This is a genomic window from Pedobacter jeongneungensis, from assembly GCF_039538295.1.
Taxonomy (GTDB): Bacteria; Bacteroidota; Bacteroidia; order Sphingobacteriales; family Sphingobacteriaceae; genus Pedobacter; species Pedobacter jeongneungensis.
This window is the reverse complement of record NZ_BAABBY010000002.1, coordinates 519,043-576,713: the sequence shown is the minus strand read 5'-3', so window position 1 is coordinate 576,713 and position 57,671 is coordinate 519,043. Positions and strand designations below refer to the sequence as shown.

Below are 57,671 nucleotides of genomic sequence, written 5' to 3'. Positions count from 1 at the left end.
TTGATTCGATTGTAAATGCTTTTGAAGCTGTTTGGCTACAACCACTTTCTGTTACTGTAATCACAAAATTAAATGTACCAGATGCTGTTGGTGTTCCGGTGATGTTACCGGCGCTGCTTAATGTTAAGCCTGCAGGTAAATTGCCGGTGGTTACAGCATAAGTATAGGTTCCATTTCCACCAGTGGCATTAATTGCCTGAGTATAAGATACCGCAACGTGAGATGAAGGAAGACTCGCAGTAGTAATACCCAATGCTGCCGGTTGCGTAATGGTAAAGCTTTGTGTGGTTTGGCAAAGGTTAGCATCTGTAACTGTTACAGTATAGGTACCTGCAGCCAGGCCTGTAGCCGTTGCAGCAGTCCCCCCGCCTGGAGCCCACGAATAGGTATATGCTCCGGTACCGCCGGTTACATTAACTGTAGCAGTGCCGGTTGAACCTCCATTACAAAGCACATTTGATTGTGCGCCAGCTGATGCAACAAGTGCTGCCGGCTGCGTAATGGTAAAGCTTTGTGTAGTTTGGCAAAGGTTGGCATCTGTAACTGTTACGGTATAGGTTCCTGCGGCCAGGCCTGTAGCCGTTGCAGCAGTACCCCCGCTTGGAGCCCACGAATAGGTATAAGTTCCGGTACCGCCTGTTACATTAACTGTAGCCGAACCATTGCCTGCACCATTACAACTCACATTGGTTTTCGCTCCAGCTGAAACAACAAGTGCTGCTGGTTGTGTGATGGTAAAGCTTTGTGTTGTTTGACAAAGGTTGGCATCTTTGATGGTTACGGTATAGGTACCAGCAGCTAAACCTGTAGCTGTTGCCCCTGTACCACCGCTAGGTGCCCATAAATAAGTGTAAGCTCCTGTTCCGCCGGTTACATTAACTGTAGCCGAACCATTGTTGGCACCGTTACAAATGATATTGGTTTGTGAAGGGGTAACAACAATTGCTGTTGGCTGGGTAATTGTAAATGTACGGGTAGCTGTACATAGATTTGCATCTGTAATGGTTACTGTGTAAGTACCGGCTGTAAGGCCTGTTGCCGTAGCGGCAGTACCGCCACTTGGCGACCATGAATAGGTATAACCACCAGCTCCGCCGCTTGCAGTTACCGATGCACTACCATTAGCTCCGCCGTTGCATGAAAGATTGGTTTGTGCACCAGTTGTGGTGATTGCCGTTGGCTGGGTAATGGTAAAGGTACGGGTTGCTGTACATAAATTTGCATCTTTAATGGTTACCGTATAAGTACCAGCAGAAAGGCCTGTTGCCGTTGCAGCAGTACCGCCACTTGGCGACCATGAATAGGTATAACCACCAGCTCCCCCACTTGCAGTTACCGATGCCGTACCGTTAGATCCGCCATTACATGAAAGATTGGTTTGTGCACCAGTTGTGGTGATTGCAGTTGGCTGGGTAATCGTAAATGTACGGGTAGCTGTGCATAGATTTGCATCGGTTATAGTTACGACATAAGTACCAGCAGAAAGGCCTGTTGCCGTTGCAGCAGTACCGCCACTTGGCGACCATGAATAAGTATAACCACCAGCTCCGCCGCTTGCAGTTACCGATGCACTACCATTAGCTCCGCCGTTGCATGAAAGATTGGTTTGTGCGGCGGTTGTAGTAATTGCTGTTGGCTGGGTAATCGTGAACGTACGGGTTGCCGTACATAGATTTGCATCTGTAATGGTTACCGTATAAGTACCTGCAGCCAGGCCTGTCGCCGTTGCAGCAGTACCTCCACTTGGCGACCATGAATAAGTATAACCACCAGCTCCGCCGCTTGCAGTTACCGATGCCGTACCGTTAGATCCGCCGTTGCATGAAATATTGGTTTGTGCACCAGTTGTGGTGATTGCAGTTGGCTGGGTAATCGTAAATGTACGGGTAGCTGTACATAGATTTGCATCTGTAATGGTTACCGTGTAAGTACCAGCAGCGAGGCCTGTTGCCGTTGCAGCAGTACCGCCACTTGGCGACCATGAATAAGTATAACCACCAGCTCCGCCGCTTGCGGTTACCGATGCCGTACCATTAGTTCCGCCATTGCATGAAATATTGGTTTGTGCGCCGGTTGTAGTAATTGCTGTTGGCTGGGTAATCGTGAACGTACGGGTAGCTGTACATAGATTTGCATCTCTAATGGTTACCGTATAAGTACCTGCAGCAAGGCCTGTCGCCGTAGCGGCAGTACCGCCACTTGGCGACCATGAATAAGTATAACCACCAGCTCCCCCACTTGCAGTTACCGATGCCGTACCGTTAGCTCCGCCATTACATGAAAGATTGGTTTGTGCGCCGGTTGTGGTAATTGCCGTTGGCTGGGTAATCGTAAACGTACGGGTTGCCGTGCATAGATTTGCATCGGTTATAGTTACGACATAAGTACCAGCAGAAAGGCCTGTTGCCGTTGCAGCAGTACCGCCACTTGGCGACCATGAGTAAGTATAACCACCAGCTCCGCCGCTTGCAGTTACCGATGCACTACCATTAGCCCCTCCATTGCATGAAAGATTGGTTTGTGCGGCGGTTGTGGTAATTGCTGTTGGCTGGGTAATCGTAAACGTACGGGTAGCTGTACATAGATTTGCATCTGTAATGGTTACCGTGTAAGTACCAGCAGCGAGGCCTGTTGCCGTTGCAGCAGTACCGCCACTTGGCGACCATGAGTAAGTATAACCACCAACTCCGCCGCTTGCAGTTACCGATGCACTACCATTAGTTCCGCCATTGCATGAAATATTGGTTTGTGCGCCGGTTGTAGTAATTGCTGTTGGCTGAGTAATCGTGAACGTACGGGTAGCTGTACATAGATTTGCATCTTTAATGGTTACCGTATAAGTACCTGCAGCCAGGCCTGTCGCCGTAGCGGCAGTACCGCCACTTGGCGACCATGAATAAGTATAACCACCAGCTCCCCCACTTGCAACTACCGATGCCGTACCGTTAGATCCGCCATTACATGAAAGATTGGTTTGTGCGCCGGTTGTGGTGATTGCAGTTGGCTGGGTAATCGTAAACGTACGGGTAGCCGTGCATAGATTTGCATCGGTTATAGTTACAACATAAGTACCGGCAGAAAGGCCTGTTGCCATTGCAGCTGTACCGCCACTTGGCGACCATGAATAAGTATAACCACCAGCTCCGCCACTTGCAGTTACCGATGCACTACCATTAGCTCCGCCGTTACACGAAAGATTGGTTTGTGCGGCGGTTGTGGTAATGGCTGTTGGCTGGGTAATTGTAAACGTACGGGTAGCTGTACATAGATTTGCATCTGTAATGGTTACCGTGTAAGTACCAGCAGCAAGGCCTGTTGCCGTAGCGGCAGTACCGCCACTCGGCGACCATGAATAAGTATAACCACCAGCTCCGCCACTTGCAGTTACCGATGCACTACCATTAGTTCCGCCGTTGCACGAAATATTGGTTTGTGCGCCAGTTGTAGTAATTGCTGTTGGCTGGGTAATGGTAAAACTTTGTGTTTTGGTACAGCCATTTGCATCAGTTGCAGTTACTGTCCAAACACCTGCGGTAAGACCGGTTACACTACGGGTTCCATCGCCGGTTGGCGTACCAGGACTCCAATCATATGTAATCGTTCCTGTTCCTCCTGTTGCAGCTGTAACACTCGCAGCACCGTTACTTCCACCAAAACATGAAACATTTGTTTGGCTTTGTAAATTAAGGCCACTAATTGCGGTTGGCTGGGTAATGGTAAAGGTACGTGTAGCCGTACAAAGATTTGCATCTGTTATAGTTACAACATAGGTACCAGCAGCGAGGCCTGTTGCCGTAGCAGCAGTACCGCCACTTGGCGACCATGAATAAGTATAACCACCAGCTCCGCCACTTGCAGTTACCGATGCCGCACCATTAGTTCCGCCGTTGCATGAAATATTGGTTTGTGCGCCGGTTGTAGTAATTGCTGTTGGCTGGGTAATCGTAAATGTACGGGTAGCTGTACAACTGTTTGCATCGGTTATAGTTACTACATAGGTACCGGCAGTAAGGCCAGTTGCCGTTGCAGCAGTACCGCCGCTTGGCGACCATGAATAAGTATAACCACCAGCTCCGCCGCTTGCAGTTACCGATGCACTACCATTAGCTCCGCCGTTGCACGAAAGATTGGTTTGTGCACCAGTTGTAGTAATTGCTGTTGGCTGGGTAATGGTAAAACTTTGTGTTTTGGTACAATTATTTGCATCCGTAACGGTTACAGTATAGGTACCTGCTGCTAAGCCAGTTGCCGTAGCAGCTGTACCACCACTTGGTGACCATAAATAAGTATATGAACCTGTTCCTCCTGTTGCAGATACAGTAGCAGAACCATTAGTTCCGCCGAAACATGAAACGTTAGTTTGGTTTAAAGCTGTTGTGCTAATCGCAGTTGGCTGGGTTACCGTAACATTTACAGTACCTGTACAGCCGTTTGCATCGGTAATGACAACCGAATAACTACCAGCTGCTAAACCTGTTCTGTCTTCGGTAGTAACTCCACCACCCCAGTTAAAGGTATATGGTGCAGTACCGCCTGCTGGCGTAAGGTTGATAGCCCCGTTTGTGCCACCATTACAAGCAATATTGGTTACTACTGTTGTTCCTGATACCGCTGAAGCAGGTTGAGTTACCGTAACATTTACAGTACCGGTACAGCTATTGGCATCGGTAATGATTACCGAATAACTACCAGCCGCTAAACCTGTTCTATCTTCGGTAGTAATGCCTCCACCCCAGTTAAATGTATATGGAGCCGTACCACCTGTTGGCGTAAGGTTAATTGATCCGGTTGTACCGCCAAAACAAGCAATATTAGTTACAACTGTAGATCCAGATATAGCTGTGGGCTGAGTTACGGTAGCAGTAACTGTACCTGTACAACCATTGGCATCGGTAATAATAACCGAATAATTACCAGCAGCTAAACCTGTTCTGTCTTCGGTAGTAATACCACCGCCCCAGTTAAAGGTATATGGTGCAGTACCACCAGTTGGCGTAAGATTAATTGAGCCATTTGTGCCACCATTACAGGCAACATTAGTAATTACCCTGGTTCCCGACACTGCTGAAGCAGGCTGACTTACCGTAACATTTACAGTACCTGTACAGCCGTTTGCATCGGTAATAATAACCGAATAATTACCAGCAGCTAAACCTGTTCTGTCTTCAGTAGTAACTCCACCACCCCAGTTAAAGGTATATGGTGCTGTACCGCCTACTGGCGTAAGGTTGATAGCCCCGTTTGTGCCACCATTACAAGCAATATTAGTTACTACGGTAAATCCTGATACTGCTGAAGCGGGTTGATTAATGGTAATACTTCTTGTAATTTGTGTAGATTCATTATCTGTTATTGTACAGGTATAAGTTCCAGGACTTAAACCGGTAGCTGTAGCCCCGGTTCCTCCCGATGGCGACCATGAATACGTGTAAGGCGTAGCGCCACCTGTTATGCTTACTGTTGCCGTACCATTGGAACCACCAAAACAAGATACATCAGTTTTACTTATTGTTGCTGATAAAGCGGCATTGGTGGTAAAAGTTAAATCTGATCCATAACTTGTCCCTGCTGTATTGGTAGCATAAGCCCTGAAATGAATAAGCGTTCCGGCCGGTAAACCAGAAACAACACCACTAAAAGTACCCGTTCCGGTTCCATTGGCAACTTTATTATTAGAAATTGTTGGGTTAGCCGTTGTTGCCCATACAATACCTCTTTCTGTTACAGGCGTTCCGCCATCGGCAGTTACATTTCCACCCAGTGTAGCTTTTAAAGATCCTACGCCTGTTGCTGCACCTGTTGTAATGGTTGGTGTTACGGGTGTTGGCGTTTCAAATAAACGAAAATTATCAACAGCAAGCTCCTGCGACCCTACAGCATTTGCATGGCAATTCATCCTGATATTTAAAAGCGATCCGGTTCCCGGAATGTTTACGCCAAATTCTGCAAAAGCATAAGATAAACTTGCGCCATCTCCTTGTAAATCACCAGTAGTTTCTAATTGAAGTGTACTGGCAGATCCTGCATCATTTGGTGCCAGGTTGGCATAAAATGCTATTGCCCTCACCCATGGACCGCCATCAATCTGATATTCGAAAGCCAGAAAATCCTGTGCAGGTAACGCTGGAGGTACCACATTATTAAAGTTAGATCCTTGCCATGCACCAAGTGGGTTAGCAGCAAAAAGCCCCTTAAATGATAAACCTGTTTTTCCACTAATGTTGATATTATTCCAGGTTACCTGTTGGTTTGCAGGGATAGAATTATTAATATTAGTTGGACCTTTATCAATATCCTCGCCTGCAAAAAATTTAATACCCTGATAACCATTATAAACACCGTTTTGCAGATTCAGCTGTGATGGGATTGCTCGTGTAAAGTAGGATGTCCATGTTGGACTTCCATTGTTAAATTCAACAGAAGGAACCCTTGTCCCGGAACTTGGCGCTCCGGTATCCTCGAAGGTATCGCTCCAAAATTGGATCTGTGCGCTGGCTCCCATGTAGAAGAAACAGAGGAGCAGTGTAAAAATTAAAGTAAAGTTTTTTTTCATAATTCCAGAGTTTAAAAATTGAATTATTGTTTTGTAAAAAATCAATTGAAAATCCCTGCCTTTTCAGGGTGTAATGTGATATATTGTGAAGCCGTCATGATTCCATAATCAGTGCTGAGAATACTTACAGCAATCTGTTGATTATCAACACAGGCTATTTGTACACTATCAATTGCCGATACTATTGTGCCCGCCATTTGATCATGGGGTTCATCCAATAGCTCGGCTGCAATTATTTTAACCTGTTCGCCCTGTAGTGTGGCATCGGCACCCGCATTCCATGGGTTGCATGCATTTATTAATGCAATAATTTCTTCTGCGTTCATTCGGTTCCAGTTAATGTAGGTATCCGATAACCGGGGTTTTTCAAAATAGCAAGACAAGCGCTCATCTTGTGGTTGATTTGGAATGCTGCTGGCAAACTGTAACATGTTAGCCATGTTAAGTGCCACATGAGCCATCCGGTTACTTAATTTTACGGTAAGTTTCCCATAAGTATCTTCAGCTTCAACCGGTACCGGATCGTTAAAAATAATGTTGCCCTTATCAAATTCCGAATTCATAAAATGGGTACAGATAGCAGTCTCAGTTTCCTGGTTTTTCAACACTTCAAAAATTGGCATTGCCCCTCTGTACTGCGGTAATGGCCCTGGATGAAAATTGATAAACTTTTGCTCACCGTATGATAAAACTGTTTCAGGAATTAAATAAGGAAAGGATATACAAAATATATAATCGGGTTTTAAACCGTCAATCCATTGCCTCAATTCGGAAATGCTATTTTTATCAGGAAAAGATTTAAACCCTAAATTGTTATCTTCCGATTCTCTTTCCAATGCATCTACAATGGTTTCACTTGCTCCGCCTATGCCGATTCCGCACATAAAATTTTCAAATGCAAGTAATTGCAATGCTGGAAAAGCAAATTTTCCTCCACACAATACCAATATCTTTTTTTGTGTTTCCATTGTTAAATGCATGTATAGCTATTATACCAGGCCGACATCGCATTATCGAGTTCGTAACCAGCTATTTTTTTAAATTGATCGGGTACATCATTGGCCATACTTTCTATCTGCACAACACATTTCCCTTCATTATCAGGTACTATAGTTGCGTTGTAAAGGGGCGCTATAGAGGTGTTGGTTTTGGCATCGAAATAAATCGTTCCTCTCGGGCTTTCAAATTCAAATGATTGTAACCCTGCCACAATCTGTTGAATGTTATTTTTATTCGCTTCCATTAATTCCAGAACTTTTAAAGCGATTGCCGCACTTTCCCAACTGAGTAATGAAAAAAGGTTGGGTATTCTACCTGCGTTTGATATGGCCAGAATAAAGGCCTCATTTTCTTTTGAACTTAGATTTTTTGACCATGCCGCAATTCCCTTCACATGTTGTCCTGGATATATTGCATCCGCCAGCATCATTTCTTCAAAGCCAAACGGCGGCATATAAACAGGCAGATTTTGTCCTTCAAAAGACTCTTTAATGGCTTTAAAATACCACTGAACAAAATCGCCGCTAAAAACACTTAATAAGGCACTGTCAGGAAATTGCTCCAAATGCTGTTTTAAGGGAAGCATGGTAAACTCATCCTGACGATAACCTGTAGCATGATTAAAAGCAATGCTTCCTCCGGTTTCTTCAAATGCCTTCGAAATACTGTAGGTATGTAAATATCCGCCATCATAATAGCCCGTTACCATACCTGCTGATTTAAGGCCATCATCTGCTGCCTGTTTCGCCGCAAGTGAGGCACCTAAAGCATTATGAAGGGAATGATAAAAAATATTAGGACAGGCTGGCCACTCTCCTGGTAAATTAGCGCCTGCATCTAATACAATCAGCATTTTGTTGGCAGCAAGAAAAAGCGGCCGAAGCAATTGTGCCATGCGGTGCCCGATGTAGGCAATCACCAATGAAACATTTTCTTCAAGTAAAAGCTTTTCGGCACTGCGGTAACACTGTTGTTTTTCTGCACCAAAACCAATGTTTTCGGTAACTATTTTAACATCACTTCTCCCCAAATGCTTTAATCCAAATCGTAATCCTTCATAAAGATCAAATCCAATGGTTTGATAATATGTTGATCTGGGTAATAAAATCCCTATTGTTTGCATGTTTACGGAGTATATAAAGGGGAGATTTAACCCTCCCCTTTAATAATTTTTATTAGTTTCTGCTTGGAAATATTCCCTGAACGGCGATAGAATAGTTAATTACCAGATAAGGATTCATCACTGTAATCGGCAAGCCAGAACCAGAAATATCAGTAGTACCTGAAACTTCAACACCACCAGTATAAGTTCCCGGAGTTGCACCATTGCCCGAGTACATAGAACTTGTTGCTACAGCCGGGAAAGTACCATCCGGAGATGATTCGTCAGCATTTGCAGATGAAGCTTGTTGCTTTATTTTAAGCGCGTTTAGTGTATGCACGTGCGGTGGCATATTCGATGTTAATATCGATACAGTGGGTGTACCAGATGCTTCACCTATTGTATAATAAGGCAAACCTGCTCCTTGTCCCTGACCAATTGGCATGCGACCTTGTAAGTTTGGTAATCCAAATGTTTGCTGTCCATTTCCACCGTACACAGTTCCTAACAGGGAAAATAAGGCTGTATTTGATGCAATTGATAAAAGTTGACCTGCACAGGTCATGTACCCTCTAGGAGCAAAGCTGAATCCTAGAATTTTAATCTCTCCAATAAATGGTTCTGTAGACATGATTTTTAATTATATGGTTAAAAAATAAATTGATTAAAATGGTGGTAGATCAGTAGGTAAAATGATTGTAGAAGTAGAATGGCTAATAACCTTATCTGTAAGAGATCCTGAACCTGCGATTCAACGCATGGCTCATCCCCCTCATTCCTGCAGTACTGTTGAAGTCTTTTTTATCAGAATTTAAAAATGCACGAGCATCAAACAATAAAGGGGAAATAAGTTCGTTATAAGTTTTCTTCTGCAGAGATTTTGACGCGGTATCCTCACCGGCGTTAAAATGCAGGTTGCGTGAAAAATTATAGCTAACTAAAAGATTGGTTTGGCTGAAAGTATTTTCGGTAATACCCGTTTGTACAGGTGTATTAAAAGAATGAGCCAGAATTTGGCCATTACCGGATAAAACTTTTTTCTTTAAGAAAGAGCGCTTCTTAAGATTCATGGGATTTTGTTTGGGATGATTTGGATATGTAAATATCTGACAAAATAATGATACGAAACAATCCCTATTAATAAGTATTTTACCTCTGAAAATTAATTTTTGGCTAAATACTGGCTTAATTATATCAGGGAAAAGGTTTTAGCCCATTATTTTTTAATTGACAATTGTCAACATTTAATTTCAAACATCACGGAATGTTAAAAACTAATTGATTCTACACCAAAAAACAATTAATACTACAAGTCAACTATCTTTTTAGTACCCGAATTGTAACTTTTTATTTACTTAATTTAAGGGTATTTAATGGGAAATCAGATCAGGAAAAGCAGTAGTAATCTTAATTTAGCGGTAATCTTTTACCTAAAGAGCCGTTATAAAATTTTGGTAGGCTAAATTAGCATGATGATAATCAGGAAGATCAACTTTAATATCGTTATGATAAGGCTGACCGGGATATTTACTATGAAAACCTAAGCGTTTTTTCATTTCGCTTTCATTCGTCGTTTTTGCTGTTATGGAGGCAAAAAAATGCTTAAGCAAATTATCCATGCCCCAGCTATAATCATAAAAATGATCGAGTGGATGATTTGCTATTACCAAATCATAAAGCACTTTATAATAACCCTCAAGTACCTGAGCGGTAAAGAAATTAAAATCGCTATAATGCCGTTCCTCTAACTCTATTTTAAGCAAACTGGCTTCAATAATTCCGGGAACACTATGTAAACCCCTTCTTTTATGATGAGAAATAATAACAGCGCCGGGTTCTCTGCTTAAAAAGTAAAAAGGCGTTTCAGGAAACCATTTTCTTAGTAAAGGGTAAAAATGAATGTGCCAGCTATCAAGCTTTATAAACAATTGCTGGTATTGGCTTTTACGCTTTTGCCCCATTATTTTTACCGCGGCTTTAAACCACTTTTCAACTTCTTCTTCCTTTAAATTTTTGTCTTGCACAAACGCCCTTAAAATTTCATCAATTAAGGGTGCTTCTGCATAAACGATATTGGCCGGATCGATTGACAATGCCTGGGTTAACAAGGTAGAACCACAACGCGATACATGAAATATGAATGCTGTTGGCGGTATTGCATTTATTCCTCGAGACGACCCGGCCAAAAAACCTGTATCGCTCAGCGGATTATACACAGATCTTTCGCGCATTTTCGATAAACAAATGGCAATAGTTTCATCAAAAAAAGGTTCGGCAATGTGCCTCTCGGCAAGATCCATCCAACGCAATTGCCAGGTTCCATCGGGTTTTTCGAATTTATAGGGAATCCAATTCAGCAAACCATCCATCAGATCTTTTTTTTCAGGTCTTCAATCAGTTGTTTCGAAGCCGGAGTATTCAGCCTCTCCAGTTCTGCTATTACCTTCAGCGTACTTTCTCTATCCATCTGCTGTTCCTTTTGCTCTGCTGCCATATCATATCCATGAGCAGTAAAAAGCGCATCGGTCCAGCTGTTGCGCAGCGCATCTATCACCAGGTGCACCCTTACCGATTGGCCGTTATTTATAATAGCATGGGTTTCATCGAAATTGATATACCAGCTGGTACCTTCATTAAGCACTAAATATTCATCTCCTACTTTAAACTGAACGCCATCATTCGTTTGGATAGGAATATGGATCCTGCACACACCATTAACGTAATTACACCCCCGGTCACGGTGAGGCTTAATTTCAGCACCCGGATGTAAAGCCAAAAGCCTGATGGATTCTTTCGGACAATGCCACGAATTGAGTATTGATTTGATATAAGGCAGCTTTTTTAACAAGGCTGTTTCTTTGTAGCCATCTACATCGTAATTAGCAAAAATATCGTCTTCTTTTCCACTTGCTGATTGTAGCGAAATACTCTGCCAGATTCCATTGTAATCTTTTTTATTAAAATGTTCTTTCCAGTTCAGTGCCATTGCTATAGCAAGTTCATTTTTGAGTAACTGAACGTCATATTGTTGGTTAAACTGAATGTATCTGGACAATTTGGGATGATTTTTTGTAATATTAGGAATAGTTTATTAAACTGCAAATTTTTAACCCTGATTTATAACTTTACTTTTTTATAACCTAAATTTGCGACTAATATCTAAATTAACATGGAACATCATACCAGCCTCATACTCTCTTTTTTACGCGATATCGGCATCGGTTATAGCCTTGAAGAAATAGAAGGCGAAACCTTTTTACCAGGATTAAAACTACGGGCGGGAACGCTGATTATCGATAGAGGGAAATTACTTTACCCGGGAGATATTTTACATGAGGCCGGGCACCTGGCTTGTATGCCACCTGATATCCGAAAAAATATGAGCGACAATTTACCCGGCGGAGATTTGCATGATGGCGGCGAATTAATGGCCATTGCCTGGTCTTACGCCGCCTGTATTTATTTAAACATCGATGCAAAAGTGGTATTTCACGAACATGGCTATAAAAATGGTTCTGACGCTATTATTGAGAACTTTAAAGCGTCGAGATTTATTGCAGTGCCGCTTTTGCAATGGCTCGGCATGACTTATGATGAAAAACAAGCACAAATTCATGAACTGCCCCCTTATCCTGCCATGCAGAAATGGTTGTGTACGGAAAGACCCGGATAATTAAGCAAAAAAAAATGACGCGTTCAGAAAAACTGGCCAGCTGGGTGGCAGATAAACATAAAAATCAGCTGATTAAATGTACCGTTCTCCCCTATTTCGACCATTTAAACAAAGTAGCATTATTGGCAAAAGGCGCTACAGAATGGGGTTACGAAACAGGCCTTTGTCATGATTTATTAGAAGATACCAATACCACAAGTGCTGATTTAAATGCCGCTTTATTGAATTTTGGCTACCCTGAAGCCATAGCAGAACTGATTACATTTAATGTAATTGAACTCACTGATGTTTTTACGAAAACGGCTTACCCTAACTTAAGCAAAAAGGAAAGAAAAAAAATGGAAAGCAAGCGATTGCAAACCCTAAGTCCCGCAGCACAAACGGTAAAATATGCCGATTTAATCGATAATATTGCCTGGATGATGAAGTACGACTTAAAGCATGCCGCTAAATACCTGAAAAAGAAAGCCACACTTTTGCTGAGTTTAAACCGCGGGAATGAAGAGCTAAGGCAACAAGCTATGGATATTATCCGGCAAGAATTGTTAAAAGTCTAACGGCATGCTCCTGCCAGACATTAAGTGTAAAAAAAAGCGCTCCCGGTTAAGAGAACGCTTATATCCAGAGACTACCGGATTAGGTTAAACGGTTTTAACCGTGGGTAATTTCATATACTTTACTGCCCCTACACTACAGGCAGATAACAGGCAAAGTACTGCAATAACGATAAAAATGCTGTTGGTATTTCCGGTTGTATCGATGGCAAAACCCAGTAAAGGCTCACCGAAAGCGGCAAAAAGATAAGCGATCATATTCATAAAACCGATGCCTGTACCGGTAAGGCTACTCCCCAAAAAATCGGGACTGAGCGGAAAAAAGCAAGCCTGAGGACCATATACAAAAAAGCCGGCCAGCAGCATCAATACGCCTCCCAAAAGCAGGTTATGAACCGGTGCAATATAAATCAGAATGGCAATAACCGCACTTACCGACATGCCGAAGATAATGGCTTTAATCCGGTCTTTTTTAAATAAACTGTCAGACAGGATTCCGAAAGTAAGCGCTCCGGCTGCCATGCCTACGGGTAATAAAAAGGTGACCCATAAATTGCCTGGATTATCTTTCCAGTTGCCTCCCAAATAATGAACCGGAACCCAAAAAATAAGGCCATAACGGGCCATACTTTCAAAGCCAAAACCGAGTGAGGCCACCATGAACCTTTTATTGCTCAATACCAAACGATAACGGTTTACCCAGCTTACTTCGGGCTGTTTTTCAATTTGAGTACCTGTTGCTGCAGTAGGTTTATCGCGGGCAATAATCATAAAGGCGGTAGCCGAAATCAATAACAGAAGAACCGGTAACCTGAAAAGCATCCGCCACTCATAACCCTGTTGTAATAAAATTATAGAGAGCAGGTAAGTTACCACTGAGGAAAGTCCCGCAGCCATGGTATAAAAACCAAAAGCTTTGCCCCGCTCCTCTTCACTCCACCAGTTATTAATCAGTTTCGCACCCGGTGCAAAAGCCATCGATTGAAAATAACCGTTTAAGGCCCATAATACCATAATCAGCGTTCCGCTGTTGGCAAAACTAATGGCCACATTGGTGATGATAGAAAGGTATGCGCCAACCGTAACCATTAAACGTGCGCTAAAACGATCGGCCAGGTTTCCGTTGATTAACTGCCCGATGGAATAGCCCATCAGCATCGAAAAACTGATCCAGCCAATACCCGTGTATGGAATACGCAATTCGGCCGCCATCCCTTTAGCAGCCCAGCCAAAATTATGCCTCCCTGTATAAAAAAACAGGTAACAGAACATGGTTATCAACAGCATTTTCCATTGCTGTACCCTAAATTTCTTATCCATTTTGCAAGGCTTCCTGTTGATCCAGATTAATACCCACCCTGAGCGGTTTATTCGCTACGGCAAAGGCAAAGGCCTCATTCGTGTTTAAAAGAACAAATTCTTTCGATACCACTTTTTCGAAAGGAAAAACCTGGTGATTTTTACTGATGAAATTTACAGCATAAACAAAATCTTCGAAATTATAATTGTGCAAACCTTTTATGGTAATTAACCGCCGCACCACCGATTCAGCATCAACCTGTACTTTGCGGGTATTAAATACTGCACCTATCCATATTGCCGTTCCACCGGTGGCCAGTTTTTCGAGACTATTTTCCATTGCATCAGCCGAACCGCTCATATCAAATGCAAGCTCAATTCCTTCCGGTAAACCCGCCGAAGCACCTGTTAACAGATGAGTTTCGTTTGCGCCAAATGCTAAAGCCTGTTCAAGCCGTTGAGGATTAATATCGGCCATATGAATATGGCCGGCTCCTGCATCTTTACACATTGCGGCACATACCATACCAAGTAAACCGCTTCCGGTAATGAGCACTTTTTTCTTTTTGATATCTCCTGCCAGCCTTAATGCCCCTGCAACCGTAGCTACCGCACAATTGATGATGGCAGCTACCGGCAATGGTACTTCTTTTGAGATTTTGAGTACTGCTGTGCCTGGTTTAAGGATACAATGCGTAGATAAACCTCCATGTAACGCATCATTGGCCGTAATTTGCGCATGACCATATTTAAAAAGATTTTCACCTTTTTGCGGCATGCCGGCTTTTGACATGGCAGACTCTGGATCAGAAGAAAAAATACTCCAGGTTACCCTGTCGCCGGTATTTAGTTTATTTCCCAGGTAATCTTTCTCCTCATGCCCATCAGCAAAACCCACAATTTCACCTACAATCTCGTGCCCCAGTACGGTAGGAACTTTCTCTTTTCTTAAGCCACAATACGTATGCAGATCGCTGCCACAAAGTGTGGTGTAAAGGTTTTTAATCAGGATTTCTCCTCTCCGGAGGTCAGGAATATCTTTTACCTGCACTTCCATAGGTTGCCCGTGCCCGTTAAAAACTACTATTCTGGCTTTATCCATTTTGATAAATGCTAATATTTGGTGTAGAAGAAATGTATAAAATCTTTAATCAATGAGCGGTAAAAGGTCAATCAGGTTGTCGATAATCAGATCCGGCTGGGCTTCCATTAACTGTGCCGCAGTATGTGCTCCCGTGGTAATACCGATGCTCAGGCCGCACCCTGCATTTTGTCCTTCCTCAATATCGATGGCCGAATCTCCAATTTTCACCACGCTGGTACTGTCGGTAATATTAAAGTTTTTCATCGCAAATTCAATCATGTCAGGATCAGGACGGTTGCGCGATACATCAGAAGCTGTTACAAGTGCATCAAACTCTCTTCCCACATTCCATCCCAGTTTTTTGATAATGGAATTGGCCGTAGCGCTATCATATCCTGTGTTTAGTACTGCTAAAATATTTCTGCTTTTTAACTCAGTAAACAATTCTACTGCATTTGGCTGGGGAAGAATATCTTCAGTAGCGTAGGCATTGGTTAAAGCAACGATAAATTCGTCGTATATTTTATCCGTAAGCGTTTCGTCGGTAACATTTGCATAGGTTGATAGTACCGAACGGATGGCCTGTTTTTTTTCTTTACCCGCGCCCTGGGCAAGCACCTGGTCCAAAGTAAATCCGAAACCAGCATTATTAATTGCCTTTTGAAGTGTTTTATACACCAGGTTATCTTCATTTACTGTGGTTCCGGCCATATCAAAAACCACCATTGCTATTTTATTTTTCTTCATTTCAAATCTAATTTATGTATTTATTTCCCTTTGTGTACAAAAGAGAATAAAGTGTTTAGCAAAACTAAACAATGTTTACACAAAACAAATTTTATCCATATTAATTTTTTGTTAAATTTAGAGTACCTTAACTTCTGGCAAAATCTACAGGCTTTTACTGCATGAATGGAACCGGTACTTTGCTGCACAAAATTGCTCCGTTGATCTAAATCCGGGTTAAAGACACTTTAACCATATTAAACAGCCAAAATTTTTCGCATTTGAATATTAAATATCATTATCTTGGGGGCTATATTATGAAAGGAATTATGAAAGAGTCTGCAGAAATCCTTGGTCTCATTAAAGAGTACGAAACACGCGAATCGGACCTGAGGCTGAACATTGCCCAACTCAAAAGCTTAAATGAGGCATTGCGCATTGCAGATGAAAGAAGTGCAATACTTCACTCGATTATTGAAAGTTCTGATGATGCAATTGTAAGTAAAGACCTCAATAGTATAGTAACCAGCTGGAATGATGCTGCTGAAAGGATTTTCGGCTACAGTGCATCTGAAATGATCGGCAGATCAATCATGAAAATCATTCCGCCTGAACGTGCTGAGGAAGAACCACATATACTTGGTCAGTTAAGGCAGGGAATCAGGGTTGATCATTTTGAAACAGAGCGGCTTAGAAAAGACGGCACATTAATTAATGTTTCGCTAACCATTTCGCCGATTAAAGACCGCAACGGAAATGTAGTTGGCTTATCTAAAATTGCCAGGGATATTACCGACAAAAAAAATATCGAAATCAAGAAAAATGAATTCATCGGTTTTGTAAGCCACGAACTTAAAACGCCATTAACTTCTCTTCGCTCCTACATCCAGGTTGCTTTGCATAAGGCCAAAAAGGATGAACTTGAATTTATTTCCCAGGCACTTTCGAGGGCAGAACTGCAGACCAAAAAAATGGAGAATATGATTTCCGACTTCCTCAGCATTTCGAAATTTGAGGACGGGCACATGAAAATTAATTCTACCCGGTTTGATATGGCAAAGGCCATCCAGGAAAACCTGGAAGATGCCCGCATTGCTTCGGCAAAACATATACTGGTTTATGTGGGTGCAGATGAAGCCTATGTGTACGGGGACAGGGAAAAACTCTCGCTTGTGCTCACCAACCTGATCAGCAACGCCCAGAAATATTCGCCCAGCGGAGGTACAATTACGATAAACTGCCAACCTAAAGACCAGCACTTTTTCATCAGTGTAAGCGATCAGGGCATCGGTATTTCCACCGCCGACCAAAAGCTGATGTTTGGAAAGTTTTTCAGGGTTAACAGCGAACAGACTAAATTTATAAGCGGCTTCGGAATCGGCCTTTACCTGGCCTCCACCATCATCAACCTTCATAAATCTTCCATCACTGTAGAAAGTGCACCCGATAAAGGTTCAACATTTTCTTTTCATGTAGCAGCTGCTACGGAGGCGGTTTAAACCAGAATATTTTGCGGCATTAATACTTAACCTGAGGCAATTCCCAAACAACACTTATATTTTTTTGTTGAATTAAATTAAAAAAGATAAGTGCATATGAATAACGAGCTACCCTACGTAATCTGTTTGATGATGACCTCGGTTGATGGAAAAATTCTGGGCGAGAAATGGGGCGATAGTCCAAAAATGAAGGTATTAAAGGGAACGTTTGAGAAAATCCATGAGGAAATTGGCGTTGGCGCATGGATTGTTGGCCGTACCACCATGGAAAAAGATTTTACCGGTTTTGCAAAACCGGTGTTAAAAAAAGGACAGCAGAAAACAGACCGCAATGACTTTGTTTCAGCCCATCAATCAAACACATTTGCCATTGCCATAGATGGTAAAGCCAAACTTGGCTGGGAAAAATCAACAATGCAGGGCGACCACGTGATCACCATTCTTACCGAAGGTGTAAAAGATGCTTATCTTGCCCATTTACAAGACATTGGCGTTTCGTACATTTTTGCGGGTAAAGATGAAATCAATTTAAAAACAGCTTTAAAAAAACTACGTAAGCTTTTTGGCATTGAAAAACTGATGCTCGAAGGTGGTGCCCGTATCAATGGAAGTTTTCTTAACGAAGGCCTTATTGATGAACTTCACCAATTGCTGCTACCTGTAGCTGATGGAACCATTAAAACTTCAACCCTTTTCGAAATCGACGAAAAAACAAAAAAAGATGGCGCTACGCTATTAAAACTCGAAAAAGTGAAACAAATAGAGAATGATGTACTTTGGATTACCTACAAAACAGGAAAGCATTAATTAACGCAAACAACACAATAACAAAAAAATTAGCACATAAGAGCTATAAACTTATGGAGTGATCATGCACATCCAGCGGGCAATTATGGCCTCTTACCGACTTTCCGTTTTTATCCCGATATGGCTGCTTTACCTTTGTAAAATAGTCATTTCAACACCATGGGGTTTTATCTAAAAAGGTTTTTTGTGCTTTTAATCTTGCTTCTGCCAGTTTGTTATGCCTTTAATGCTTTTGCCACCGCCGCTATTGCTGCAGTACCGCTATCCACATCAAGCAGAAGCATAAAAGGTTGTTCGTTTGATGGAGGCTTTGTTTTCTTTGCCGTGGCATTAACAATAATTGCTGTAATCAGGATTAGGAAAAACCTGTGAAATAATTCTAACAAAATCAGCACATTTTTGCCAAATTTCCCAGTTGCTTTAATTTAAAATCGATTTCATCTGTCCAGGGCATGCCCATACAGATGCGTAAGCAATTCTGATATTGTTCCTGTAAGGTAAACATCCGGCCCGGAGAAATGCTGATTTTCTGTTTTATGGCCAGCTCGTAAAGTTTTATCGTATCTGCACCTTTCGCCAGTTCAACCCAAATGGCAAGACCTCCCTGTGGCCGGCTGATTTTCGTTCCCTCCGGAAAATAAGTGGCAATGGCATGGCTAAAACGCTGGTAATTGCCCATGAGCGTGCGCCTGATCTGGTGGATATGAACATCATAGCGACCGCTTTTAAAAAAATTGCCCACCACTTCGTGCACCAGTGATGGTGTGGCAATGGCATGTACCAGTTTTAACTTCATTATTTTATCCTTATACTTTCCCGGGGCCACCCACCCTACCCGGTATCCGGGAGCAAGCGTTTTAGAAATGGCACTACACCACAGCACATTCCCTTCGGTATCAAAGGCTTTACAGCATTTTGGCCTTTGTGTACCGAAATACAGATCGCCATATACATCATCTTCAATCAGCGGAATGTTGTGTTTGGCCAACAATTTAACCACTTCTTTTTTATGTTCATCGGGCATACAGCTGCCCAAAGGAGTATTAAAATTTGGAATAAGCACACAGATATCGATTTTCGAAACCAGTTTTTTCAACGCTTCAATTTCGATACCGGTAACCGGATGGGTAGGCAGCTCGAGCACTTTGAGGCCCAGACTAATGGCCAGCTGAAAAATACCCGGATAACAAGGGCTTTCGATGGCCACGGTATCGCCCGGTTTAGCCAAAGCCATCAGAGAAAAAGAGAGCGCGTTCATTCCGCCGCTGGTGGTAATAAGATCGTCTTCGCTCAAATTTCCTCCCCAGCCCAAAGAGCGTACGGCAACCATTCTGCGGAGCTGAATATTGCCTTGAAGTGGCTCGTAAGCTGTACCGCCCTGCAATAACCTGCTCGCCTGGAGAATTTCTTTTTGGAGTTTTGCCAAAGGCAACAGGTTACCGGAAGGGATACCAATAGAAAAAAGTGTAATGTCGTTATTCCCCATGCTCGAATACACTTTGGTAATCAGTTCATCAGGTTCTTTGTTGCCGGGCATTAAGGTGGGTGTACTTACTGCAGGAAGTGGCAGACGCTGAACGGACCGGTTACTGACAAAAAAGCCAGACTGAGGTTTTGCATCGATCAGTGATTGCGCTTCGAGTTCTAAAAAAACCCTTTTGGCCGTGTTCATCCCAATGGCATATTCTTTACAGAGCATCCTTACCGAAGGGAGTTTTTCACCAACCTTCAAAATACCGTTCCTGATCTGAGCCGCTATTCCATCCGCAATTTCATTGTACCTGTAAACCTTTTTCATAAACAAACTGTATCCATACAAATATACAAAACTGATACTGTATTTACTTATTTCTCTTTATCACTTTTGGTGAAGTAAATTTTAGATATGATAAGCACAACAACGGGTAGCCTGGCTACCAGAAAAATTTCGGGCGGCTGGCTTAACGGTTTTATTGGTGTATTAATTTTTAGCGGCTCTATGCCGGCCACTAAAATAGCGGTAATGGATATGAGCCCTGTTTTTGTAACTATTGCGAGGGCAACCATTGCAGGTGTACTTGCACTTGCTGTATTGATTTTGCTTAAAGAGAAGCGCCCTGCGAAAAGCAGTTTAGGATCGCTCATTATTGTGGCTGTTGGCGCAGTAATCGGGTTCCCCCTGTTAAGTGCCCTGGCTTTGGCGTACATCACATCTGCACATTCGCTGGTGTTTTTGGGCTTATTGCCTTTGGTAACCGCAATATTTGCTGTTTTACGCGGAGGAGAACGGCCGAAACCCATTTTCTGGTTCTTTTCTGCATTGGGCAGTATATTGGTAATCGGTTATGCCATTTATCAGGGCATTAATGCTTCACCACTTGGTGACCTGCTGATGCTGGCAGCCATTGTACTTTGTGGATTGGGCTATGCAGAAGGTGCGCGTTTGACCAAAACCATTGGTGGCTGGCAGGTCATATCCTGGGCATTGGTCATTTCCCTTCCACTCATGCTCCCGTTAATTTTTGTTTTTAAACCCGTTTCGTTATCGGCTGTAAGTCCTGGTGCCTGGTTAGGCTTAGCCTACATTTCATTATTTAGCATGTTTATTGGTTTCATTTTTTGGTATAAAGGACTTGCGCAGGGCGGTATCGCATCTGTAGGGCAACTTCAGTTGTTACAGCCCTTTTTCGGTCTGGCGCTCGCCGCAACCTTGCTGCATGAGGAAGTAAGCCTAAATATGCTGGCAGTAACCATAGGCATTATCCTCTGTGTTGCCGGTTCTAAAAAATTTGCCCGCTAATAATTCAACATAAAAATTAAATCATATGAAAATCAGCAATAGTACTGCGGAAGATATCTCAGAAATTTTTCGCCTTTACGAAAGCGCTACAGCTTTCCAGAAAACAAAATACAACCTTCACTGGCCAAAATTCGAAACCTCACTCGTCGAAACTGAGGTAAACGAGCATAGACAATGGAAAATAACCATTGATGGAAAAACCGCGTGTGTATGGGCAACAACATTTGATGACCCACAGATATGGGAAGCTAAAAATGCTGATCCATCTGTTTATATTCACCGCATAGCAACCAACCCCGAATTTAAAGGGCAAAATATGGTTGCCATTATTGTAGATTGGGCAAAAGAATATGCCAGGACAAATGATAAAACCTACGTACGCCTGGATACTGTTGGCCAAAACGAAGGCCTGATTAACCATTATACAAAAATGGGATTTGATTTTCTGGGCTTGTTTGATTTAGCAAATACAGATCAGTTGCCGGCACATTATCATGGAAACCCCGTGAGTTTGTTTGAGATGCAGGTTGTATAATTGAGCGGAAAGTTTGTGTGTGGTTGAAAGAAAAATTCACCGATATTTAATATTGCTATACTTTTTCTATCAGCATAATTAATTAGTTTTGATAATCAAGAAACCTGCCTCCGGAACATCCTAAATTTAAACGTTAAACAAAGCATTTAGATTTGCCGGGGTATTATTAAACTGATCAGGAAAAGCTTTCAGGATTGTGATGCCGCTTTTTTCAGGATGATGCGCTTTAATCAACTTTATTCACCATAACATTAAACAACACAGCATGAGTACAATTAAAGTAAAAGACGGAACTGAAATCTACTACAAAGATTGGGGAACAGGCCAACCTATTGTTTTCCATCATGGATGGCCTTTATCGGGCGATGACTGGGACGGACAGATGATGTTTTTCCTTGAAAAGGGTTACAGGGTTATTGCTCATGACCGCCGCGGACACGGACGCTCGGGCCAGACAGCACTTGGGCACGATATGGACACTTATGCGGCAGATGTGGCAGAACTGACCACTGCGCTTGATTTAAAGGATGCGATCCACATTGGCCATTCTACAGGTGGCGGAGAGGTAATCAGATACGTGGCTCAACACGGAAAAGGCCGCGTAGCCAAAGCCGTGCTGATTAGTGCCGTTACGCCTCTTATGGCCAAAACAGCAAACAATCCAGACGGTATTCCGATGGAGATATTTGATGAAATCCGCCAGGGAACTGCTTATAACAGGCCACAGTATTTTCAGGATTTTACACTGCCGTTTTATGGCTTTAACCGCGAAGGAGCTAAAGTATCGCAAGGAGTGAGAGATAACTGGTGGCGCCAGGGCATGATGGGTGGAATTAAAGCACATTATGATTGTATCAAAGCATTTTCTGAAACCGATTTTACAGCAGATCTTGAAAGCGTTGATGTGCCTGTGTTAATATTGCATGGCGAAGATGATCAGATTGTTCCGTATCAACTTACGGGTGTAAAGGCAGCAAAATTAGTTAAAAACGGTAAATTGATTACCTACCCGGGTTTTCCACACGGAATGCCTACAACAGAGGCCGAAACAATCAATAAAGATCTGCTTGATTTTATAAAAGCATAATGATAAAGGTTACTAACCAGTGGTAATATCGCTGGTTAGTAATTACATTCACCCTGTTTAAACTAATTATATTTTTTAACCCAACGCTGTATTTCATCCAGCACTATTTTTTCGCTATCAGGTTGGTTCATGCCACAATCATGCCCCTTACCCAACATAGGGATAAACCTGGCAATCAGTTTTTTATCCGTTAATAGCCTGAATAAAAATTTAGATTGATTATCCGGCACCAGCTCATCCTTATCGCCGTGAAAGAGCAAAGTTGGTATTGTTTTAACATATTTGTAAGGACTTACCTCAGTAAATTTTACACTGATTTTTTGATCCGGGATATATTTTGCTCCGGCTAAAAGTTCAACATTTTTAACAAGATTGTTTTTCTGAAGGGCTTTCATGGTTTCGGGATCATCAAGGCGCACAGGAGGGCAAAGTGCAGTAATGGATCTGATATCTTTATTACTGGTATAACCATATAACAACGCCAGATGAGCGCCTGCACTGATTCCGGCCAGGTGATAACCTTTTGATCTATAGTGGTATTCCACTGATTTTCGCTGTATAAATGTTAAGGCCTGGTCAATATCAGAAAGAAGATCTTTGCCATTTACATTTTCACTTACATAACGGTAATCAACATTGGCTACAATAAAACCCCGGTTGCGTAAATCCTTCGCTGTTTTATCAGTGTACTCATTCCCGCCCATCATCCAGGCACCACCATGGAGTAATATAACCACAGCAGTATTTTTATTGTAAGTTGCCGGGAGAAAAAGATCGAGCTGATTTTGTGCTGCTGAACCGTATTTCAAATGCAATAAATCTTTGGCGTCAGGCTGTTTAAAGGCTTGCGAAACCTGTAAACACGATAGGTTGAGCAGCAACATCAGTATTATTTTCATCATTTTCTCTTTAATAAACAAAAATAGCCATTTCAGGCGCCTGTTCTTCCAAAAAACCATTTAAAACGAAAAAAGCAGCTCTTTTCAAACTGCTTTTACAATAAGGTTAGAAAACTGTTTAGTTTTGTTCAATTTCCTTTAAACTATTCATTTTTTTATAGGTCAGGAAGCCTTTTATATCTTCAAAGTGCTCACGAACACGTTTATTGCCAAATTCGAATACTTTTGTTGCCAGTCCATCCAGGAAATCCCGGTCATGCGATACCAAAATCAAAGTGCCATCGAAATCTTTCAGCGCATCTTTAATAATGTCTTTGGTTTTCATGTCCAAATGGTTGGTCGGCTCATCCAGAATTAATACGTTTACGGGCTCTAACAGCAATTTAATCATGGCCAAACGCGTTTTTTCGCCACCAGAAAGTACCTTAACCTTTTTCGTAGTATCATCGCCGCTAAACATAAAGGCACCTAAAAGATCTTTGATTTTAATGGTACCATCACTTAATGGAATCTGGTCGATGGTTTCGAATACGGTCAAACTTTCATCAAGCAATGCCGCCTGGTTTTGGGCAAAGTAACCGATTTTTGCATTGTGGCCAACTTTTAAGCCGCCTTCAAAATCAATCTCCCCCATAATGGCCTTTATCATCGTCGACTTACCCTCACCGTTTTTACCAACAAAAGCTACTTTTTCTCCCCGCTCAATCACCATAGATGCTTTTTCAAAAACCACATGATCGCCGTAAGTTTTCGTCAGTTCTTCTACCATTACGGGATATTGACCAGAACGTGGTGAAGGAGGAAATTTCAATCGCAAAGCAGAAGTATCCACTTCATCAATCTCAATTACTTCAAGCTTCTCGAGCATTTTCACACGCGATTGCACCTGCAGGGTTTTAGAATAGGTTCCCCTGAAACGATCTATAAACTCCTGGTTATCGGCAATAAAACGTTGTTGTTCTTCGTAAGCTTTTAACTGATGGATCCGTCGGTCGGCCCGCAGCTGAAGGTAATGGCTGTATTTGGCTTTATAATCGTATATCCTGCCCATCGTAACCTCAATGGTACGGTTAGAAACGTTATCTACAAAGGCACGGTCGTGCGAGATCACCATCACTGCTTTGGCCGAATTGATCAGGAAATCTTCCAGCCATTGAATACTTTCGATATCCATGTGGTTGGTGGGCTCATCCAGTAAAATCAGATCAGGTTTTTTTAATAAAATCTTTGCCAGCTCAATGCGCATACGCCATCCGCCCGAAAACTCGGAAGTTTGACGGGTAAAATCTTTACGTTCAAAACCCAGGCCTTTTAGTACTTTTTCTACCTCTGCATCGTAATTGGTCTCTTCAATTGAATAAAATTTCTCACTGAGTTCGGATACGCGTTCAATGAGTTTCATATAGTCGTCGCTTTCGTAATCCGTACGGATAGTAAGCTGCTCGTTCAACTCGTCGAGTTCTTTTTGCATTTGGTTTACCTCTGCAAAAGCTTTCATCGTTTCTTCAAAAACGGTTACATTATCCTGCGTAAGCAAATGCTGTGGTAAATAAGCAATTACGGCTTCCTTCGGACCAGTTACGCTACCGGAAGTAGGTTTGGCTGCATCGGCAATAATTTTAAGAATGGTTGATTTACCTGCACCATTTTTACCCATAAGGGCAATTTTATCATTCTCGTTTATCGAAAAGGTTACATCGCTAAAAAGCGTGGTTCCGCCAAATGAAACGGAGATGTTATTTACATTAATCACGAAGTTGGAATATTAATTGGCGGCAAAGATAAAGGAAAGCGCGTAAATTACAGCTTTTGTACAATCAATTATCTCTGCTGGCAGCAGATTCCAAAAATTGACCGACATTTCGACTGAACCACAGTCCAGACGTTAAAGTCGGGAGTGAAATCTTTTTGCATAGTTTAAAGATTTCTCCACTGCTGTAGAAAGGACGAGCCACCTAAAAATACCACCCACTACAGTATTTTTCGAAGATAAACTCTGGGAATAACGATTCCTTGCAGCATATCAGCGGGCAGCTTACAAAAATCTACTGTTATTTAATTAGACGATTTTTTAGTATCATCGTTACTAATGCTGCGTTCGCTCTTTTTAATCGATCCCTTAAGTTTTCCGAATTTCCAGTTAAGCCCAAAACTGATGCGCCGGAAAGGATTTTCGCGGATACGCTCCTGGGTAAAATTAACCCCTTCGGTATAACTTCTGTAAGCCCTGTACTTTTGAAAAGGATTGGCAACCATGGCAGAGAAGGTTAATTTATCTTTAATGATATCTTTACTACCGCTGAAACCCAGGTAATAATAATAATTCGACTGGCCCTGCAGCATTACATCGGGCGCTCCATAATTAAAGGATACGCTGGTTTTCCAGGTTTTTTCAAACTTATAACTCGTAGTAAAACTCGAATAGCCGGTTAAACCGCTGTTTTTTGCCAATACGCCATTAATCATTCCTTCCAGCCAGATGTAATTCAGGTTTGCACTTAAATTGACGTTCCATTTGGACGTAATGGGATAATTGAAGTTTGCATTTGTACCCAGCAACCTGCTTTTACCAATATTGAAAGAAGTTATCCTGGTTAGGTTTTGGGCAGGAAGATATTCATATACCTGCTGTTGGGTATTATTGGCAAAATTATAGCTCAGGCTTAAATTGAGTGATCCTTTTTTAAAATTACTATAAGTTAATTCGAAGTTATTGCTTAATGTAGCCTCAAGATCAGGGTTACCAAAATACTCAAAGTTTGGCCTCGATTTATCTACAAACGGATTCAGGTCCCAGATGCCGGGGCGCTGGATTCGCTGGGTGAAACCCAGGCTGATACTTTGACTGTTTTTCAGGGTTCTGTTAAAAGAAACCGATGGAATCAGGTTAAAGTAATCTGTTTTAACAGTGGTATTGGTACTTTCAAAGTTGCCGGTTACATAGGTTCCTTCCAAACGGGCTCCCGCCTTAAAAGTCCAGTTTTTAAGTTTTAAAATATAAGTATTGTACACCCCAAAAATATTCTGGTCATTGCCATAAACATTGCCCTGCGAAGGGTCTACCTGGTAAATGTTTTGCGCAGGATTAAAATTGAGGTACTGGAAATTGCTCTCCCCGTTCCTTAAAATTGCCTTTACACCGGCCTCAACGGTAAGTTTTTTAAAGGGGTTAACATAATCTACCTGTATGGTTTGCTCTTTCGAGCTACTGGTATTTTCCTGTTTATAATCCGGGCCGGTAAAGTTGATTTTGTTACTAAACATCACATCGCTTAGCTGAGGTTCGGAACTGTTAAAAAATTTATAAGAGAGGGTAAGGAGGTGCTCTTTTTTATCCCTGAAACCTTTTTGATAATTGAAGGTATAGTCGGTACCGCCCCACTCATACCTGTTGGCGCTGCTCATATCGTATGCTGATGATACTGCTCCATCCCTGAGATCAAAATGCTGCATCAGGTTTTGCTGGTTATAACCACTGTAGGGGTTAACTTCAACGGTAATCAGGTTCAGGGAATCGATCTCATAACTCAGCTCGCCGCCGCCCCAGGCCCATTTATTGTCTATCTTTTGAAAACCCAGTGAATAAAGGCTGGAGGGGATTGGGGTTTCGCGGCTATTGCGGATCTCGTTCAATTTTATGCCATCAACCTGCCACACGCCTGTTCCCCCGTATAAATTAGCACCGAATTTGCCCTGTTTTATGGTGAAATTTCCATTTCCGCTCGGCCCGCCCGGAAACTGGTAACGTGCATTCAGGTTTCCATTGTACCCGTTTTCCATCTTTTTTGAAGTGATGATGTTGATAATTCCGGATAATCCTTCACTTTCATACTTCGATGGCGGGGTGGTAATTACTTCTATTTTCTGCACACCGGCAGCAGGCATGCTTTTCAGGTATTCTTTCGGATCTCTGGTGAGAATCCCCGATGGTTTGCCATTAATCAGGATACGGTAATTGCCTGTTCCTTTCAGCTTTACATTATCATCTGCATCTACCGATAAAAGCGGGACTTTACGCATCATATCCAATACCGAGAGTACTTTACTCTCCGCATCTGCCTGGATATCATAAACAATACGGTCGGGTTCCTGTTTGATAAGCGGCCTGCTTCCGGCAACTGAAACTTCGCCCAGTTCATTGCTGGCAGCGGGTGTCATGCTAATTTTGCCCAGATCGGTATTAGCCGTTACCTTCACAACAAGCTGTTTCGGCCTGTAGCCTAAAGATCCGATGAGGAGCCTGTATTGCCCCTCGCCCATCCCGGAAAACGAGAATTTCCCCTGCGCGTCAGAAACTACACTTTTAATTACGAGCGAATCTTTTTTAATGGCAACAGTAAAGTATTCGCCAGGCTTTTGGGTAAGGCTGTCTACAATTACACCGCTTATCTGATATTTAGTTTCCTGGGCGTGCAAGGTTCCCAAAGTAAGGCTGCATTGAATAACAATGCAGATCATTAAAAAGTATCTGCTCATAAAAAGTTGTTTTCCGGTTTATAAAACATTTCTGTCTTACTGCTTACTAGATGCAAAAGTTTAAATAATGTTGCACGGGTTTAGGAGAATTGATCAGAAAAGACTAAAAATCAATAAGATAAATTTGCTCATGCATTAATTTTATATCATCTATCAACGAAAAAACGGAACTGATTGCAAAGATTTTACACAAAAATTTACTTTCATCACATTTATCCCTGGTTCCATCACATTTATCTATCAGTGTGTTTACTTCAGGATATATTGCAGCGCATTTAAACAATATTATACCCCAAAAATTTAACGACAATGAAATTCCGTTTACTTATTTTGTTCTACTGCTTCAGTTCCAGGCTGTTTGCACAAACCCTGCCCGATTCCACTTCCCAATCAGCCTTTACCATTGAAAGCATTAAATTTAACAGCGCAGGGATCACACTGGAAGGCGAAATTTTTAAACCAAAGCATGCGCATGCGGCAATAGTTTTGGTACATGGCTCCGGCCAGGAAATGAGGATGACTGGGATGGCATCGTTTTTGGCGAAAAACGGGATCGCGGTATTAACCTACGACAAACGCGGCGTGGGCAAATCGGGCGGGGTTTATGCCGGACCAGAGGCAGGAACCAATAACATCGATTCTGCCAACCTCAACTTATTGGCTTTAGATGCCAGTGCGGCTTCTAACATTCTCTTGGCGCATTTAACGGATAAAAACCTGCCAACAGGCCTGATGGGTTTTAGCCAGGCCGGCTGGATTATTCCTCTGGCCGCAAAGAAAAACAGCCAGATCAGTTTTATGGTAATATTTAGCGGCCCGGTTGTTACTACGTTAGAACAGCTACGTTTTCAGTTTTATACACAGGGGCAATCTACCTTTTGGGAAACACATACTGAAGCGGAGGCTCGGGAACACATCAGTAACGATCCAGACCGTTATCAGTTTGCCGGAACCGATCCCCGCGATGCCCTTTCAACACTCTCTATCCCGGGACTTTGGATTTTTGGCGGTAAAGACATCCAGATTCCGGTAGGTTTATCAATAGAACGCCTCAATGTGCTTAAAGCAAAAGGTAAACCTTATCACTACCAGTTATTTCCGGCGCTGGGCCATAATACTTCTTCTAATAAATCTCCTGAAACGCTTCACTACGCGCTCCGGTGGATTAAAACCATTGGAGAAGCTAACAAGAAATCGTTGAATAAATATTAATAACCTGATTCGACGAAAAAATATCACGGTAAAATTCAAATATAATTGATATATCAATTATATTTGCAACAATGAAAAGATCTTTTTATTTAAATATTTCGTTTTACACGTTAATATTTGGCCTTAATACTGTCTGTCAGGCTCAAAACAGTAAAATCGACAGTACGGTTAAAGCGATCATGGTAGAGAACCATATTGCAGGTCTATCTGCAGCAGTTATCGACAGTGGTAAAATTATCTGGACCGGCTACTATGGATACCAGAATATTGAGCAACAAAAAAAGGTAAATGCCCAAACTACTTTCGTAATTGCATCAACCTCTAAAACAGTTACCGCAGCTGCACTGATGCAGCTTTACAGCAAGGGCAAGTTTAAAATGGATGATGACATCAACAAATACCTGCCTTTTAAAGTTAAAAACCCCAATTATCCAAATTTACCGATCACTTTCGGTCAGCTACTCCGTCACCGTTCAGCCATTCAGGATAATATAGACTACCTCGGCCCGTTCTGGCTGGTAAAAAAAGGCGATCCGACAATATCCCTTGGCACTTTTTTAAAAGACTACCTGGCTATTGGCGGGAAAAACTATAGCGCAAAAAAGAATTTTTTTAACGAAAAACCCGATAGTGCATTTCATTACAGTAACATTGGCATATCACTGGCAGGCTATCTGGTGGAATGTATATCAGGAATGCCTTTTGAACAGTACTGCAAGCAAAACATATTTACCCCGCTGGAAATGAATACTTCTGCATGGCATTTAAAAGATCTTGATACCACAAAACTTGCCATGCCTTATCACTATAGCGATTCGCTCAAAAAATTTGTACCCCTGGGGTTTGGTGGTTTCCCTGATTATCCTGCAGGAACCTTACATACTACACCAACACAACTTGCCAACTTTTTAATCTCATGGACACAGCACGGAAAATTTAAGGATAAACAAGTATTTGAAGGTAATGCAATACAACTTTTAACACCGGATGAAACCAGTTTAGGTTATTATACCTGGTTTTTAAGAGGTACAGAGAAGGGAGAGCTTATTTATAACCATACAGGTGGAGATGAAGGCGTATTAAGTTTTATAGCATTTAGCCCGAAAACAAAAAAAGGCATATTGTTTATGATGAATAGTTTTTTTGAATCGAGAGAAGCCTTTATTAAACTCATAAATTTATTCTATTATAATGCACGTTAATTGTAAAGCGATGAATAATGACGAAAATTTAGAAGACATCCTTTTTTATTCGCTCGAAAGAGCGATTAAAAGTTACCGGCAATTTGCCCAGCAGCAACTTGTAAAAAACGGTTTTAATATCACTATTGATCAGTGGCTGTTATTAAAAGCAATTCATAATCATCCCGGGAAAACGCAACAGCAAATTGCCCAGGCTATTTTTAAAGACTTTGCATCTGTTACCCGCATGGTGGAATTATTAGTCGAAAAAAAATACCTGATTCGCTTCTCCCACCCTACCGACCGTAGAAGATTTCAGTTAAAACTGGCAAAAACTGCAGTAGAATTATTGCATGATATGCAACCCATAATCGAAAACAACCGTAAAACAGCCCTAAAAAATATTAGCGAACAACAAATCATTCAATTTGACGAAGTTCTGAACCTCATTATCAATAATTGTAAGGCTTAAAAGCTTAGTAAAAATATTTGCATATTGTTGTCGTATATATTATATTTGCGACAACAATAATCAATAATATGAGAAAATTAAATTTTGCCTCCCTTCAGGTCAGGGATTTGGAAATTTCAAAAGATTTTTACGCCAACAAACTTGGTTTTGAAATAGCATCAGTTAACCCTGCAGCCTGCATTTTCAAATATGACGAAGGCGAAGCAAGCTTTGCCATCCGAAAACCTTTAACAGACCTAACAGGCAAAGAACCTGGCATTGGTGTATCGTTGTGGTTTGCCATTGATGAAGACATTGAAGAACTGGAAAGAACACTAACTGAAAGAGAAGTTCCGCTTCTGGGGCCGGTTAACAACACTCCATTCGGAAGAACCCTCATCGTAAAAGATCCGGACGGATACAACATTACTTTTCTGCAGCCAAACTAAACAGCGTGAAGATGGAAAATCAGGATACAAAATACTGGATTATCGTTGCCTCTAAAGACCATGTCAAAAATGGCATGGCTCAGGGCATCGCCCAGGCCTGTCACGGAAAGGCATCCCCGTTAAGAAGGATGCGCAAAGGTGATTTTATTATCTGCTACTCGGGCAAACAGACGATGGGACAGCCCCAGCCCTGCCAGCAGTTTACTGCAATTGGGAAGGTAAAAGATGAGCAAACCTATCAGTTTCAGGTTTCGGAAGATTTTTGTCCCTCCAGGCGAAATATAGAATTTTTGCCTGGCAAAGATATTTCTATCTTACCTTTGATAGCCGGACTGGATTTTATCCCAAACAAAAAAAGCTGGGGTTATCCTTTCCGCTTTGGTTTTTTTGAGATCAAACGCCACGATTTTGAACTGATCTCATCACAAATGCTAATACAAGATTATGCCTGACAAAATAGAATTTCATTTCAAGAACCCGCTGGATAGTCCGGGTTACCTGCTCGGACAACTGACGATGTTATGGCAGCGTAAACTGAAACGTGTACTTGATCCGCTGGACCTTACCCATACTCAATTTGCATTACTTTGCGCACTGGCCTGGCTTTCAAGAGAAAGCGACAATGTTACCCAGGTAGATATTGCGAACCAGGGCAATGCAGACCGGATGATGGTATCGAAGGTACTGCGCACACTGGAGGAAAAAAAATTTATTACCAGACAGGAGCATAAAACGGATACGCGGGCAAAGACCATCAGCCTGACGGAAACTGGTGAAACCATACTCCAGAAAGCAATTATTTCTGTAGAAAACGCAGATTTAGCCTTTTTTTCATTGCTGGAAAAGGATCTGCCTGACTTTAATTCGAGTATGGCTTCGCTGATCGAAGTAAATAAAATTGATTAACCAGCCACACGCGGAATGCCGTACCCTTTTTTATAGATGGATTGATGCAAGATTTATTGCGTTGGGCTAACTTAAAAAGGGAAAATGATTGAGACAATTTCTAATCAAAACCCCGAAAAAAGCATAAAAGTAATGCCTTTTAATTGGTGGAAGATAAAGACACATTAAGTTTATCGCCGGGAGCCTTGCCAAAATGACCGGTGTACCATTCAATTAGTTTAGAAGATTTAAACTGACTGTTCCCATTCATTCCCCTGATAAACCGTTTGGCCGATTTAGTACCGTCTTCTCCTGTCATGGCCTGATAAAGAACATAATCTAATATAATTTTATCATCCGGCCTGGGTCCTTTATAAGCCAATATTGCACCATCTTTTCCGATAATGAACGCTGCAGGATCGCCAATCATCAAAATTTTACGGAATTCGGCCGACGGAGTATCGTCACCCAACCTGCTGGTATTCGATGAAGTATCTGAACCTACGTAAAGTTCGGAGAAAACTACGTCGGGATATTTGGCAAAACGCTCTTTCAGTTGCTGATATGATTTTTCTTGCTGAACAGATCGTTTTTTATTTCCCCAAACGTACAGGTACACTGTTTTACCATTATACAAATTTCCAAATGACTGATTTCTTCCTTCCGGATCTACGATTTTTACATCAGAGATATGGGTTGATGTGTAATCGTTATAGTTTTTAACCATTAGTTTGGCAATTCCTTTCACCATCATCGTGCATGAACTGGTAAGAACGCAAAGGCCAAGAATAAGGTAAGTGATTTTTTTCATCTTTTGAGTTTTGTCTGATACCACCAGAATATACCTGTTTATTGTTTGCAGGGTAGACGACAAAAATTAATTAAAGGTTGCATCAATAACAAAACATTCTATCCGACCGCATGCAAACAACTTACAACAAAATGAAAATCAGCATATTATAATTTTTTTTTAACACCTGCCGTTATTAAAAGAGTTCATCTTCAATGTCTAATATTTATTGAACCTGAAATCTGTGCTAGCGGGGCAATCTTTATGATTTAATAATTACATGTCAGGAGGGGTTCTCCCAACATGTATTTTGATTACTTTAACGCTTCGGCACCGGCAGTTGCCACCTGGTGATCCTGATCAACAGTTCCCCCTGAAACGCCGATAGCGCCAATCACCTCACCGGCTTCATTTTTTAATACTACACCACCCGGAAATGTAATTAAACCGCCATTTGAATGCTCGATATTGTATAAAGGCTGCCCGGGCTGTGAAAGCTTTCCAATTTCGCCGGAATCCATATCAAAAAACCTGGCAGTTTTTGCTTTCTTAATGGAAATATCAATTGATCCAAGCCAGGCATTGTCCATTCTGTGAAATGCTTTTAAATTGGCACCTTCATCAACAACAGCAATATTCATGGGTACGCCGATTTCTTTCGCTTTGGCTTTTGCTGCCGACGATAATTTTTCTACGATTTCTAATGTTAAGCTCATATTTCATCATGATTAATGTATCTGATTAACATGGCTACCAGCTTATTGTTCTGTTACACAAAGGTTTTTGTTATTCTTTAACAGAATATTTGATGGGTATTATCATTTATAAAGGCCTAAAAAACCTGAAATGAAACACTATTTTGCTGATTTATTGTACTCTTGCAAAGTATATAACCAAGTCGGCCGCACCTTTCTGCCACCAGGTATTCAATATCTGCAGGCACATCATTTATGATCCGGTAGCGGATCTTATATTTCTGGTTATAAGATAAGTGGATGGTCAGGTAATGTGCTGTTGATCTTCTTGTATGAAGGCCAATCAGGTGGAAGTCCTGCAGTTCCTTTGCCGCAGTCAGCAGTCTGTTGTTCATGATCCTGGCCAATGCTGGCTCTTGTCTGAATTCCGTATCTAAAATAGCAACTACCGTAACATTCATGGGGCAAAATTACCATCTTTCGCATCAGTTACAAACGCCCGAAAGGTAAGTCACTGGAAACGAGAAACATTTTATTTTTGCACAATTTAAAGGCATTATTTACCATTAATATCAATTTTTTTTCATACCTACAGGTCCAAAACATACATCTGATACGCGCTTAAACAACAGGCACCTCCCGCCAGATATGAACGCAGTTAGAATTGCGCCAGACTTTGCTGCGCTAACTGATCCGGTACCGGAAATGATTGAAAATCAACAATAAACTCTCCATTTGCACATTTACACTTTAAAGCGAAATACGGTACCAATAGCAAGCAAAAGATGATTATAGTGAATCAGGATTTTGTTTAACCGCCTGTTTTTTAACGCACCATGTCGTCATGCTCCGCATGTTCTGCACGTTGGTTGTTTTAATGGGTTCGTGCAACTCGCCACCTAGTTTTTTAGTGATTCGAAGAAGCATTTCCTGGTTAACCAAAAAGCGTTCGGATCCATCTGGCAGCATATATCTTCCGTTTCCGATAAACCGGACCGCAGACTCAATACCGATATCGGAGGCGAGGCGGCAAAAAAAGTACCCCTCCGGTTTTAACACGCGCCACATTTCAGCAAGCGTGGCCTCAAAATGTTCGAGGTTTTGAGCAAAGTGTAACACCGCACTGCTGATAACAAGGTCAAATTTCGCTTCCTCAAAAGGCAGGTTTTCTATCGGGGAAACCTGAAAGTTATTTTTTATGCCAAACCCGCAGAGCTGGCCTGCAAGTTCCTGAATCCGGGCAATAGCCTCCGGATTTTGATCGACCCCATAAACCTGGTGACCGTTTTTTAAAAAGTAAATTAAATTTCTTCCAGTGCCGCAACCGGCATCAAGAATGGTATGGCAGTTTGCGTAGGTACCTTTAAGCAACTGGTCAAAAAGATAAATATCAATGTCTCCAAAGGTGTCGCGGATTTGATGGTTTGTCAGCATTTTCAATAAAATTAGCAATATAAAACATGAAATTTATGCCTGGTATCCTGAAAAGTTTCAGGCTCTGCCCGTGTATTAAACAACCTCTCTTACCAACTGCCTGAGCATCTTTAAATTACCATACGCATCTCCCATGGTATTATTAAAATAAACAAAAACCTCTTTTCCCTCCAGCAACCAGTCTGCAATGTAACCGGCATACTCTGCAAGTACATCTTCAGCATAACTGCCCCGGTAATTACCGCCGGGTCCATGGAACCTCAGGTACCGGAAAGTACTATCAGGACCATTTTCAGGCCCAGCCCCCATACCTTTGTCGTGGATAACCAATGCCAGCTCATTTTCTTCCAGGAGTTCCATTACCTCTTCGGTGTATAAAGAGGCATGCCTGAATTCCAATGCTATTTTCCATTCTTTTTCAGGATCATGTTCCCTCAGGCTAAGCATTAAGCGTGAAAGTTGATGAAGGTTACCTATCCTGACACTTGGCGGGAACTGCACGAGAAGACAACCTTTCTTATCATCCGCAGCCCTGATCACATCCATAAACCTGCCGATCTCTGCAGGATCGAAACCCAGTTGTGGGGAATGCGTAATCCCCTTAAAGAGTTTAAAGGTAAACCGGAATCCGTTTGGCACATCCAAACTCCATTTTTTTACCGTAGATGCCAGTGGAATTTTATAAAATGAACTATTGATTTCAATACTGTTCATAAGTGAACCGTAATAGCATAGCCTGGACTTTTCCCTGAATGCTTCCGGATAATGCAGTTTATTGGGTACGGGCAATAAAAGCCCGCTGGTGCCTGAATAATAACCTTTGATTTCTTGTCCCATGGTTTAAAGCAACAACGCCAAAGGCTAAATTGTTGTCAAAACCACGCATCAAATCCTTTCTGCTGCCGGAATAGTAAAATCTGTTCAGCCAGCGATCCGTGCAGGAATAAGGAAATGATAAGCAATAAAACTTATCAAACCAAGGCATCCATTGTAAAAGACTGAATAACAAACACCTCCACATCACTTAAAACTATTACGCGCCAAACATTGTACTAGCTATAATCATAAAACAAAGAACATGAAAAAGCAGAATTTTTTCGAACGCGCCTCCAATCAGATTACCTGCTGGACCGGAAGTCCATGGGCTTTTACCACTGCATTTATCATCGTAATTATCTGGGGCGTAAGCGGTCCGATATTCCATTTTTCGGATACCTGGCAACTGGTGATCAACACGGGAACCACGATTGTTACTTTCCTGATGGTTTTCCTGATTCAGAAAACGCAGAATAAGGACTCAAAGGCCATACAGCTGAAACTTAATGAGCTGCTGGCCGCAAGCCGCCATGCCAGTAACCGGATGGTAGATATTGAAGACCTCACCGAGTCTGAGCTGGATGTCCTTCATAAATATTACCAGAAACTTTCGGATGTTGCTGAAAAGGACGACGATATCCATAAATCCCATTCTATTGATTCGGCCGAAAAGCTGGCTGAAGAAAAAAATCAGGCCCTCGAACAGAGCAGACCAAATCAGCACTAATAACCACACATTGACCGAGCGAAATATGTCAGAACGTTCCAAAAAAATAAAGGCTTTCAACAAGAACCGCCTTGATTCAATTATCAGCTTAAAATATACCGCCATGCTTGAAAATGCCTTCCGCTTTTACCGCGGAACCTGCCATCTTTTTTATGAGCGGATAGCGGCACTGAAAACCATGCCCAAATCGCCCGTTGGCTGGATCAGCGGCGACCTGCACCTTGAAAATTTTGGAAGCTATAAGGGTAATAACAAACTGGTTTATTTTGACCTGAACGATTTTGATGAGGCCATAAAAGCGCCGGTGCTTTGGGAGGTGGTACGCCTGGTAACCAGTATATTTATCGCCTTCCAAACCCTGGAGATTGATGGCGAACAGGCAATGAATATGGCAACGCTTTTTCTGAAAAGTTACGGCACAACTTTGATTGGCGGAAAGGCGATGGACCTTGATCCAAGAACATCCAAAGGCATTGTTGGTGATTTTTTAAAACGGGCAGAAAGGGGCTCTGCAGATGAACTTATACAGAAAAGAACACTGCGAAAGGGCCGTAAACTGCAGCTCGACACCAACGACGAACGTCATTTTAAACTGGAAAAGGGACTTAAATCTGAACTGATCAGCCATATGGAAGAATGGTTATCACAGAATAACGACAGCCCCTACAATTACCGGGTAAAGGATGTGGTTTACCGGCTTGCCGGAACCGGAAGCCTGGGACAGAAACGTTATCTGTTTCTGCTTAAGAGCCTGCACAAAAAAGACCGTTATTTATTGATCGATATGAAACAGGCTTATCCTTCTTCACTTACGCCATTTTTGAAAAACCCGCAACCCGATTGGAATAATGAAGCTGAGCGGATTGTATCGGTACAAAAACGCATGCAGCATGTATCCGCCTCTCTGCTTTCTACCAGCACATTCAAAAGTGAAGATTATGTGATCCAGGAACTGCAGCCGGTAAAGGATACGCTGAAATTTAAACTCATCAGGGAAGAATACCGCAAGCTCTATCAGGTTATCGACGATATGGGAATGCTCACGGCCTCTTCTCAGTTAAGAAGTTCGGGAATGGATGGAACGGCAACCAAGGATGAACTGAAAGCTTTTGCGATAAATAAGGGCTGGCAGCAACAGATTCTTGATATTGCCATAGAGCAGGCAGCTCTTGTGTGTGCAGATTTTGGTGCGTTCCAACAGGATTACAGGAACGGTGCGTATAATGTTGAGCCAAAAAAAGAGGAGCAGCCGGTTTAATGAAAAAGTTCCTGGGATTTGGTATAATAGCTTGTTCTCCCCCCGATTTTTTCAGAAAGGATTTCCTCGCCTTTAGGGGTCTGTTTTAGCTTTGCGCTGTGCACCTGCATAAAATCCCTCAGTTCGCCTGTTAACTCATCGCCATTTTCTTTTTCGATCTTTTTAATTGCTGTTTCCAAAACGGAATGAATACTCTTATGGAGTTTTTTAACGTACTCGTCAGGGATTTTACCGGCAATAGAGAAAGGGGAAATCCCTGCGTGGTAGAGAATTTCATCTCCATAGGAATTTCCGATTCCGCGGACCTTTTTCTGATCCATCAGCAGGGTTTTGATCGTAGTTTTTTTACCCTCCAGCAGTTTTTTCAGAACCGGATAATCCAGCTCTAAGGCATCGGGGACTTCGTTTACCGGTGGACCAAGCGTGGGCGTTGCCTGTTTTTGCATATCGGTAACTGCAAAACCTTTGCCGCCTTTAAAGTGAAAAATCAGCACAGGAAATTTAGGGGGCTTTTCTCCTAATGCCACCAGCTCGCCACGCAACATCAGGTGCAGTCCTAAAATCCTGTCGCGGCCAAAATGAAACTGCAGCGTTTTACCTGAACGTTTCACTTCGGAAAGCTGATGGCCTTCCAGCGACTCTTTAAGTTTTTTAGCCGTTACGTTGAGTTTCCCTGCAACTTCTACATCAATTTTTTCCAGTGTTTTTCCGCTGTATCTGCGGTTTAGTATTCTGGAAAACACTTCTAAATCGGGGAGTTCTGCCATAAGGTTATGTTTTGAGGTATTTTTTTATTTCTGAAAGCTTATTCCCCCGCATCAGGGCGGCAACTTTAAGCTCATCTGTACTTATCCGGAACTGTTCTGCCCAATAGGTGAGTTCGCTTTCGTTACCGGTATTTATTGTTCCTTCATCAGGTCCAAAATCACCAGGCTCCAGCGTTTCGCGGTCGCCTTCTGCCTCATGCAACGCATCGTCCTTACCGGAAGGATCATCCTCAAAGAACTGCCTTGCCCGTTTAAGCCCGGTGGCTATTGCCAGTCCTTCCTCTAAACCTTCGGCAAGCAGTGCATTTGCTATTTCTACAGCCTTTTCCCTCAGGAAAACGGGCTGGTTTTTATATGACGGAGGGTAATCTCCATTATACCATGGCATCATATTCTCCTTTCTCTGTTTTATCAGTTAACCGCTATTATTTTGAAATAAGCATCGTCCTTTTTCTTAACTACCAGGTCCAGGTGTTCGTCGAAATCGACCAGGTTCATCACTTCATCCTGAAGAAAAGTGCTGAATACCTCAAGATCGGTATCAGGATTAAGGGTAATTTCCAAAGTTTCACTGGTTTTCCATCCGGTATGGATAATTTCAGGATATGCCCCTTTAAGTATTGCAGGAAAACCATTTCTGGAAAATGCTTCTGAAAGCGCAGCGGAGATATCCCAAAGATGTTCCTGCAGCGGCTGATCTTCTGTTTTCCACTGCATGCCGTGAGCGGGATCCTGCCACATGGTACCGAGAAAAGCATTTTCGAGGCTTACGCTATAACATTCACCACTACTTTCAACAATGGCCTGTTTGATGCCGTTGCTGGTTGCGATATCAAAAATGTATCTTTCCATATTCAGATCGGGTTTTATTTCGGATGTTTTGGATTTTAAACGATTCCTGCGTTTTCTGCCATACATTAAACAGAGTGCCGCCAGTGAAATACCAAGGGCTGCACCAAAAAGCAATTCTATGGTGTAACGCCCTATCCACTTACCGGCCCGTTGGCCAGACTGTTCATTTACAAATACTTCCATGTGCGTAGAACATCAGATATGACCGATCGGTTTGGTTTTCTGCATTTATATTTTTTAGAACTGATGTTCCATTAATACAGATTACGCATATCATTAAAACTAAAAGGAATAAATCCTGTTGTTAATAAAACTTAAATTTTAAAAACATGGGAAACTTACTTTATCTGGTTGCAGTTGTACTTGTCATTATATGGGCAATTAGTTTTTTCGGGGGATATTACACTGGCGGAATTATCCACGCTTTGCTGGTAATCGCTGTAATTGCTGTGATATTACGTTTGATAAGAGGAGCAGCTTAAAATTAATTAACGACCGGTTACAAACGATTTCCGGAACGCGAGAATAACAAAACGACTGACCGCAGGCAAAATCATGTCTGCGGTCTTTTTTTAAGGGTCAAATGAGGTTATAAGACTTTAAGATTAATGCGGCGCGTTATTAATCCTTTTCGCAGTGCTGCCTGAGCTGTTTTGGTCCCTGAGGCCATATAAAGGCCGTGGTTTGCTTCTTCCAGCCAAGATTTTTATAAAAACGATCTGCACCCGGAGCAGCGCTCAGGTTAACAAAATGGTAATTATTTAACTGAGCGTTTAAGGCGCTGACGAGATATTTTCCGAGCCCCTGACCCTGGTAATCCGGATCAACAACGATGTCGGCCAGCATTGCATAATATCTTCCATCTCCTACTACCCTGCCGAAAGCGATTATAATATCCCCGTGATAGATAAAAAGCGTAGTAGTACTCATGCCAAAGGCCTTTTCTATTTCTTCTGCCAGGCGATGCTTCCAGTTGATTTTCTGGAACAGTTCGAGCACCCGTTGCCAGTTGATACCGGTTAAATCCGGATTGATGTGATATTCATAAGCAGGTAGTTTCTGAGGGACTATCATGGTTAGTGATTAAATTATTATTTTGATGGGATAAATATTGGGTAAAAACGATTTAGATTAACTGAAATTGTGTACTAAATGGTTATCTGTTCTATTTGATTATTGCCTGGAGATGATCACCTTCCTGAGTTCGACCGGTGCCTTCTGCAAGGCCTTTCTAAATACCTTATCGTTTTCGAAACTGATATCTTTTAAGCTCAGCCGCTCGTAGCTCACCTCAAACCTGTCACACCCGAAGGGCCAGGGTTTAACAATAAGCCGCTGCTCTTGCTGAAAAAACTGATAAGAAGTACCACCAGGTCCCTGACTGATTTCGAGGCGGCGCTCTTCGGGCGGAATCTGGTCCTGGCAGATGAGCAGCGAAAAGGCATCACAAAATTCAAGCAGTGCATAAGCGCGGTTTACTTCTTCCATGCTGCTCCGGGCCTCTTTGACCCACTGCGGTTCCTGCTTTTTAAGTTTTGCGAGATAAGGTTTTGCTGCCGCTTCACTTCCATGGGTAAAGGAGATATGCCGTGCAAAAAGCAGCGCGATAAAACGGCTCTTGCTTAAAGCTTTATCCATCATCTCCATGCAGGCCTCCATGTCAAATGCAGTCATTTTAAAATCCAACGGACCACCGTTATCGCATAGCAGCGGACCCCGGCTAAATTCGTTAAAAACATCGTCATGCTCGGTAGTGGCAATCAGGGTTTCTACCCAGCGGTTGGGCTGGTCGGAAATTTTCCATCTTGCACATATCTGTCCGGCCAGAAGCCCGTGCGCACGTTGGGTTATAATTTCCCAGCCGCTGTTACAATAGTTCACTATCATGATTTTTCCACGCTGCTAAATTCCAAACTGTCTTTAAACCGCTGTACGCATTGCTGCCCGCCGCGACATTATTTTTTCGATAAGGCCCTGCAAACGGCTCCGGTAGTCGCTGCCCAGCCACTTCGTATAGTTTTTGGTTACCGTACCCAGGCATTTGGCATATTGCTTTATCCTCCAGTCGATTTCCTTATCAAGTTCTTTAGATAATTCGAGCGCCATTGTTACCGTTTCTGCATTGTCTGCACACATAAGCGCATGTTGTCTGATGGAACTGCGGAGTACAGATCTTGCCTTTTCTCCTTTCTCCATAGCTGTTTGATAGGCAGCTAATATATCAAAGGATATCCCCGTGCTATTGGGAAACTTATTCCTCATTTCCGCAGGCATCTGGTGGATATCATCGGTAGCTTTCGCCAGAATCTGGTGATAGATTTCGGGGTTTTCAAAAACATGTTGCCAGTCTATCGGCGCATCCCATTCTCCAAACCTTTCTGCATTGTTGCCCAGGTCTATAATGTTAAATGTTCTTTTACCGGGCAAACGCCTTGCTCCCCTGCCAATCATCTGGTGGTAGAGTGTAAGGGAGGTGGTTGCACGGTTTAATATTACAGACTGAACTGAAGGTTCATCAAAACCGGTTGTTAAAATGGAAACCGAGGTAAGTATAGCGCCCTTTGTTTTTTTAAACCATTTTAATATTTCAACCCGTTCTGCACTTTCTGTCTGGTTGTCAAGATGGCGTACCGGATAACCTGCCTCCTGAAAAACTTCAAGCACCTTACGGGAGGTAAATATTCCGTTATTAAAAATCAGTGTTTTTTTACCCAGAGAATGTTCCCTGTAAGCATGAATTAAAAGATCGAGCATGGCTTTAGACGAATAAAGTTCATCAGAACTGCTTACCGTAAAATCACCATGAATACCCCTGTTGAGGGTATTGAGCTCGACCTCATAACCAAAACTTTTTGGTTTTGCCAGAAACCCGTTTTCGATGAGCGAACTTATGGGCTCCCCAAGCACCAGTTCGCCATAAAAATTTTTCATCGGTCTGGATACATCTGCCGAAAATGGTGTTGCTGTTACACCAATTACCCCGGCGCCGGGAAATTTCTTAAGCAGTTTATGAAAAGAATTGTGATGGGCCTCATCCACGATGACAAGCCCCACGCCTTCAGTATCGATAACGCCATCATCTATCCGGTGTTTAAGGGTTTCAACCATGGCCACATAACAGTGATAATAATCTTTTTTTGAAATCCTTTTAACCGTACTGTTCACAACTTTATTATTAACGCCTGTATTTTTCAGTGCCAGCGAAGTCTGCCTGCACAGCTCCTGCCGATGGGTAAGCACGATAACTTTCTTCCCGTATTTTTTGATAAAGCGGTCAGCAATTTCAGAAAAGATGACAGTTTTACCACCACCAGTAGGCAACTGATAGAGTAAACGCGGGCTGTCGTTACCCTCCTGCATTTTTTCAAAAAGGGTTTCAATAGCGTGTTGCTGATAGGGATATAATTTTTTTGCTGGACCATGCGCAGCCGAAGGGGATAAAATCTGCATGGTGTTACAACCACAGAAACAGGCCGAAAGTTTTGAGACAAGGTGAGATCATAAAAATCTTTATTTACTTATATCAAATGGTAGATTGCCCATGCTTATGTAACCTGCAAAGGCTGTGATGGCAGATGCCCTGCAGGCCCGGCGCGGGCTCCCGCCAATAAAAAATAATTAACCGTTGTAAGCGGTTTTTTTCAACTGTTTTAATCACCCCTGGCTGATGTAACCTTCAATAGCTCTTTTTTTTATTCGATTTCTCCTTCAGCGAGCCCCTCCAAAAACCAGCCTGATTTGTACTCAAACAAAACTTCCCGATCTCCCGATTCACTGATTACCTTGCCCGTAAAATCGTGTGCAATATCTTTTTCCGATTCGAGCACCGCTTTGGCCATAGCTGCATATTCTTCGAGATCGAGGCCATCCCTGATGACGTAATATGGCTCCCCCACATCCGTCCAGCGCGTTTCTACCACCCCCTCTTCGAATTTGTTCCTATTGGCTGCCTCAAGGGCACCACCATTCTTATTAATCTCCATAACTATCAATTTATTTTTATATTTTTTTTCTACTAAAATCAGCCATATTTCTTTTTCCAGCAGATTTTTTCTTCACGGTACCAGTGATTTGCTTCTGCCTTTTTCCAGTAATCATAAAATATTAAAGCAGCCTCTGCCTTTTGTTCCTCTCCGGTACCACGTGTTAAAGGGGCATAATCATCTTCTTTATCATATTTACGGCCTCCCTTATAATTGGCATAGCGCCTCGCACGGGTATATCCCATCTGAAGATACTTCCGGGCCAGGTCGGCGCCTACAAAATCACCGTCTTCTGTAAAATCTATAAAACAGTTAAAAATTGCTTCTGCGCTCTGTCTGGCAATCTGTGGATCCTTAAAACGCCATAATGGGCCAATTATCGACTTGTAGGGCTCACAGATTAACACACCCTGCTCCCCTTTTCCAACACGGTACATCTGCGGATGATCACGGTAATTGATTTCTTTTTTCCAGGGATAACTTTCGATCTCAAATCCGAGATAAGACGGACGCCTCACCTTAGGGATGTTCTTATCGGATACCGTCTTTTTCATATTACCGCTATCATACTATACCACAATCAGTTACCTTATATACAGCAAATCGTTCTGCACCATTATAAACCATATGGTTTAAACAATTTGCATCATCTTAAAATGGAGAACAGTATCTACAGGAAAAAAGTTTGGCTAATAAGCCACCGGGCGGGGACTGAAGGATTAATGCTAAGATATCGTTATCCCTGCATCCGGAGATCAAACGGAATGCAGATCGACCATAAGCTTTCCGGATTAATATAAAGGAATGTAAATCCCTACCCGAGCAACAACTCCAATAGTAACAATACTCCGGCGGCCGTCAGGGTATTCAAAAAATTAACCGCATTATTCCCGATTATCCCCTTCTGCTCCAGCACAGCGCCTAATACTGAATCAGTTAGGTTTCCTGCGGTCCCTGCCAGTACGATAAATAAAAAGCTGATGTCCCATCCCCGTCCTAGCGCATAAATGCCGGCAATAACGGCACTTCCGGCAATACCGGTTAAGGTTCCTTCCAGACTAATTACTCCATCTTGCCCACAGCTGTCGGGCCTGAAAGAAATAACATTAAAAAAACGGCTCCCATAAACCATTCCAAGCTCTGATGAGAGGGTATCTGCTGTTGCTGAAGCAAAAGCGGCTGCCATAGCCGGAAACATCAGATAATTGAGCTGAGGATAGTATAAAATCAGAATATCTGCAATGGCAGCAGCACTGGCGTTGGCCAGTACCTGCAACGCACTACGGCCTTTACCTGTTTCCTCCACAGGCACAAAAGTTTTCTTTTTATGCTTCTGCCAGGAGGTGGCGGCAGAACCCAGGATAAAAAATGCCGTCATCATTGCAAGCCCTGTGTAACCTGCTGCGCTGAAGATAATTACGGCCAGTATTGCGCCTGTAAAAGCAGCTGTAACGGTTAGCTTTTTTGCCAGTATGCTATAGGCCATACCCGCAATAATGATGATGGGCAAAAAGATACCGGTATTGAACATGGCACAAATATATCTGAATTATATTTACGCAAAAGCAACTTTACAAGCTTTTGAAAGCCTTTGAACTTCCATCAGCCTGTAAAGCTTATAAAGAATTTTATGACCCCTCTAATAAATCAATCAGGGCTTTGGCTGCCGGGCCTGCCGACAAGGGATTCTGACCGGTTATGAGCAATCCATCTTTTTCTACATGAGACAAAAAGGGCACGAGCGCGGTTTTTACTTCGGCACCAAGTTCTTCCAGTTTGGTTTGGAGGAGATACGGCACATTACCACTACGGCCAACTAAAGTTTCTTCGGTATTACTGAAAGCTGAAATGATTTTCCCTTTTAAAAAGCCGGGCCTTTGCCTGTCTGCACTGATCAATGCCGCCGGACCATGGCATACAGCAGCTACCGGTTTGCCGGCGTCTAAAAAATCAAGGATTAAAATTCCGCTGTTGTTATCCTGAGCCAGATCCCAGATTGGTCCGTGCCCACCGGGATAGAACACTGCGTCAAAGTCTTCAGACTTTACCTGATTGAGCAAATGGGTTTGAGAAAACGCAGTCTTTGCAGCTTCATCATCCTGATACCTGCGGTTAGAACCGGTTATATTTTCTGTGAGTTCGCTCACCGGATCAACAGGGGGCCGCCCTCCTTTAGGGCTAACCAGCGTTACCTGATAACCGGCATCGATAAATTCATAATAAGGGTCTGTAAATTCGCCCAGCCACACACCTGTTTTTCCATCGGTATTTTCCATTCCGCTATGCGAGGTTAATACCATTAATATTTTTTTCATGTGTTGTTATTTAATGTCTTCCGGATCAAGTTCATTTCCTTCCTCATCTACCCGCTGGTGTTCGTCCCAGTTCGAATCCTGCGTGGATTTCTCTTCCGGGTTAATATTTTGATTTTCGTCCTTCTCTTCTTTTTCTTTGGGATCTTTCATTGCTATTGGTTTTAAGTTTGATTAATAACAAAACCGCAGGGCAATAGTTCGGAAAAGTTTAAAGGCAGCAAGGAAAATGGAATCAGGGCACCAAGCGGGAGCAGCGAAGCATCTTAATACCGCGGAAGTGTGAAATGAAAGGTTGATCGTTTGCCGGGTTCACTTTCTAGCCATATTCTGCCACCATGTAATGAAATAATTTCAGCACAGAATTACAGACCGATACCAAAACCGGAAGTGGTTTTGCTCAGGTCATTTTCAATTCTGTAATAATTTTGAAAGATTTTTTGATGATAGCCGGGATCGATCCCTACACCGTTTTCTCGAACAGAAAAATGGAGTTCTATCACAAAAACAGTGGCAAAATTAGCGGAAATGACAAAAAAGGCTTAGCATAGCGAACCGCTTGCCTCTTTTATATCAATAAACTGTTCCCCGATATTAATACCGGGGAGCAGTTTATTTTAGTTGGGAACCTGTACAGTTTTAACTGTTGTATAGTTGTACTTTTTAAAGGCATCGTTTACCCTTACCCCAATGCGGATAAAATATGTTGTGGCATACTTCATCGGTTGTGAGGATGAAATAGTGAGCACCTGGTTTTCCATAGCTGCCGTTGCAGCCACAACTCCCCCAACACGGGTATTATCAAAGTTATTGTTGCCAACATACTGGGTAGTGGAAATAAAAAGCTGATAATCCAAAGGTGCGGGCTGTGTTTTTCCGGCAGGGGCAGCATTCCGTGTAAATTTAAAAGATACCGAGATTTTTTTATCGGCGGTAACTACAGGTTCGCCTGCAAAATCTACATTAAGGTAAGGAACCACTTTAAAATCGGCCACGGTAGTATTGCCACTGGTCAGTTCAACGGTTTTCATTTGTGCACTATCCAGCGGATAAAAAGGCCCGTCGAAAGGGGCAACACGGTAACGCCCGGCAAAAAGTTTATTGTTGCTGTATCTTCCATCCTGTAAAAAATTAAGGTCCTGGGCAGTTGGGTTATTGCTCCAGCTTAGTTCCTCGAGCTTTATCCTTGCACTTCCCTTTCCCTGCTCAAGCTGCAGGGCTTTACCGCCGGCATCAGTTAACGCACCTGATATGCCTGCATCAGGCGCGGTGTAATTGTCTTTTTTACAAGAAGAACCCATCAGTGCGGCAGCACACAACAGGGCATATATTATATTTCTTTTCATATTTGTTTCTTTTGATTGTTAGTTACTCAGATTCGGTTTAAGTCCTTTTGCCACCTCTCCTGCAGGAATCGGTTCATAGTAATTACGCACGGGGAAGGTGAAGGCCGAATTGCGTTCATCGAAACGGCAATCGAAAATATATTTTCCCAGAACATAATCAGTGCCCTGGTTAACTGCTCCCTTCGAGAACAGGAAGGGATTAAGCCTTCTCCATGTTCTTGCATTTACTTCCTGGTCAAAGGTTCGCCAGCGGATCATGTCCCAGTACAATTTGTTTTCAAAAGCGAGTTCTTTTCTGCGCTCAATCCTGATGATCTGCTGACCACGATTAGGGGCCAGTACATAGCCACCTGCACTAAGAGGAGTTGCACTGACCGCAGATAATTCGCCGGGACTGCCCAGCAATACTGCTCCTGCCCTGCTGCGGATATCGTTAATGCAGTTATAGGCATCTGCCTGTAGATCTGTGCCTGCCACGGCACCACCGTTCTGAAAAATTTCGAGCGCAGCTTCTGCCCTGTTAAGCAAAATTTCTGCATAGCGCATTTCTATCCACGATTGCGTAGACATGTGCAGCGCGGTTGCACCTACCGTTAAGTTTGGATTAAGGTATTTGCGCCCTGAAAAACCGGTTACCGAGCCGGCACCCGAACCAGACTGGATACCATCTAAACCGGCCGGTAAAATTTTCTCACCATTGGAAAGCACGATGGGAATCTGCACTCCCGGCCTGTTATCAGATGATTGTTTGATGTTAGCATTGTAATAGGCAAGCGTGGTATAGTTGGTTTTACTATCATCCGGAAAAAACTTTTGTACAGGGACCGAAGGATCAACACTTTCGATAAAAGTACCGCGGCGGATATCATTGTTAAATCCTTTAAAAGCCTGACCGGGAAGCAGGACGGTACCGCGCAGGCGTGGCTCGGCATTATCAAAAAGTTCTCTCACGTTGTTAAAAACCTTATACGACCCATCGGCATTTAGTGTATTCAATTGGCCTTTGGCATTTTTAGGCAAACCATCGAAAAGCTCAACATAATCTAATGTCGGGCAGAAACGGTCACCGTAGGTAGAGGTCATATGTTGCGGAGATTCGAGGGCATCCCAGCTATGAACAGATTCCGGATAAGAATAACCTTTAACAAAAATATTCTCCGGGCTGGAAGTATCAAGAAACAGTTCCGCATAATTGTCAGCAGTTGAGAGGCGGTCGGTTGCCGACCATTTTTTACGGTACAGGCTATACTGACCATCGAGCAGTTTCGCGGCCTGCCAGGCGGCAATAAAATAAGTATTCGCCTTGTCGGCAGGAATTCCGTTCAGCATTACATTTCCTACTATATATGGGGTTCCGTACCTGGCAATTGAACCAGCGGTAAGCATTACCCGTGATTTGAAACCTGCAGCTATAAATTTATTTGCCCTTCCCTTATTCTCGCTTACGGTATTCAGGCCTGCAATTGCCAGATCAAGATCAGCGGCAATAAAATCGTAACTTTCCTGTTCGCTGCTCCTTGGTACCAGCAGTTGTGAGGGATCTACTCCCGCATAATCGTTCTGGGTTTCTTTCAGTATTGGTACTCCCCCATACCTTTTAACCAGGGCAAAATAAGTGTAGGCCCTTAAAAAATAAGCCTCAGCTTGCCATTTTGCTACGCTGGCAGGCGCCAGTCCCTGTTTTGGCAGGTTGGCCAGCAGGTAATTGATATTTCTGATCTCTTTATAGGCTTCGGCAAAGTATCCTCTGGCAGGATTGATAAACCCGCCATTGTTACGGTTTGCATTTTCGCCGGTATTGATCGAAAGTGTGCTGATGATGTTCCATGTGTTAAATCCGTTGGTACCCTGGTTATCGGCACTGTATTTAAAATCCTCGATCGGAAGGTTATTGTAGAGGGTAGCCATATAAGCTTTTACCCCATCGTCTGTTCCGAGCGCAATATCATCCTGAATGATGTTTGGAGGAGAGAGTTCCAGTTTGTTACAGGAGAAAAATACACCAGCAAACAACACTGTTATAATAAAATTGAATCTTTTCATAATCATTTCCCGATTCTATAGTTAAAACTTAATATTGGCGCCAAAATTTACCGTTTTGTTTAACGGATAGAGGTATCCGTAAATGTTGGAAGGATGCTCGGGATCTACCCCGATGGCATTGGTAAAGGTAAACAGGTTATAACCGTTGGCATAAAAGCGCACCTGTTGAAGCCCGGCCTTCGAAATGAGTTTTTTGGGCAGTGAATACCCCAGTTCGATACTTTTTACCCGAAGGTAATATCCGTTCTGAATCCCTCTTTTGGAGTCGATTTCATATTGGGTACCCGAATAGGCATTGTAACCCGGAATCCATACATTGGAAGGATCGTAAGGATCTTTTTTCGGGTCCTGCGGATGCCACCTGTCCATAAAGAAATCAAGTGCGTTTTCCGAAATTGTCTGGTACATTTCACCGTAGGCCACGTAAGACATCCCCGCACCCTGCAACAGCACGTTCAGGTCAAAGCCTTTATAATCAGCACTTATATTCAAACCAAAGGTGAGCAGCGGATTGTTTTGTTTGCTATTAAAATCCCCTGTCGGGTTGAGCGTTGTTGCAATAGGATAGCGGTCCATGTCATCTATGGTTCCATCTCCGTTCCAGTCTTCATAAATATAATCTCCCGGCAGGGTTACCCTTGAGGTATATACCGGATACCTGACAATTTCACTATTACTCTGGTACTGACCTACATAGCCATAACCAAACCATACATCGTTGTAACGGTTGGTGGTGTTGTTCCTCCAGTTCAGGTAAGAGTTGCCATCCCGTCCGCGTTCTACATACCTGTTTTTCGTCCTGGTAATGTTGATGTTTCCGCTGAGGCTATAGTTTAGCTCCTTTCCGATTGTATTTCTATGGGTTAAAAGCAATTCCAGTCCCCGGGTCTGATCAGAATTTAGGTTTTCCAATCCGGTTACCGCTCCAAAAGTTGCCGGAAAAGAAACCGACCTGTTTGCTGCTATCCCGCTTCCGTTACGCTGAAAGGCATCGAAAGAGAAACCGAATTTACCTTTCCAGAATTCACCATCAAGCCCAAAATTCAGCATTTTGCCTTCATACCAGGTAAAATTAGGGGTTGGAAGCACCCTGAAGCCGAGCGAATTGGTCCATCCATCGAAAAAATATCCGTTGGAGAGTCCCTGCGAATTTCCGGTTGCAGGATAATCATAACCCTGAACATGTTGAAAATTCAAGCCGCTGTCGTTCCCCACCACGCCATAACTTGCGCGCAATTTAATATTATCGATAAAAGAAAGCGCGCTGTTGTTTTTGATAAAACCCTCTTCCGAAATCCTCCAGCCCAATGATCCTGAAGGGAAAAAACCCCATTTATCACTTGGCGGAAATTTCGAAGAACCATCGCGGCGCACGGCAAATTCCAGCAGATATTTCGAACTGTAGGCATAATTGATCCGGCCGATAAATGCTTTCCTGCTGGTCTGAAAAACGTCGGCAGGGTTATTAAATCCCTGTTGGTTTAGCGAATTTCCGGCAAAGAGGTAAGGAAGCTGAATAGAAAGTTCGCGTTGCGCCTGAAAAGCATCGCCAGAGTTGTTTTCCTCTTCATATGCGCCAAAAAGTTTTAGGTCATGCTTGCCCGCAAAAGTACGCTCATAGTTTAACGAAAACTGCAAAAGGTTATTTGGCGTGGTGCTGTAACTGCGGTTAAGCTGATTCGGGATCTGATATTTTACGCCGGTATAACTGTTATTTGTTGGGTTGTAATCATATACAGAAAAAGTTTTTTGGTAAGAAGTGTTATCGGTAAGGTTGGCATCGTAACTAAAAAGACCCCTGGCCGAAAGTCCCTTAACAAACGGCACCGCATAATCAAGACTGAAGGAACTCTGAAAAATCTTATTATTGTATTTTCTGAATCCGGAAATATCCGAATCGGCAATGGCACCGGGATTATAATCTGCCTGGTTTTTGAACAGGTAGGCAGGATTGTTGTTGGCATAATAAGGGTCATCAGGATGTGATCTCCAGAGATTTTTAAAAATCTCCCACGAATCGCGGTACGGACGGTTCTGCTCATCCATAATTCCGCTCAGGTTAAGTGTAGCTTTTAGCGAGCGGGTTACCTGTGCAGTTACATTCGACCTGAAATTGTATTTCTTATAATTGAGATCGTCTGACTTCCAAAGGCCGCTCTGGGCAGAATAACCAAAATTCATGAAGTAGGAAATTTTCCCTCCTTCGGCACTTCCGCTTGCACTCAGGTTGTGCTGAGATTGGCCCGAACTTTTTCTCATCACCATATCGTACCAATCTGTACTTTGCCTGGTTCCATCAAGGAACGGCCTGATTACATCATCAGAAAAGGCAGGTACCGGAGAATTGATATTGTGCATCGATCTTTCATTGAGAATGGTAAACCGATCTACCGCATTAAGTGGCTTAGGTAAACCTGAAGGCCGCTGGAAGCCTGCAAATACCGAATATTCGATTGAGGCTTTACCCATAGCGCCCTTTTTGGTCGTAACTACAATTACGCCATTTGCTGCTCGTGCCCCGTAAATGGCTGCAGAAGCATCTTTAAGCACCGAAACACTTTCGATCTCATTGGGATCCAGTCTGCTCAGGTTCCCCCGGGGTACACCATCGATAATTACCAGCGGATTGTTGCCAAAACCGCGAATATCAAACTGGTTATTAAATGTACCGGGTTCAGAAGTTCCCTGCACTACCCTCAGGCCAGGAACTTTACCGGTAAGCATGTTCTGTACATTCTGGTTTTTGGTAGTGGTAATCTCCTTGTTAGATACCGAGGCAACCGAACCGGTAAGGCTGGTCTTTTTTTGGGTGCCATAACCTACCACCACAACCTCTTCCAGGCTTTTATCGGTTTCGCTAAGGCTTACATTTATCGTCCTGCTTTCTCCAACGGGCAATTCTTTTGTTGTATATCCCACAAATGAAAAGGTAAGCACAGCGCCCGAAGCAACAGTTATGGCGTACTCACCGTTATTATTGGTAGAGCTGGCGGCACTGCCACCCTTCACTTTTACAACAGCACCGACCAGAGGGCCGCCGTTTTCATCTGTTACCTTGCCCTTTACAGGCGTACCCTGCGCATGCACACTTACGGAAATGTAACAGCCGAGCAGGAAAAACAATAATTTTCTCATACTAAATTTTCATTATAATCATGGTTAGATAATTAGGCTAAAGAACCAGTTACCCCTTAAGGAAAAATTAATATTTAATTAATTATGCGCCTAAAACCTATTTTTTTTATTGGAAAAGCCTAAAAACCTGCAAAATAATGGGCAGGAAAAATTCTGTGCAGAAGAAAGAAGATTAAACAGGTAAACCGATCAGTTTACCTGTATTTTCAATGGCTGAGGAAATTACTATTGGTATCGTGTTTTTTGCGATCCGCCACTGTGTTATTTATTTAAGGCCGGTTAGGTGCATGAACACCAAAACTATAATTTGGCTTGGCACCCATTGTCATTTTCATTACTCCGCCGCTTACAATATCATGATGTTCGATAAAGGTTTTACTATAAGGTTTTCCATTCAGCGTAATGCTTTGAACGTAGATATTTTTTGGACCGTTATTTACTGCGGTTACGGTAAAACTTTTACCCTGCGGAAGTTTAATGGTTGCGGCATCAAATTTCGGACTACCAATTACGTATTGCCCTGAGGCAGGAAATACCGGATAAAAACCCAGCGAAGAAAAAATGTACCAGGCCGACATCTGCCCGCAATCTTCATTACCGATAATGCCATCCGGACGGTCGTGGTAAAATTCATCCATAATATAACGCACTTTTTCGGCTGTTTTCCATTGCTGCCCCACATAATTATACAGGTAAGCAATATGATGACTTGGCTCATTCCCATGGGCATATTGACCGATATTTCCGGTAAGATCGACCAGATCTCCTGCAGCCGGAATGGTAAAAAATTCATCCAGCCTTTTCGTAAATGTTTTTTCGCCACCCAGCATTTCAATCAGTCCTTTTACATCCTGGGGTACCAGCCATAAATACTGCCAGGCATTACCTTCGGCATATTCGGTGGCATAAGGTTTGGTTGATTTTAGGGGATCAAACACAGGATTCCAGCTGCCATCTTTCATTTTACCACGCGGAAACCCAACGGTTTTATCATAATACAACTGGTAATTTTTCGCACGTTTTTCAAAATAATGGTAATCGGCATCTTTACCCATGGCTTTAGCCATTAAGGCAATACTTCCATCGGCAACAGCATCTTCCAAACCATTGGCAACAGGCCTGTTGACGCCAATATCAGAAGGAATGGCTTTAAAATCACGTACATAATTTAATCCGCGGAGGTCGCTCATCGCCGTTTTTTTCATGGCTGCAAAGGCCCGCTCGGCATCAAAACCTCGGAAACCTTTTAAATAAGCCTCGGCAATAATCTGCTGACTGCTTATTCCAACCATGGTTCCGGTATCGTAACCGTTTAAATGCCATATAGGTAAATAACCCTGTTCATCATAAATGGCGAGCATGGTATTTACAAAATCGCTTATTTTATCAGGATTGAGGATAGTGAAAAGGGGATGTTCGGCACGGTAAGTATCCCAGGTAGAAAACACTGAATAATTCTGGAAAGCAGGTTTTTGATGTACTTTATTATCTGCACCCTGATAATCACCATTATGATCGTTAAACAGGGATGGATGCATCATCGCGTGGTACAAAGCGGTATAAAACACCCTTTTATCAGCCTTGCTTTTGGTTTTAATTTCGATTTTAGAAAGCGCTTTGTTCCATTTATCATCTGCTGATTTAATTACAGCGTCCATGTTCCAATCCGGAATCTCTGCGGCGATATTAGCCAGTGCATTTTCACTGCTTACGGGCGAAATGCCTACTTTAAACTGAATGGTGCCGGGCGAAGTACCTAAACTGATCAATCCCTTAATTGCTTTCCCCTGCCCTTTTTTGGCGTTGAGCGCCTTCGATTCCTCATACACATTAAAGGCACCAATGGCTTTCCCGAAACGGATGGCGAAAAATACCTGCTGCTCTTTGGCCCAGCCTGATGAAAAACGATAACCTTTCAGGGTATAAGCATCAACCTGCTCGATATATGTATCGGTTGCTTTATCATTAAGCCCTTCCTTTAGGTCGATAATAATCTGGGCTGGTTTGCCTGAGGGGAATTTGTAGCTGTGAAAGCCCACCCTTTCGGTTGCAGTAAGTGCTACATCGATATTGTAATCGTCGAGTTTTACGGCATAATAACCCGGACGGACTTTTTCATTTTTATGCGAGTACAATGAGGAATAACCGCTTTTATGATTTTCTTCAGTGCCTTTATCAGTTTTGATGGCTCCTGTAAATGGCATAATCAGCACATCGCCAAGATCGCCGATTCCGGTACCACTTAACCGCAAATGCGAGAAACCGGTTAAAATGCTGTCGCCATAATTATAACCCGAACACCAGTCCCAGCCCTTAAAAATATTCATCGGACCAAGCTGCACCGCACCGAAAGGAACATTAGCACCTACAAAAACGTGTCCGTGGCTACCTGAACCAATGTAGGAATCAACATAAGTGGTTTTGGACTGAGCGAAGGTGAGCGTACAGATCAGAGCGAAATAAAGGGTAAAAAGGTATTTCATATATATTGTTGAATTGTTTTATTGTTGGGATTGTGTGATTGTTTATAAAAAAGTGTCATCTCGACTAGAATGCAATGGAATGCCCGCCTGCTTCAGGCAGGGAGAGAACTATCTGGATAGATTTCTCGACTCCGCTCGAAATGACGGTCGCTCCATCTGCACTTTAACCGCACTGGATTCCCTTATATTTAGTACACAGGGAATATTGATGGTAGAAAACATACCTTCATCGTTCTTTTGTGCGAATTTTGCCAGAAGCAGTTTCATAATGTGCTGAGCAATTTTTTCCATGGGCTGCCGAATTGCCGTAATTGCGGGAGAAATAAACTCAAGCAGCTCAAAATCATCGAATGATACCAATGCGAGGTCGTCCCTAAATTTTCTATTTGGCGATTTCAGGGCGCGAAGACCTTCCATGGTGAGGTAATTGGCGGCAAATATTACGGCATCGATCTGGCGGTTTGCATGAAGAAAACTGGTAATGATATTTACTGTACTCCCGTTGCCTTCATATTTAATTTTCAGGATTGTTTCTGCCTTTCCATGATCAGAAACCGCATGGCGGTAGCCTTCCAAACGGTCGGTCATTTGTTGTTCTCCGGTATCGGTAGTAATAAAAGCGCAATTGCGGTAGCCATTTTCAAAAAGGTGTTGAGTAGCTTTGTAAGTACTCGAAAAATTATCCACCAGCACATAATCGGCCGGGATTCCGGGCAGGTAACGATCGAAAAGCACTACGGGAACTTCAGAATCGACCAGTTTTTTAACTTCCTCTTCCATGCCCACAGCCGTGGCCACAATGTATCCATCAACACGCCTTTCGGTAAAAGCATCAACCAGTTCGGTAAATTTATTTTTTTCTTTCCCGGTACTGCTGAACAGGATTTTATAACCGTGTTGTGCGGCTATCTCTTCCAGAAAATGAGCAATGCCCGAAAAAAACGGATCTGAAATATGATCGACCAAAAAACCGATGGTATTCGATTTTCCCGTCCTCAATCCTTTGGCAAATGAATTCGGACGAAAGCCAACTTCGGCTACCAGATCAAGGATTTTAGCGGTTACTTCTTTGCTGATAAATTTTTCTTTCGCCTTTCCGTTAATTACAAACGAAACAGTGGTGGTAGAGAGGTTTAGCCTTTGGGCAATGTCTTTAATTGATATTTTTTTTGTCATGGAGATTTAGATCTGTAAGCATGTGGCCAACGAAATAAATCCTGATAAAAATTAACGGGTTGATCTGGTTAGCAATGGCCAAAATATCCCTGTTCGATTAATAAAGCCTTAAAAAATGATTAAAAACGGATTTTATTTGAAAAACCAATGAAAAAAAATAGGCTTATGGGTTTTAATTGCCTGCGCATTAAGTAAAGGTTTTTTAACCACGGATGCACACAGATAAACACGGATTTTTTTTCCCGCAGATTTAAAAAGATCAGAAACGCAGATCAAACAGATTTGAATGTGTAGCTAATATTAAGACGGATTATTTACTGGTCTTAGCGTCTCGCTAAGACAATTATTATTTGCTTCGCCTGCCTGGCCGTTCAAACGGGAAGAGATCCATCTCAATAGATTTCTCGACTTCGCTGCGCTCCGCTCGAAATGACGGCACGAGGGGCTTTACTACTAATAACGACTCCAGCTAGGCCTTGGCATCGTATCTCCGTTCTGCTTAAATCCGGCCTAATAAATTTTTTGGCAGGCACTGCACCAGCCGCCCCACTGGCTTTAAAAGAAAAATTTTCAGCCGGCGTTTTTTGGTTCTTTTTGACGCCAAAAAGAAGGAGCCCTTCGGCGGCGGCGAGCCGAGGCAAGGATGAGCTGTGAGGCATAATTGGATTTTTATTGGTCTTAGCGTTTCGCTAAGACAATTGTTTTTTGCCGCGCCTGCCCGGCCGTTCAGGCGGGGATGCACAGATAAACACAGATTTTTTTCCCGCAGATTTAAAAACAAAGAAATCGCCTCTTATTTATTACTCAAAATAATACGTTTTCCCTGCTTCCGTTTTAACATCATACAAAACCGATGGTTTTAAAGCTACAGGATTAAGTTTTGCACTTGCTGCTATAATCGGTTTTTGCTGTTCCTCTACTTCAAACAAAGGGTTAGGATTTTTCCCTTTTGCCAATGCCGGCGTTGCTCCTTTTACATACCTTAAGGTGTTGGGCAGGCGTAATCTACAATTTCCGCCAAGCGCTGAATGAACGGTCAACTTAGTGATTTTGCCTTCTTTCCAGGTAATATCAAAGCTGAATCCTCCCCGAGATACCAATCCGCCAACACTTCCGTTTTTCCAGGCATCAGGCAAGGCAGGTAAAACATAAATAAAACCATCCTGAGATTGGAGCAGCATTTCGGCCACGCCGGAGGTACAGCCAAAGTTGCCATCAATCTGGAAAGGTGGATGTGCATCAAAAAGATTCGGGTAAGTGCCTCCATCCTGTCCGCTTTCGGCAACCGGTGCCGGACTAAGCTGATCGGTAATTAATTTATAGGCGTGGTTACCATCCAGCAAACGGGCCCAGAAATTTACCTTCCAGCCCATACTCCATCCGGTCGATTTATCGCCCCTGTTCAATAGCACGGTTTTAGCGGCATCAAAAAGCTCGGGATTATGATAAGCCGAAACCTGGTTAGAAGGATATAAACCATAAAGGTGCGAAGCGTGGCGGTGTTTATCGCCCGGCCTGTCGAAATCCTGTAACCATTCCTGCAGCTGACCAAAACGTCCGATCTGCATCGGCGGAAGTTTAGCCCTTAACGTTTTTAAGCTGTC

Annotated in this window: 53 protein-coding genes and 1 pseudogene (2 of these 54 only partly in view); 16 read left to right on the top strand and 38 right to left on the bottom strand. The window is 42.6% G+C overall.

Annotation, left to right across the window (positions count from 1 at the left end):
• The 7 genes from ABD769_RS06045 to ABD769_RS06015 all read right to left on the bottom strand — a co-directional run.
• Positions 1–6,553 carry the 5' portion of an MBG domain-containing protein gene (locus ABD769_RS06045; RefSeq protein WP_344850264.1) on the bottom strand. It extends 3,281 nt beyond the left edge of the window, so only the first 6,553 of its 9,834 coding nucleotides appear in the window; the start codon lies at positions 6,551–6,553; the stop codon falls past the left edge of the window.
• A gap of 41 nt (positions 6,554–6,594) precedes the next feature.
• A complete protein-coding gene (locus ABD769_RS06040) occupies positions 6,595–7,521 on the bottom strand; it encodes a methionyl-tRNA formyltransferase (protein WP_344850262.1) in 927 nt (308 codons plus the stop codon).
• A gap of 2 nt (positions 7,522–7,523) precedes the next feature.
• Positions 7,524–8,675 (bottom strand): ABC transporter substrate-binding protein, encoded by a 1,152-nt coding sequence (locus tag ABD769_RS06035; protein WP_344850260.1) that lies wholly within the window; start codon positions 8,673–8,675, stop codon positions 7,524–7,526.
• A gap of 52 nt (positions 8,676–8,727) precedes the next feature.
• The gene (locus ABD769_RS06030) at positions 8,728–9,285 is read right to left on the bottom strand and encodes a phage tail protein (protein WP_344850259.1); all 558 of its coding nucleotides are present in this window, start codon (positions 9,283–9,285) and stop codon (positions 8,728–8,730) included.
• A 91-nt stretch (positions 9,286–9,376) separates the two neighbouring features.
• The gene (locus ABD769_RS06025; RefSeq protein WP_344850257.1) at positions 9,377–9,724 is read right to left on the bottom strand and encodes a hypothetical protein; all 348 of its coding nucleotides are present in this window, start codon (positions 9,722–9,724) and stop codon (positions 9,377–9,379) included.
• A gap of 360 nt (positions 9,725–10,084) precedes the next feature.
• Entirely contained in the window at positions 10,085–11,023 is a 939-nt protein-coding gene (locus ABD769_RS06020; protein WP_344850255.1) for a hypothetical protein, read from the bottom strand.
• Positions 11,023–11,709: an aspartyl/asparaginyl beta-hydroxylase domain-containing protein gene (locus ABD769_RS06015; protein WP_344850253.1), complete on the bottom strand. Its 687-nt coding sequence runs from the start codon at positions 11,707–11,709 to the stop codon at positions 11,023–11,025. The genes ABD769_RS06020 and ABD769_RS06015 overlap by 1 nt, the downstream gene beginning before the upstream one ends.
• A gap of 114 nt (positions 11,710–11,823) precedes the next feature.
• Between ABD769_RS06015 and ABD769_RS06010 the strand changes: the two genes are divergently transcribed.
• Positions 11,824–12,327: a hypothetical protein gene (locus tag ABD769_RS06010; protein WP_344850251.1), complete on the top strand. Its 504-nt coding sequence runs from the start codon at positions 11,824–11,826 to the stop codon at positions 12,325–12,327.
• 14 nt (positions 12,328–12,341) lie between these two features.
• A complete protein-coding gene (locus tag ABD769_RS06005) occupies positions 12,342–12,884 on the top strand; it encodes a hypothetical protein (RefSeq protein ID WP_344850249.1) in 543 nt (180 codons plus the stop codon).
• An 84-nt stretch (positions 12,885–12,968) separates the two neighbouring features.
• On the opposite strand, the gene ABD769_RS06000 is transcribed toward ABD769_RS06005, so the two are convergent.
• Genes ABD769_RS06000 through ABD769_RS05990 form a run of 3 tightly spaced genes read right to left on the bottom strand, consistent with a single transcriptional unit; the run spans position 12,969 to position 16,011 of the window.
• A complete protein-coding gene (locus ABD769_RS06000) occupies positions 12,969–14,201 on the bottom strand; it encodes an MFS transporter (RefSeq protein ID WP_344850248.1) in 1,233 nt (410 codons plus the stop codon).
• Positions 14,194–15,282, bottom strand: coding sequence for a zinc-binding dehydrogenase (locus ABD769_RS05995; protein WP_344850246.1), 1,089 nt, complete (start codon positions 15,280–15,282; stop codon positions 14,194–14,196). Before ABD769_RS05995 ends, ABD769_RS06000 begins: the two co-directional genes overlap by 8 nt.
• 45 nt (positions 15,283–15,327) lie before the next feature.
• Complete coding sequence (locus tag ABD769_RS05990; protein ID WP_344850244.1) at positions 15,328–16,011, bottom strand: phosphonatase-like hydrolase; 684 nt, start codon at positions 16,009–16,011, stop codon at positions 15,328–15,330.
• 308 nt (positions 16,012–16,319) lie between these two features.
• Between ABD769_RS05990 and ABD769_RS05985 the strand changes: the two genes are divergently transcribed.
• Positions 16,320–17,489, top strand: a complete 1,170-nt coding sequence (locus tag ABD769_RS05985; protein WP_344850242.1) for a sensor histidine kinase — start codon at positions 16,320–16,322, stop codon at positions 17,487–17,489.
• Between the two features lie 96 nt (positions 17,490–17,585).
• A complete protein-coding gene (locus ABD769_RS05980; protein ID WP_344850240.1) occupies positions 17,586–18,296 on the top strand; it encodes a dihydrofolate reductase family protein in 711 nt (236 codons plus the stop codon).
• 215 nt (positions 18,297–18,511) lie between these two features.
• Here the strand turns inward: ABD769_RS05980 and ABD769_RS05975 are convergent, their stop codons facing one another.
• Positions 18,512–18,682 (bottom strand): hypothetical protein, encoded by a 171-nt coding sequence (locus ABD769_RS05975; protein WP_344850238.1) that lies wholly within the window; start codon positions 18,680–18,682, stop codon positions 18,512–18,514.
• Positions 18,683–18,684: 2 nt separating this feature from the next.
• On the bottom strand, positions 18,685–20,094 hold the full coding sequence (locus tag ABD769_RS05970) for an aminotransferase-like domain-containing protein (RefSeq protein ID WP_344850237.1): 1,410 nt from the start codon (positions 20,092–20,094) through the stop codon (positions 18,685–18,687).
• 87 nt (positions 20,095–20,181) lie between these two features.
• Here ABD769_RS05970 and ABD769_RS05965 point away from each other — a divergent pair, with 87 nt between their 5' ends.
• The 3 genes from ABD769_RS05965 to ABD769_RS05955 all read left to right on the top strand — a co-directional run bounded on the left by ABD769_RS05965 (position 20,182) and on the right by ABD769_RS05955 (position 22,697).
• Positions 20,182–21,075: a DMT family transporter gene (locus ABD769_RS05965; RefSeq protein WP_344850236.1), complete on the top strand. Its 894-nt coding sequence runs from the start codon at positions 20,182–20,184 to the stop codon at positions 21,073–21,075.
• 25 nt (positions 21,076–21,100) lie between these two features.
• Positions 21,101–21,610: a GNAT family N-acetyltransferase gene (locus ABD769_RS05960; protein WP_344850235.1), complete on the top strand. Its 510-nt coding sequence runs from the start codon at positions 21,101–21,103 to the stop codon at positions 21,608–21,610.
• Positions 21,611–21,875: 265 nt separating this feature from the next.
• A complete protein-coding gene (locus ABD769_RS05955) occupies positions 21,876–22,697 on the top strand; it encodes an alpha/beta fold hydrolase (RefSeq protein WP_344850233.1) in 822 nt (273 codons plus the stop codon).
• 62 nt (positions 22,698–22,759) lie between these two features.
• Here the strand turns inward: ABD769_RS05955 and ABD769_RS05950 are convergent, their stop codons facing one another.
• The 3 genes from ABD769_RS05950 to ABD769_RS05940 all read right to left on the bottom strand — a co-directional run bounded on the left by ABD769_RS05950 (position 22,760) and on the right by ABD769_RS05940 (position 28,072).
• The gene (locus tag ABD769_RS05950; protein WP_344850232.1) at positions 22,760–23,599 is read right to left on the bottom strand and encodes an alpha/beta hydrolase fold domain-containing protein; all 840 of its coding nucleotides are present in this window, start codon (positions 23,597–23,599) and stop codon (positions 22,760–22,762) included.
• Between the two features lie 115 nt (positions 23,600–23,714).
• Positions 23,715–25,349: an ABC-F family ATP-binding cassette domain-containing protein gene (locus tag ABD769_RS05945; RefSeq protein ID WP_344850230.1), complete on the bottom strand. Its 1,635-nt coding sequence runs from the start codon at positions 25,347–25,349 to the stop codon at positions 23,715–23,717.
• A gap of 302 nt (positions 25,350–25,651) precedes the next feature.
• Positions 25,652–28,072 carry an outer membrane beta-barrel protein gene (locus ABD769_RS05940; protein ID WP_344850228.1) on the bottom strand — a complete coding sequence of 807 codons (2,421 nt, stop codon included), beginning with the start codon at positions 28,070–28,072 and terminating at the stop codon, positions 25,652–25,654.
• 309 nt (positions 28,073–28,381) lie between these two features.
• Between ABD769_RS05940 and ABD769_RS05935 the strand changes: the two genes are divergently transcribed.
• The 6 genes from ABD769_RS05935 to ABD769_RS05910 all read left to right on the top strand — a co-directional run bounded on the left by ABD769_RS05935 (position 28,382) and on the right by ABD769_RS05910 (position 32,271).
• Positions 28,382–29,284 carry an alpha/beta hydrolase family protein gene (locus tag ABD769_RS05935; RefSeq protein WP_344850226.1) on the top strand — a complete coding sequence of 301 codons (903 nt, stop codon included), beginning with the start codon at positions 28,382–28,384 and terminating at the stop codon, positions 29,282–29,284.
• 71 nt (positions 29,285–29,355) lie between these two features.
• Entirely contained in the window at positions 29,356–30,486 is a 1,131-nt protein-coding gene (locus tag ABD769_RS05930) for a serine hydrolase domain-containing protein (protein WP_344850225.1), read from the top strand.
• A gap of 10 nt (positions 30,487–30,496) precedes the next feature.
• On the top strand, positions 30,497–30,937 hold the full coding sequence (locus ABD769_RS05925; RefSeq protein WP_344850224.1) for a MarR family winged helix-turn-helix transcriptional regulator: 441 nt from the start codon (positions 30,497–30,499) through the stop codon (positions 30,935–30,937).
• A 68-nt stretch (positions 30,938–31,005) separates the two neighbouring features.
• On the top strand, positions 31,006–31,365 hold the full coding sequence (locus tag ABD769_RS05920; protein ID WP_344850222.1) for a VOC family protein: 360 nt from the start codon (positions 31,006–31,008) through the stop codon (positions 31,363–31,365).
• Between the two features lie 11 nt (positions 31,366–31,376).
• The gene (locus tag ABD769_RS05915; protein WP_344850220.1) at positions 31,377–31,817 is read left to right on the top strand and encodes an EVE domain-containing protein; all 441 of its coding nucleotides are present in this window, start codon (positions 31,377–31,379) and stop codon (positions 31,815–31,817) included.
• Positions 31,810–32,271 carry a MarR family winged helix-turn-helix transcriptional regulator gene (locus tag ABD769_RS05910; protein WP_344850218.1) on the top strand — a complete coding sequence of 154 codons (462 nt, stop codon included), beginning with the start codon at positions 31,810–31,812 and terminating at the stop codon, positions 32,269–32,271. The genes ABD769_RS05915 and ABD769_RS05910 overlap by 8 nt, the downstream gene beginning before the upstream one ends.
• Before the next feature lie 139 nt (positions 32,272–32,410).
• Here the strand turns inward: ABD769_RS05910 and ABD769_RS05905 are convergent, their stop codons facing one another.
• The 5 genes from ABD769_RS05905 to ABD769_RS05885 form a co-directional block, all read right to left on the bottom strand.
• Entirely contained in the window at positions 32,411–33,061 is a 651-nt protein-coding gene (locus ABD769_RS05905) for a hypothetical protein (RefSeq protein ID WP_344850216.1), read from the bottom strand.
• A gap of 293 nt (positions 33,062–33,354) precedes the next feature.
• Positions 33,355–33,756 (bottom strand): GlcG/HbpS family heme-binding protein, encoded by a 402-nt coding sequence (locus ABD769_RS05900; protein ID WP_344850214.1) that lies wholly within the window; start codon positions 33,754–33,756, stop codon positions 33,355–33,357.
• Positions 33,757–33,872: 116 nt separating this feature from the next.
• Complete coding sequence (locus tag ABD769_RS05895; protein ID WP_344850212.1) at positions 33,873–34,196, bottom strand: hypothetical protein; 324 nt, start codon at positions 34,194–34,196, stop codon at positions 33,873–33,875.
• Between the two features lie 328 nt (positions 34,197–34,524).
• Positions 34,525–35,169 carry a class I SAM-dependent methyltransferase gene (locus ABD769_RS05890; RefSeq protein ID WP_344850211.1) on the bottom strand — a complete coding sequence of 215 codons (645 nt, stop codon included), beginning with the start codon at positions 35,167–35,169 and terminating at the stop codon, positions 34,525–34,527.
• Between the two features lie 75 nt (positions 35,170–35,244).
• The gene (locus ABD769_RS05885; protein WP_344850210.1) at positions 35,245–36,006 is read right to left on the bottom strand and encodes a DUF72 domain-containing protein; all 762 of its coding nucleotides are present in this window, start codon (positions 36,004–36,006) and stop codon (positions 35,245–35,247) included.
• 241 nt (positions 36,007–36,247) lie between these two features.
• On the opposite strand from ABD769_RS05885, the gene ABD769_RS05880 reads away from it, so the two are divergent.
• Together ABD769_RS05880 and ABD769_RS05875 are read left to right on the top strand one after the other, a co-directional pair.
• The gene (locus ABD769_RS05880; protein WP_344850208.1) at positions 36,248–36,712 is read left to right on the top strand and encodes a low affinity iron permease family protein; all 465 of its coding nucleotides are present in this window, start codon (positions 36,248–36,250) and stop codon (positions 36,710–36,712) included.
• A 25-nt stretch (positions 36,713–36,737) separates the two neighbouring features.
• Entirely contained in the window at positions 36,738–37,970 is a 1,233-nt protein-coding gene (locus ABD769_RS05875) for a DUF2252 domain-containing protein (RefSeq protein WP_344850206.1), read from the top strand.
• Here the strand turns inward: ABD769_RS05875 and ABD769_RS05870 are convergent.
• The 3 genes from ABD769_RS05870 to ABD769_RS05860 are packed head-to-tail and all read right to left on the bottom strand — an operon-like array spanning position 37,967 to position 39,772.
• Positions 37,967–38,737 carry a DNA-formamidopyrimidine glycosylase family protein gene (locus ABD769_RS05870; protein ID WP_344850204.1) on the bottom strand — a complete coding sequence of 257 codons (771 nt, stop codon included), beginning with the start codon at positions 38,735–38,737 and terminating at the stop codon, positions 37,967–37,969. The two genes, ABD769_RS05875 and ABD769_RS05870, sit on opposite strands and share 4 nt — an antisense overlap.
• A 4-nt stretch (positions 38,738–38,741) precedes the next feature.
• Positions 38,742–39,128 carry a DUF3606 domain-containing protein gene (locus tag ABD769_RS05865; RefSeq protein ID WP_344850202.1) on the bottom strand — a complete coding sequence of 129 codons (387 nt, stop codon included), beginning with the start codon at positions 39,126–39,128 and terminating at the stop codon, positions 38,742–38,744.
• A gap of 20 nt (positions 39,129–39,148) precedes the next feature.
• Complete coding sequence (locus ABD769_RS05860) at positions 39,149–39,772, bottom strand: hypothetical protein (protein ID WP_344850200.1); 624 nt, start codon at positions 39,770–39,772, stop codon at positions 39,149–39,151.
• Positions 39,773–39,918: 146 nt separating this feature from the next.
• On the opposite strand from ABD769_RS05860, the gene ABD769_RS05855 reads away from it, so the two are divergent.
• On the top strand, positions 39,919–40,071 hold the full coding sequence (locus ABD769_RS05855; RefSeq protein WP_115684176.1) for a lmo0937 family membrane protein: 153 nt from the start codon (positions 39,919–39,921) through the stop codon (positions 40,069–40,071).
• Positions 40,072–40,210: 139 nt separating this feature from the next.
• On the opposite strand, the gene ABD769_RS05850 is transcribed toward ABD769_RS05855, so the two are convergent.
• The 15 genes and pseudogenes from ABD769_RS05850 to ABD769_RS05780 all read right to left on the bottom strand — a co-directional run.
• Positions 40,211–40,663: a GNAT family N-acetyltransferase gene (locus ABD769_RS05850; RefSeq protein ID WP_344850196.1), complete on the bottom strand. Its 453-nt coding sequence runs from the start codon at positions 40,661–40,663 to the stop codon at positions 40,211–40,213.
• A gap of 99 nt (positions 40,664–40,762) precedes the next feature.
• Positions 40,763–41,476 carry a DUF3891 family protein gene (locus tag ABD769_RS05845; protein ID WP_344850194.1) on the bottom strand — a complete coding sequence of 238 codons (714 nt, stop codon included), beginning with the start codon at positions 41,474–41,476 and terminating at the stop codon, positions 40,763–40,765.
• 33 nt (positions 41,477–41,509) lie between these two features.
• On the bottom strand, positions 41,510–43,039 hold the full coding sequence (locus tag ABD769_RS05840) for a DEAD/DEAH box helicase (protein ID WP_344850192.1): 1,530 nt from the start codon (positions 43,037–43,039) through the stop codon (positions 41,510–41,512).
• Positions 43,040–43,281: 242 nt separating this feature from the next.
• Complete coding sequence (locus tag ABD769_RS05835) at positions 43,282–43,572, bottom strand: hypothetical protein (RefSeq protein ID WP_344850190.1); 291 nt, start codon at positions 43,570–43,572, stop codon at positions 43,282–43,284.
• Between the two features lie 38 nt (positions 43,573–43,610).
• A complete protein-coding gene (locus tag ABD769_RS05830) occupies positions 43,611–44,126 on the bottom strand; it encodes a DUF4385 domain-containing protein (protein WP_344850188.1) in 516 nt (171 codons plus the stop codon).
• Between the two features lie 260 nt (positions 44,127–44,386).
• On the bottom strand, positions 44,387–45,103 hold the full coding sequence (locus tag ABD769_RS05825; protein ID WP_344850186.1) for a DUF92 domain-containing protein: 717 nt from the start codon (positions 45,101–45,103) through the stop codon (positions 44,387–44,389).
• 97 nt (positions 45,104–45,200) lie between these two features.
• Complete coding sequence (locus ABD769_RS05820; protein ID WP_344850184.1) at positions 45,201–45,887, bottom strand: type 1 glutamine amidotransferase domain-containing protein; 687 nt, start codon at positions 45,885–45,887, stop codon at positions 45,201–45,203.
• 6 nt (positions 45,888–45,893) lie between these two features.
• Positions 45,894–46,037, bottom strand: a complete 144-nt coding sequence (locus ABD769_RS05815) for a hypothetical protein (protein ID WP_344850182.1) — start codon at positions 46,035–46,037, stop codon at positions 45,894–45,896.
• A gap of 113 nt (positions 46,038–46,150) precedes the next feature.
• A pseudogene (locus ABD769_RS05810) lies at positions 46,151–46,387 on the bottom strand (ATP-binding protein).
• Between the two features lie 114 nt (positions 46,388–46,501).
• Positions 46,502–47,230, bottom strand: coding sequence for a DUF3823 domain-containing protein (locus ABD769_RS05805; RefSeq protein ID WP_344850180.1), 729 nt, complete (start codon positions 47,228–47,230; stop codon positions 46,502–46,504).
• Positions 47,231–47,248: 18 nt separating this feature from the next.
• Complete coding sequence (locus tag ABD769_RS05800) at positions 47,249–49,273, bottom strand: RagB/SusD family nutrient uptake outer membrane protein (RefSeq protein WP_344850178.1); 2,025 nt, start codon at positions 49,271–49,273, stop codon at positions 47,249–47,251.
• Positions 49,274–49,294: 21 nt separating this feature from the next.
• Complete coding sequence (locus ABD769_RS05795) at positions 49,295–52,408, bottom strand: SusC/RagA family TonB-linked outer membrane protein (RefSeq protein ID WP_344850176.1); 3,114 nt, start codon at positions 52,406–52,408, stop codon at positions 49,295–49,297.
• A 269-nt stretch (positions 52,409–52,677) separates the two neighbouring features.
• Positions 52,678–54,891, bottom strand: coding sequence for a GH92 family glycosyl hydrolase (locus tag ABD769_RS05790; protein ID WP_344850174.1), 2,214 nt, complete (start codon positions 54,889–54,891; stop codon positions 52,678–52,680).
• A 108-nt stretch (positions 54,892–54,999) separates the two neighbouring features.
• Entirely contained in the window at positions 55,000–56,067 is a 1,068-nt protein-coding gene (locus ABD769_RS05785; protein WP_344850172.1) for a LacI family DNA-binding transcriptional regulator, read from the bottom strand.
• Between the two features lie 800 nt (positions 56,068–56,867).
• Positions 56,868–57,671 carry the 3' end of a glycoside hydrolase family 95 protein gene (locus tag ABD769_RS05780; protein ID WP_344850170.1) on the bottom strand. The gene runs 1,671 nt beyond the window's last position, so the window shows 804 of its 2,475 coding nt (coding positions 1,672–2,475); its start codon lies off the right edge, out of view; the stop codon is at positions 56,868–56,870.

Excerpts from the sequence above, each read along its gene's own strand:
- ABD769_RS05835 (WP_344850190.1), bottom strand. The coding sequence starts at position 43,572 with ATGGAGATTAATAAGAATGGTGGTGCCCTTGAGGCAGCCAATAGGAAC.
- ABD769_RS05785 (WP_344850172.1), bottom strand. The coding sequence starts at position 56,067 with ATGACAAAAAAAATATCAATTAAAGACATTGCCCAAAGGCTAAACCTC.
- ABD769_RS05995 (WP_344850246.1), bottom strand. The coding sequence starts at position 15,282 with ATGGATAAAGCCAGAATAGTAGTTTTTAACGGGCACGGGCAACCTATG.
- ABD769_RS06020 (WP_344850255.1), bottom strand. The coding sequence starts at position 11,023 with ATGGATGGTTTGCTGAATTGGATTCCCTATAAATTCGAAAAACCCGAT.
- ABD769_RS05910 (WP_344850218.1), top strand. The coding sequence starts at position 31,810 with ATGCCTGACAAAATAGAATTTCATTTCAAGAACCCGCTGGATAGTCCG.
- ABD769_RS05825 (WP_344850186.1), bottom strand. The coding sequence starts at position 45,103 with ATGTTCAATACCGGTATCTTTTTGCCCATCATCATTATTGCGGGTATG.
- ABD769_RS05890 (WP_344850211.1), bottom strand. The coding sequence starts at position 35,169 with ATGCTGACAAACCATCAAATCCGCGACACCTTTGGAGACATTGATATT.
- ABD769_RS06005 (WP_344850249.1), top strand. The coding sequence starts at position 12,342 with ATGACGCGTTCAGAAAAACTGGCCAGCTGGGTGGCAGATAAACATAAA.
- ABD769_RS05855 (WP_115684176.1), top strand. The coding sequence starts at position 39,919 with ATGGGAAACTTACTTTATCTGGTTGCAGTTGTACTTGTCATTATATGG.
- ABD769_RS05865 (WP_344850202.1), bottom strand. The coding sequence starts at position 39,128 with ATGATGCCATGGTATAATGGAGATTACCCTCCGTCATATAAAAACCAG.
- ABD769_RS05925 (WP_344850224.1), top strand. The coding sequence starts at position 30,497 with ATGAATAATGACGAAAATTTAGAAGACATCCTTTTTTATTCGCTCGAA.
- ABD769_RS06030 (WP_344850259.1), bottom strand. The coding sequence starts at position 9,285 with ATGTCTACAGAACCATTTATTGGAGAGATTAAAATTCTAGGATTCAGC.
- ABD769_RS06025 (WP_344850257.1), bottom strand. The coding sequence starts at position 9,724 with ATGAATCTTAAGAAGCGCTCTTTCTTAAAGAAAAAAGTTTTATCCGGT.
- ABD769_RS05840 (WP_344850192.1), bottom strand. The coding sequence starts at position 43,039 with ATGCAGATTTTATCCCCTTCGGCTGCGCATGGTCCAGCAAAAAAATTA.
- ABD769_RS05885 (WP_344850210.1), bottom strand. The coding sequence starts at position 36,006 with ATGGGACAAGAAATCAAAGGTTATTATTCAGGCACCAGCGGGCTTTTA.
- ABD769_RS05845 (WP_344850194.1), bottom strand. The coding sequence starts at position 41,476 with ATGATAGTGAACTATTGTAACAGCGGCTGGGAAATTATAACCCAACGT.
- ABD769_RS06000 (WP_344850248.1), bottom strand. The coding sequence starts at position 14,201 with ATGGATAAGAAATTTAGGGTACAGCAATGGAAAATGCTGTTGATAACC.
- ABD769_RS05830 (WP_344850188.1), bottom strand. The coding sequence starts at position 44,126 with ATGAAAAAGACGGTATCCGATAAGAACATCCCTAAGGTGAGGCGTCCG.
- ABD769_RS06010 (WP_344850251.1), top strand. The coding sequence starts at position 11,824 with ATGGAACATCATACCAGCCTCATACTCTCTTTTTTACGCGATATCGGC.
- ABD769_RS05860 (WP_344850200.1), bottom strand. The coding sequence starts at position 39,772 with ATGGAAGTATTTGTAAATGAACAGTCTGGCCAACGGGCCGGTAAGTGG.
- ABD769_RS05880 (WP_344850208.1), top strand. The coding sequence starts at position 36,248 with ATGAAAAAGCAGAATTTTTTCGAACGCGCCTCCAATCAGATTACCTGC.
- ABD769_RS05800 (WP_344850178.1), bottom strand. The coding sequence starts at position 49,273 with ATGAAAAGATTCAATTTTATTATAACAGTGTTGTTTGCTGGTGTATTT.
- ABD769_RS05915 (WP_344850220.1), top strand. The coding sequence starts at position 31,377 with ATGGAAAATCAGGATACAAAATACTGGATTATCGTTGCCTCTAAAGAC.
- ABD769_RS05790 (WP_344850174.1), bottom strand. The coding sequence starts at position 54,891 with ATGAAATACCTTTTTACCCTTTATTTCGCTCTGATCTGTACGCTCACC.
- ABD769_RS05820 (WP_344850184.1), bottom strand. The coding sequence starts at position 45,887 with ATGAAAAAAATATTAATGGTATTAACCTCGCATAGCGGAATGGAAAAT.
- ABD769_RS05960 (WP_344850235.1), top strand. The coding sequence starts at position 21,101 with ATGAAAATCAGCAATAGTACTGCGGAAGATATCTCAGAAATTTTTCGC.
- ABD769_RS05805 (WP_344850180.1), bottom strand. The coding sequence starts at position 47,230 with ATGAAAAGAAATATAATATATGCCCTGTTGTGTGCTGCCGCACTGATG.
- ABD769_RS06035 (WP_344850260.1), bottom strand. The coding sequence starts at position 8,675 with ATGCAAACAATAGGGATTTTATTACCCAGATCAACATATTATCAAACC.
- ABD769_RS05985 (WP_344850242.1), top strand. The coding sequence starts at position 16,320 with ATGAAAGAGTCTGCAGAAATCCTTGGTCTCATTAAAGAGTACGAAACA.
- ABD769_RS06040 (WP_344850262.1), bottom strand. The coding sequence starts at position 7,521 with ATGGAAACACAAAAAAAGATATTGGTATTGTGTGGAGGAAAATTTGCT.
- ABD769_RS05920 (WP_344850222.1), top strand. The coding sequence starts at position 31,006 with ATGAGAAAATTAAATTTTGCCTCCCTTCAGGTCAGGGATTTGGAAATT.
- ABD769_RS05870 (WP_344850204.1), bottom strand. The coding sequence starts at position 38,737 with ATGGCAGAACTCCCCGATTTAGAAGTGTTTTCCAGAATACTAAACCGC.
- ABD769_RS05930 (WP_344850225.1), top strand. The coding sequence starts at position 29,356 with ATGAAAAGATCTTTTTATTTAAATATTTCGTTTTACACGTTAATATTT.
- ABD769_RS05795 (WP_344850176.1), bottom strand. The coding sequence starts at position 52,408 with ATGAGAAAATTATTGTTTTTCCTGCTCGGCTGTTACATTTCCGTAAGT.
- ABD769_RS05900 (WP_344850214.1), bottom strand. The coding sequence starts at position 33,756 with ATGAGCTTAACATTAGAAATCGTAGAAAAATTATCGTCGGCAGCAAAA.
- ABD769_RS05955 (WP_344850233.1), top strand. The coding sequence starts at position 21,876 with ATGAGTACAATTAAAGTAAAAGACGGAACTGAAATCTACTACAAAGAT.
- ABD769_RS05850 (WP_344850196.1), bottom strand. The coding sequence starts at position 40,663 with ATGATAGTCCCTCAGAAACTACCTGCTTATGAATATCACATCAATCCG.
- ABD769_RS05950 (WP_344850232.1), bottom strand. The coding sequence starts at position 23,599 with ATGATGAAAATAATACTGATGTTGCTGCTCAACCTATCGTGTTTACAG.
- ABD769_RS05905 (WP_344850216.1), bottom strand. The coding sequence starts at position 33,061 with ATGAAAAAAATCACTTACCTTATTCTTGGCCTTTGCGTTCTTACCAGT.
- ABD769_RS05895 (WP_344850212.1), bottom strand. The coding sequence starts at position 34,196 with ATGAATGTTACGGTAGTTGCTATTTTAGATACGGAATTCAGACAAGAG.
- ABD769_RS05990 (WP_344850244.1), bottom strand. The coding sequence starts at position 16,011 with ATGAAGAAAAATAAAATAGCAATGGTGGTTTTTGATATGGCCGGAACC.
- ABD769_RS05815 (WP_344850182.1), bottom strand. The coding sequence starts at position 46,037 with ATGAAAGATCCCAAAGAAAAAGAAGAGAAGGACGAAAATCAAAATATT.
- ABD769_RS05935 (WP_344850226.1), top strand. The coding sequence starts at position 28,382 with ATGAAATTCCGTTTACTTATTTTGTTCTACTGCTTCAGTTCCAGGCTG.
- ABD769_RS05875 (WP_344850206.1), top strand. The coding sequence starts at position 36,738 with ATGTCAGAACGTTCCAAAAAAATAAAGGCTTTCAACAAGAACCGCCTT.
- ABD769_RS05970 (WP_344850237.1), bottom strand. The coding sequence starts at position 20,094 with ATGAAAAAGGTTTACAGGTACAATGAAATTGCGGATGGAATAGCGGCT.
- ABD769_RS05980 (WP_344850240.1), top strand. The coding sequence starts at position 17,586 with ATGAATAACGAGCTACCCTACGTAATCTGTTTGATGATGACCTCGGTT.
- ABD769_RS05965 (WP_344850236.1), top strand. The coding sequence starts at position 20,182 with ATGATAAGCACAACAACGGGTAGCCTGGCTACCAGAAAAATTTCGGGC.
- ABD769_RS05940 (WP_344850228.1), bottom strand. The coding sequence starts at position 28,072 with ATGAGCAGATACTTTTTAATGATCTGCATTGTTATTCAATGCAGCCTT.